Genomic DNA, 57,671 nt, shown 5'->3' on the forward strand with positions numbered 1-57,671 from the left:
CGCAAGCGCTGGACCCGGGGTCGATGAACTGCGCGATGCGCAGTTCATCGAACAGGCCAGGTCAAGACCAACGACGACCCTGCCCATCGAGACGCAGCGCTGAGGATTCAACTGGCAACGTGCCCGCCAGCGTGAAACGCACCTTCCTGGTCTTGCCACCGACCTGTTGGAAGAACTGCGCACCGCGCAGTTCTTCCACCCCGAGTCCAGGGCTTGCCCTGGTTCGGGTCGAGGGGCGAACAGCCCCCGCGGGGTCCGGGGCAGCGCCCCGGCGCGGCGCGGCGGCTTGCCTTGACGCCTCCGGCCAGCCGTTTTTACGCTCGGCGAATGACGTCCTCCTTGCGATCTTCGGGTCTCCTCCTCGGCCTCGCCTCGCTCACCTTCGTCACGACCGCCTCCGCGCGTCCATTTCGGGTGAACGACATCCCGAACGGCACCAAATACGGCTGCTTGAACTGCCACGGTGACACGAAGGCCAGTTACAATACGGATTTTGGCGGCGATGCGCGCTTGCAGCTCGTGGGCGACGTGCCGGTGCAAGAGCAAAACGTGAACTGGGGGCCGCTCTGCCCGCTCGATTCCGATCAGGATGGTTGGACGAACGGGCAGGAGCTCGGCGACCCCGATTGCACCTGGACGAAGGGCGACCCGGATCCGAAGGGCTTCGTGTACAACCCCGGAAACACCGACAGCCACCCGCCGCCCGTCTGCGGCAGCGGCAAGCTCGAAGCCGGCGAGGCATGCGACGGCGAGCTATTTTTGGTGAGCGATTGCGCGGAAGCAGGGGCGGGCGAAGGGCCGCTCGCCTGCACGGCGGATTGCAAGCTCGACTATACGCAATGCAGCCAGCCGCCCGGCTCGATGCCCGACCTCGGCGTCGACGGAACGACGGACGAGGCCGGAGGCTGCAGCGCGGCGCCTGGATCGGCCCGGGGCCTCGGAGGAATGGGCGCGGTGATCGGGGCGCTCGCCTTTGCGGCGGCGATGCGTCGCAAGCGGCGGTAGGCGGGCGAATCAGAACCGGGCGCCGAAGGAGAGGCCGACAACGCCGGGGCCGACCGCCGGCACGACCGCGATCTCGCGCAGGCGCGAGGGATCCGGGCCTTTGGGCTTCTTATCGTCCTTCTTGCGCGGGGGCGCGAGCCGGGGTTCGTCGAAGTAATACAGCAAGAACGCGAGGGCCCCCATGCCCGCGGCCACGTTGAGCGCCACGGTCGCGCCGTTGCGAAGTGCCGTCTGCGTTTCCCGAGACTCGAGGTACTCGTCGAGCTCGGCCTCGCTGATCGTGCCTGCGAGGCGCCGGTCGTTGATCTCCTTCGCATTGTCGCCGGCTGCCCCCGCGAAGAACGCCATGACGCCGCCGCCGGCGACACACGTCGCCGCCGCGCCGATGAGGACGAACGAGGTGATTCTTTGCCGCGTGCGATCGAGCGCGGCCTTCACGTCCTCCGACTTTCCTCGGCCGAGATCGAGCTCGGTGGTGAACGTGTTGAAGCCGTTCAGGCTCACGCTGAGCGTCCGGACGCCTGCGTCGATCTGGAGCGGCGACTGGAGCGGCAAGGCGCCCTTGGGCAAACCGTCCACCGTGACCGACGCGCCTGCCGGGCCCGTGATCGACACGAACGCCGGCATTTCACGCAAGGGCACGTCGAGCGCCGTCATCTGGCCTTGCTTGGCCGGTACCTCGCGCTCCTCGGGGAAATACCCGGGCGCATGCACCAATACCTTGTGTTTGCCCGGCGTGACGTCGATCGCCTCGAGCGCGCGCGGCGGACCGCCGTCGATCGAAATCGTCGCGTCCTCGACCTGCGTGGTGATGGAGATTTGGGTCGAGGGCGCCTCTTCGGGCGCGGGCGTGCTCTGCACCTCGGGAGGCAAGCGCGCGAGGATTGCCTCGATGTCCTTGATGGCTGCGTCCGCCTCGCCGCGCCGCTTGCCCGTCGTATCCGTGGCCAGGTACCGGCGATAATAATCCACGGCCTGACGCAGGTTCTGCGACTTGCCGTCGTTGCCGTATTGCTTGCGGTAGGCCTGCGCGATCGAGAAGAGAAGGCCGGGGCGCGTCGTGAGCGCGTGCGCCTGCTCGAAGGCGCGGACGGCGTTCGCGTAATTGCCCTTTTCGTACTCGCGGGCGCCGGTCTCGAAGTAGGCGCGCGCCTCGGGGGAATCGACGTCCGAAGGGCCCGCGAGCGAGAGTCCCGCGCCCGTCGAAAGGGCGAGCATCACGAGCGCCGCGAAGAAACGCCTCATCGGGCCGCCTCCTTGCCGAGGAAGAGGAGGAGCCTGGGGCCCTCGGCGACGAGCAGATCATCGACGCCGTCGCTGTTCGCGTCAATCGCGAGCAGCGCCTGGCCGCCCGGGAGTCGGGCGAACGGATTGTCGTCCTCCGGGAGCTTGAACGCGCGTTTCCCGTCCTGAGCCGTGCCCAGGTCGAGCACGTAGAGCCCTCGCTGCGTGAGAAGGACGAGCTCCCGGGCCGCGTCCCCGTCGATGTTCAGAAATGCGATATCGGCGATCCCCTGGATGAGGTCGTCGCTGGAGCTATTGTTCTCCGTGGACGTGTCGGGGTCTTCGAGGAGCTTCTGGGGGATCTCGATGACCGTCGGGGGCCGCTTCCCGTCGAGCGTCTCCGTGCCCGTGCCGTCGTTCCAGTAGACAGCGACCGCGCTCCGGGGCCGGGCCGCGTTCATCGGGCTCACCGTGTTCACCAGGAGGGCGACGTCGCTCCGCCCATTGCCGTCGACATCGACGACGACGGCCGGCGCGTCGAACGGATCGGGGTTTGGCAGGACGAGGTCCTCGAGCACGCTCGAGATGTCATCGAGCTTGGGAGACGCCTCGAAACCCGTCTTCGGGTCGTAATCGGCGACCCAGAGGCCACGCCCGGTCTCAGCCTTGAGGAAGACCCCGAGCGCGTCGCGATTCTGGCTGTAATTCACCGGCGTGAGCAGCATGCTGCTCTTCCCCGTATCCAGACCTTCAAGGACCCGCAGGGACGAGCCGTCTTGACGACACCCTGCAAGCCAGACCGCGCTCTCTGTCGCGGCCGCGATGGTCGCCCGGGTCCCCTGCGCGGATCCTCCCGGGCCCCCTTGCATATTGCAGGCTTCGACGCCGAAGTGGGACACGACGATCTGCGTCGGCGCATCGGCCGTGACCGGCATCGTGCCCTCGGGCGCGCCCGCCGACGTGCCCTTGATGGTCAGCGGAGCGAGGAGCCGTCGCCCGACGTTGCCCTCGATGATCGTGAAAGGCTTCGGCATGCCTTGCGCCTCTCCCGAGTCCCCGGCGGCGGCGGAGAGGACCACGAGATCGTCGAGGAGATCGGGGGCACCGATGGCGTTCGTCCCTTTCACGCGGCCCGTGGCGATGTGCTCGAGGTTCCGATAAAAACCGAGGGAGAAGGGCGCCTCGGGCGCGGCGAGCGGGCGGCCGAAGAGCACGATGAGCTCGTTCGGAGGCGTCATCATTTCGTTGCCAGGCGAAGGCGGCGGAGCATACAGGAGCACGGCGTCGTCCACGGAGTCACCGTCGAAATCGCCGAGGGCGAGTTCGCCGACGAGCTCTTCGACCGGAACGGTGAACGTATTGAGCTCGCCCCCTGGAACGCTGCTCCACACGTCGAGGAGGGTCTGCGTCGAGCGCGACGCGAGGACGTCCGGGAGACCGTTGCCATTGAAATCGCCGATGATGGCGTGTGCCCAGCTCACGCTGGACGGAGAGATGCAGCTCTTCTTGATCGCTTCTTTTTTATAGTACGGATTGTAGAGCACGCCGCGCGCGTCGACGATGTCGAGCGCTCGATTGCCGTCGAGGTCACCGACCGCGAGCGGCGGCCCGGCGAGGACGCGGCCTCCGCACTGGCCCGGCTCGACGACGAGCGGCAAAAGAGGGCTTTCTTCCCCCGGGTTCACGGCCTCCATGAACTTGCCCGTGTCGTCGTTCGCGAGGAAGTGGAGACGCTCCGCGGCCCCGACGAGCAGGTCGTCGTCGCCGTCGTCGTCCGCGTCCGCGAAGAATGCTCCGGCCCAGGCCGCGCCGCCGAGGGGCAGCGGCATCACGGTATGCTTCGGATCCTCCGCGAGTTTGCCGGATTCGCCGCAGGAGAGGATGACCACCTGCGAGGGCGTCGATGCGAGCTCGAAGGCGACGACCGGGCATTTCGAGCCGCTCTTCGTGTTTTCGGACACGGCGACCGCGCCGACCAGCGTCCCCGGCAAAACCAGCTCCTGCATTCCGCCCACCTTCTTGTGGACGGGCTCGGCGTTGCCGTTGACGGTGATCGTTTCGAGGTGGGTTTGTCCCTCCTTCGTGATGAACGCGAGCAGCGTGTTTTCCTCGTAGACCTGGCCGAGGGGGACGAGCCGCGTGCCGCCGCTCTCCAGCTCCCCCGAATGGTAGCTCCACGGCTTGAGCGTGCGGTTGTCCTGCCCCGAAAGGACGCCGAGCGCGTCGCCGAGGTTCAGGACAAGATCCGAGGTGCCGTCCCCGTCGATATCGCCCACCCCGGGCAAACGGCGCTCGTTCGGCACGTTGATCGAGCGATCGATGAGGCCGTTCGTCCCGAAAAACAGAATGTCGAGCGAGTTGTCGCCGAGCGCCACGGCGTCCTGCCGGCCGTCGCCGTCGAAGTCGCCGGAGAGGAAGCGCCGCACGCCGCCACCCCCGATCGAGAGCGGCGGCGTGGAGAGCCCGCCGGGCTTGCGGCACGTGCCGTCGATCCCGCAGCCGAAATCGGCAGGACACACCACGTTCGGATCATCGGCGAGGTTGCAGACGTAGCGGCAGGTGGCGCCGCAGAGGTTCGAGGGCACGGTCGTGAGATCGTTGACCGCCTCCTCGCCGGGGACGAGGTTTCCGTCGCAATCCTCGCCCGGTTCGAGGACGCGGTTGCCGCAGACGTTTTCGTCGACGTTTTCGAGGCTCTCGCAGCTCACCGCCGCCACCGCCCCGAGGAACGCGGCGAGGCCGAGCAGCGCCGCGCGCCGCCGGAAGCTAATACTCGAGTTCCCCACGATTCTTCACCGTCTTCGCCGTCCCGCCCGGTCGCGGCTGGGAGGTCGCCTTCTCCTTCTCCAGCGTGATCGGGATCAGGATGTTGTGGTTGGGCTCGATGGAGACCGTTTTCGATTGATGTCCCTTCGCCGAGAACGTGAGCTCGACCGGCGCATCGCCGCGCGGAATCTTGAACGGGCCCGGCGCCACGCCGAGCTTGCGTTCGCCGAGGTGAACCTCGACGTTCTCCGGGGTCGCCTGCACGCGGAGCTCGATGTCGAGCGGCACGTCCGGCACGACCGTGGGCTCCGGCGCGGCCGTTTTCTCCGGAGGGAGCGCGGGGAGCGTGGGCGGCGGTGGAGGAGGCGGCGGCGGGTGCGCAGCGACGGCGTCCGGCCCGCCCCGCGAGAAATGAAGCGTCGCCGCGACGGTCCCCGCGACGAGGAGGCCCGCGCCGAGGGTCACGAAAAGGACCTTGGACCTTCGGCTTGGCATGGCGTCGGGCGTGGACCGGAGCGTCGCCTTCGGCTGATCCCCCGACGAACCCGTGGTCGCCGACGTCGCTTCCGGCTGCATCATCGTCGTCGCCTGCCCGAACACGGCTTGCTGGGCGGGCGTCAAGGCCGTCGGCACGTCGAGGCGCGGGAGCTTTTCGCTGGAGCGCGTGGCGACGGAGGGCACCTCGATCCCCGCTGCACGCGCAGCCTCGACGACCGCGTCGATCGCGGCCGTCACCGAGGCCGGGCGCTCGGTCGGATCCTTCGCGAGCATCCGCAAGACGGGCGCGTCGAGCCCGATCGGAAGGTCCGGACAAACCGACGACAGGGCCGGCGGGGGGGTTTGAACCTGCTGCATGAGCACGTCCATCACGTCGTCGCCCATGAACGGCGGCGCGCCCGTGAGCACGGCGTGGGTCATCACGCCGAACGAATAGATGTCCGTCCGGTGGTCGACCTGCTTGCCGCGGCATTGCTCGGGCGACATGTAGAGCGGCGTGCCCATGGGCGTGCCTGTGCGCGTCTTGTGGCCCTGCGATTCGCCGAGCAGCTTGGCGATGCCGAAATCGAGGAGCTTGGGGAAAACCGAGCCGTCCTCGTCGAAGACCAGGTAGACGTTCTCCGGCTTGAGATCGCGGTGGGCGATGCCGGCGGCGTGCGCGGCGTCGAGGGCGCGGGCGATCTGGCGCAGGATGGGCAATGCCTCGGAGGGGCGGAGGCGGCCGCGCTGGCGGAGGTACCCTTCGAGGGTCACGCCCTCGAGCAGCTCCATGATGTAATACTGCCGCCCGTCCTCGAGCTTGCCGAACGAGAAGATGTCGATGATGCCGCGGTGGCGGATCTGGTTGACCGCGCGGGCCTCGGCGACGAACCGCGAGACCATCACCGGGTTGTGCGAGTATTGCGGGTTCAGGACCTTGATCGCCGCGGACTTGCCGATGACCGGGTGGACCGCGGCGTACACCGCGCCGAACCCGCCCTCGCCGATCTTGCGCTCGATGCGATATTCCCCGACGATCCGGCCGGGCTCGAGCTGGAGGGCCGCGGCGGGGATCGCGTCGTCCGGGACGAGAGACGTGCCGTCGACGGGGCAGGTGGCGACGTCGCCCGAGTAGGTGGCAAGGCAAGTAGGACAGGTGGCCATGCGGCGCTCGGCGGCAGCCTACACCACGCAGGGGCGCGAGTAGAAGCCCGAAGGCACGAAACGTACAGCTTGACAGAAGGCATGTGGGGCCGTTCGCTTTGCCGGCCATGGAAGCGGCAACCCGGTTCGTCTCGGAGAGCCTCGCGCGGGCGCTCGCGCTCGTCGTGCCGGCGCTCGACATCCTGCGCGGGCGGCCGGATTCGGCGGAGCCGCCCGCCTTTTGCGAGGAGCGCGGGTTCACGGCGTTCCTCGGCGCGCTCTCCGACGACGAGCTCGCCCGCTGCGAGGCCGAGGGGCTCGCGGCGCACTTGCCGATGCTCACAGGGGCGCCGGCGTCGCTCGTGGAGCTCGGGCGCTCGGCGCTCGAGGTTTCGGCGCTGCCCGCGCGACTCGCGGCGAGCCCGGGGACGCGGCTCGACCGGCCTCGATCGGTTTCGGAGCGCAAGACGCGGCAGCTCGAAGCGCTGCTCGACGCGGTCGAGCCCATGGCGCAGCGGGCGCGGCGAATCGTGGACATCGGCGCGGGGCGGGGACATTTCACGCGCCTCGCGGCGGAGATGTTCGACCGCGACGCGGTGGGGATCGAGCGCGAGCCGCGGCGCGTGGAGGCGGCGTCGATCCTCGGGCAAGGCTCGCGCGCGACGTTCGTCGTACTCGACGCGCTCCGCGATCCGATCCTGCTTTCGCCCGACGATCTCGCGGTCGGGCTGCACGCGTGCGGCTCGCTCGGCGATCAGTTGGTGCTCGAAGCATCGCGGGCGCCATGCGACGTGGCGCTCGTGTCGTGTTGCCTGCAGAAGATCGACGGGCCCGCGCGCGAGCCGCTTTCCGCGGCGGCGCGAGAGGCCGGGCTCGTACTCCCGCGCGAGGCGCTCGGGCTTTCGAACCTGACGACGCGGCTCGTGGGCGTGGAGGCGAGCCTCGCGGAGATGCTCGATGCGCGGAAAAACAGGCACGCGCTCGCGCGGCTGCTCAGGGCGCGCGGCGTTGCGATCGCGCCGGGCGAGGAGATGCGTGGCATCAACCGGCGGAGGGCGCGCGAGGGGCTCGCGGAGCTTTCGGCGCGGGCGCTCGCGCTCCGGGGGCTCGCGCCGGCGACGGAGGCGGAGATCCGCGAGCACGAGGCGGAAGCGGCGATCGAGTTCGGCCGGATCCGGCGCTGGACGCTGCCGCGCGCGATGCTCGCGCGTCCGCTGGAGATTGCGGTCGTGCTGGACCGCGCGGCGGCGCTCGAAGAGCGAGGGTACACGGCGCGGGTCGCGCAGGTGTTCGAGGCGGACGCGACCCCGCGAAACCTCGCGATTCTCGGCGAGGCGCCGCGCGGCTAGGAAAAACGTTCTATTTGGGGTGGAGGCAGCACGCACGTCCCGTTCGGGGTGCAGACGAGCGGCGGGCAGCAATCCTTGTCCGTGTTGCACGGGCCGCACGTTCCGCCGGGGCCGCAGGCGGGCGTCGGGTTCACGCAATCGTGGCAATCGGTGCACGCGCTGTCCGGCGGCTGGCAGCCGGCGATCATGATGATCGCTTCGTCGCCGGATACCACGATGGGGACTCGACGCGTCAAGCCCTTCCCTTGACGTCTCCCGCGCGCGCCGCTAGCCCTTGTGGGAGAAACGCCGTGTCGACCTCGTATGATCTCGCCGCCATCGCCGCCCGGCTCACCGTCCTCGATCTCGTATCCGAGGCCGCGACGACGGAGCGACAAGCGGCCGTCGCGGCGATCCTGCGCGCGCCGCGTTCCACGCTCGGGGGCTCCGCTCCGACAAGCGGAGCTTCGCCCCCGAACCCCCAAGGGCATGAGGCCGAGGTCCTTTTGATCCGCCGCTCCGAGCGGCAGGGAGATCCGTGGTCGGGGCAGATGGCCTTCCCGGGCGGGCGACGGGAGCCGGCGGATCCGAGCCTTTATCACACGGCCCTGCGCGAGACGGAGGAGGAAATCGGGCTCGATCTCGCGCAACACGGCCGCTTTCTGGCGCGGCTCGCGGACGTGCCCGCGGTGGCCCGGGCCCGGCGCGTCGGAATGACCATCACGCCGTTCGTCTTCGCCCTCGACGAGCCCGATCTGCCGCCGTTTCAGCTGAGCGCCGAGGTGGCCGAGGTGGTATGGGCGCCGATCGGCCCGATGGCGCGTGGCCAGAACGCCACGCGGTATTCGTACAATCACGAAGGAAACGTGCTCGATATGCCGGCATTCGCCGTCGAGCAACGAATCGTGTGGGGATTGACGTACCGGATGCTCGAAATGCTCTTCGAGGTCCTCGGCGGGCGCTAGGCCCGGCGGGGCTTGACAGGCGCCTGTCATTCTGATGCCGTGTTCGCCTTCCTTTTCACGCGAGGTGGATGCGTCATGAGGGCATTGCGCGGATCGTTCGTCGGGGCCATGTTCGTCGGAATCATGCACGTCGCGGCAGGCTGCGGCGGGCCGGACGAGCCTCCCGGCGCGGGCGGGGGAGGGGCCGGCGGAGGCGGCGGAGCCGGCGGCGAGCCCATCACGTGCTCGTTCGAAGTGGCCTCGCACGACGTGGGATGCCCCGCGGGGAGCTGCCCCATCACGGCGGACATCGAGGTGCGCTGCACCGAGCGCGAATTCGGCGCGGCCGGCGTGCGCGTCGCGCCGGGGCCCACGGGGACGTACCTCGGCACGTCGAGCCACGAGGCGACCTATCTCTTCGAGATCACGCCGTCGGGCGGCAGCCGGTTCGAGGAATTCCCGATGCGGCTCGACGCGACCGCGATGGTGCTCGCGCAGGGGCCGGCCGGCGAGGTGTATGCCGTCGGCGACGAGACGTCGATCGACGGGAGCACCTCGCCCGTCGGATACCCGAACGGCCTCGTGCTCGTGCGCCCGGAGGGGAGCGGGTTCGTGAAAGAGACGGTCGCCGACAGGGACGATCGTTACGTGCCGGTCTACGATTTCGAGATCGATCCGGCGGGCATCGCGTACGTGTGGTACGCGAGCGATCCGCCGAGCGGAATCTCGCTCGCGAGGCGTACGGTGGACGGGAGCTTCTCGTCTTCGCCCGTGCAGACCGTCGGCGAGGGCAGTCGATTCACGATCGACGCCTCGGGCGCGCCCGTCTCGCTCGGGTACGTTCCCAACGGCTCCTTTTACGATCTCGCGTACGGCGATCCGCCGGAGGTCCTGACCGGCGTTTCCGTGCCCTCGGTGATCACGAAATACCGCGTGACCCAGGCCCCGGCGAGCGTGAACGGCGCGAGCGTCGAGCCGTTCGTCGCCGTCATCCAGCACGACGTCGGCCTGCACGTGGTGTGGCCGGAGGGCCAGGCATCCGACGAGATCGAGATTCCGGACACGAACGTCCCGCCTTACGTTTGTCCTGCCACCACCGATTACGATCCGCAAAACGGGACATGCCCTGCCCCTTGCCACGAGACCGCGACCGGCATCGAGAACGGTGCCTTCGCGATCACGCGGACCGCGGACGGCAAGGTATGGCTCGCCTGGATCGTGAGCCACCTCGATTACATGCGCGTTTACGAGAAGCAATGCTTCGACGACGAGTCGATGTGCATCTGCGGCGGCGTGGTGGAGGACGTGAAGACGAAGAACGAGCTCGTGATCGCGCGATACGAGCCCGGAAACCTCCTCGTCGACCCCCTCTTCACGCTCCCGATCGACGCGCCGTCGACCTACAATCTCTTCTCCGACCTGTGGACGGACGTGCGGCTGCTCGACATCCGGGCGTTCGGGGCCGAGGTCGCCGTGGGCGTGCGGCTCGAAGACGAGAAAGGGATCAAGGTGCGGGTGCTCAGGATCCTGAACGCGCCCTGAATCAGGCCGTATACCCGCCGTCGACCAAGATCTCCGCGCCCGTCACGTACGAGCTCTCGTCCGATGCACACATCAAAATGGCCGCCGCGACCTCCCGCGGCGTGGCGAACCGCGCGAACGGCGAGGTCTTCGCGAGCGCCGCATAAGCCTCCCGCACGTCGCCGAGCTCCTTCACGAGCGCCTGGAAAAACGGCTGCTTCTCCCACATCGGCGTCTCCACGCCCGCGGGCAGCACGGCGTTCACCCGGACCCGGTGCGGCGCGCCTTCGAGCGCCGCCACCTTCGTCAGCATCACGACGGCGGCCTTGCTCGCGCAATACGCGCCCGCGCCCGCGCTCGCTCTTTTGCCCGACGCGCTCGCCACGTTGACGATGCTGCCCCCGCCCGCGCCGCGCATCACCCGGATCCCCCGCTGCGTGCCGAGGAAAACGCTGTCGAGGTTCACCGCGATGACGCGCCGGAAATCGGCGAGCGTGCTGTCGGCGAGCGGAGCGCTCGACGCGATGCCCGCGTTGTTCACCAGGATATCGATCCGGCCCCAGCCCGCGAGCACGCGGTCGAGCACCGACTCCCAATCCGCCTCGTCCGTCGCGTCGAGCTCCAGGGCGAGCGCCTGGCCGCCGCGCGTCGCGATGCGCGTGGCCGCTGCCTCCGCCGCGGCGACGTCGATATCGGTGACCACCACGCGCGCGCCCTCCTCCGCGAAGAGCTCCGCCGTCGCCTGCCCGATGCCCGACCCCGCGCCCGTCACGAGCGCCACCTTGCCTGCGATGCGTCCTGCCATGGTGCCCCCACCCATCATCCGCGGCCCCGTGTGCCCCGTCAACCGTCGAGCATCGCTGAAACCCGCGAGATATGCCCCGGACGTCCGTCCTCGTTCGTTTCATCTCCCGGGCGCGGCCGCGTCGTGCCACGATGCCGCGCCATGACCGCCGCTCTCTCCTACACCCACGGCACGAGCGCGACGCCGCTGCTCGGCGAAACCATCGGGGAAAATCTGCGCCGCACGGCGACGCGATACCCGGACCGTGAGGCCCTCGTCGTCCGCTCGCAAGGCGTGCGGATGACGTACGGCGAGCTCTGGGAGGCGACGACGCGCGTCGCGCGGGGGCTCGTGGCGTTCGGCGTGAAGCGGGGCGATCGCGTGGGACTCTGGTCGCCGAACCGGTTCGAATGGGTCGTCCTGCAGTACGCCGCGGCGCGCGTCGGCGCCATTCTGGTGAACGTCAATCCCGCCTACAAGACCGCGGAGCTCGAATACGCATTGCGGAAATCGGGCGTGTCGGTGCTGTTCGCGGCGCGGCGGTTCCGGGCGACGAGTTACGTGGAGATGATCGCGGAGGTTCGCCCGCGCCTTTCGGAGCTCCGGCTCGTCTTGATCCTCGACGACGACTGGAAGATGATCGTGGAGGCTGGCGGACACGTGAGCGACGACGCGCTCGCCGAGCGCGAGGCCGAGCTCTCGTTCGACGACCCGATCAACATCCAGTACACCTCGGGCACGACGGGTTTTCCCAAGGGCGCGACGCTCTCGCACCACAACGTGCTGAACAACGGGTATTTCGTGGGCGAGGCTCTCGGCTACGGTCCCGATGACCGGGTCTGCATTCCCGTGCCGTTTTACCATTGCTTCGGCATGGTCATGGGAAACCTCGCGTGTACGTCGCACGGGTCCACGATGGTGATCCCGGGCGAGGCGTTCGATCCGCTCGCGGTGCTCGAGGCGGTCGAGGCCGAGAAGTGCACGTCGCTCTACGGCGTGCCGACGATGTTCATCGCGGAGCTCGATCATCCGCGGTTCAAGGAGTTCGATCTGCGCTCGCTGCGCACGGGAATCATGGCGGGATCGCCGTGCCCGGTGGAGGTGATGCGGCGCGTGGTCTCGCAGATGCACATGCGGGAGGTCACGATCTGCTACGGGATGACCGAGACCTCGCCCGTCTCCACGCAAAGCGCGACAAACGATCCCGAGGACAAACGCGTCGGCACCGTGGGCCGCGTGCATCCGCACGTGGAGGTCAAGATCGTCGATCCGAAGACGGGCACGGTGCGGCCGCGCGGCGTCGCCGGCGAGCTCTGCACGCGCGGCTACAGCGTGATGCTCGGCTACTGGGGCGACGAGGAGGCCACGCGCACATCGATCGACGCGGGCCGATGGATGCATACCGGCGACCTCGCGACGATCGACGCGGATGGATACGTGAACATCGTCGGCCGCATCAAGGACATGATCATTCGCGGCGGCGAGAACGTGTATCCGCGCGAGATCGAGGAGTTCTTGCACCTGCATCCGCGCGTCAGCGAGGCGCAGGTGATCGGCGTGCCGAGCGCGAAATACGGCGAGGAGATCATGGCCTGGGTCCGGCCGAAGCCGGGCGAGGCGGTGGCGGAGGCCGAGCTCGTCGAATTTTGCAAAGGCAAAATCGCGACCTTCAAGATTCCGCGTTACTGGAAGATCGTGGACGAGTTCCCCATGACGGTGACGGGGAAGGTGCAAAAGTTCCGGATGCGCGAGCTCGCCGTGGGCGAGCTCGGGCTCGAGCTCGTGTCGCGCATCGAGACCGCCTGAGCCGTGGAGATCAGCCCCCGAGTTTTGCCCGGAGCTTGCTGATCGCGTCTTTCAGCTCCGCGTCCTCCCGATAACAACACGGATCCCGCTTGGCCGAGCAGGGAACGTCCTTCACGATCAAGAGCTCCTCGAGGGCGCGCCCGTCGCCCTCCTCGGCCGCGCGCGAAAAGAGCGCGCGCTTGTCGGGACAAGCAGACTTGCGGAGCTCGTACGCGACACGCAGCGCGGGTGTGGCGCGGTCCAGGATGCCGGGCTTTCCGAGGATGTCCTGGGCCCTGCGGCTCGCCTTCGAGCCGCCGCGGGTCCGCACGACGTGGAAGAGGACATCGAGGCCGCCGCTGCCGAGCTCGTTTTCGAGCGCGTCGAAGACCTGATCCGACTCGGTGAAGCTCGTCTCGAAGCCGATCCCCGCGACGACCGTGGCCACGTCGCCGCGAAGCTCGGAGCCGGTGAGCCGCGCCGGATCGAGCTTGGCGAGCGCGAGGAACGCCTTGGCCCCCGGCCGCCATTCTTTGCGAGACGCCGCCCGTCGGAGCCGCTCGGCCCATTCCGTCGCGTCCGCGCCGTCGATATCGGTCGGCGCGCTCTCGGGGGCCGTCGTCGGGCTCGGCGCGGGCGCCGCGCTCGCCGTGGGAGCCGAGGTTTCCTGGGATTCGGATCCTCCGCGGAGGAGAACCACGACGAGGAGCAGCACCGCGAGCGCCGAGAGGCCCCCGGCAACCAAGATGAGCGCGCGTTTGTCGAGGCGCTTCGGCCCGGCGGAAGCGGCCTTCGTGGGCGCGGCCTCGGGCGCCATTTCGGGGGCTTTTTCCAGCTCCTTCTCGGGCGCCGCGGCCGCCTCGTCGAGCGCCGCGAGCACCTCGTTCGCCGAGGCGAACCGCCGATCCGGCTCCCGCGCGAGGAGCCGCAGCACGACCGCCTCGATCCGCGTCGGCACCGTGATCTCCGGCGCGCGCTGCCGCATCGACGGCGGATCCTCGCTGCGGATCTTCTTCAGGTGAAGCCCCGGATCACTCTCCTCGAACGGGCGTTTGCCCGTGAGCATCTCGTACATCACGACGCCGAGCGCATACAGATCCGAGCGGGCGTCGACGCCTTCCATGCCACGCGCCGCCTCGGGCGCCATGTACGCGAACGTCCCCATGACCATGCCCACGCCCGTCAGCGCCGGGCTCGGCTTCGCATTCCGACCCTGATCCGAGAGCAGCTCGACGCGCACCTTGGCGAGGCCAAAATCGAGCAGTTTGACCGTGCCTTTTGCGTCGACGAGGATGTTCTGGGGCTTCACGTCGCGATGCACGATGCTCTTCTCGTGCACCGCCCCGAGGGCCATTGTGATCTGCCGGCTGATGGCGAGGGCCCGATCGAGGGGCATCGGGCCCTGTTCGATGAGGTCCTTCAGCGGCGTGCCCTCGACGTACTCCAGGATCAAGAACTGCGAGCCGTCGTCGAGCTTGCCGAAATCGGTGGCCGCGACGACGTTCGGATGGCTCACGTGCGCGCCCGCGATGGCCTCGCGCTCGAACCGGACCGAGAGCTCGATCATCCGCGCCATGTCCGGCCGGAGGACCTTGATGGCCACACGCTTGCGCAGGTGCACCTGCTCGCCGCGGTAGACCGCCCCCATGCCGCCGTGCCCGATGAGCTCGTGCACGACGTAGCGATCCGAGATGAGCTTTCCCACGAGCGACGCGAGCTCGTCCTGGAGGAGCGAGCCTTGCCCGCGCTCTTCAAGCGCCGAGGACGAGATCAGCATGGCGCTCGGCTCGCCGCTCGCGGCCGCCGCCCGCTCTGCGCGCGGTACCGTGACGGCGTCGTCGATGGCGGAAGGGGAAGGCCCGTCCGGCGGCGTGGACTTCGACATGCCGTCGAGACTACCCGAGGTCATGCGGTCCGGACAATGGCGGGGGGCTTACGAGCCGTACTTGACGCTGCAGCCGTACGCGCGGGTGTCGGGGGTGCGCACCGGCTTACCGGCGGCGAGGTCTTCGAGGGCCGCGTCGACGTAGTTCACGAGCTTGCCGTCCTTCGGCGACTCGCCCTCGCCGTCGGGCGAGTTGTCGATGGCGCCGCGGTAGACGAGTGTGCCCTGCGCGTCGATCACGAACATGTGCGGGGTGTTCGTCGCGCCGTACTGGTGTCCGACCTTGCCCGTCTCGTCCGCGAGCACGGGGTTTTCCATGCCAAACGATTTTCGCCCCTCGGCGACGCGCTCCGGGCCGTGCCCCTGCTTGCCCGGGGCCGACGAGTTGATGCCGAGCCAGACGACGCCCTTCTCGACGGCGCGCTTGGAGTATCCCTTGAGCGAGCCTTTCGTGTGCGACGCCTTGACGAACGGGCAGTCGGGGTTGAACCACTCGAGGACCACGATCTTGCCGCGGTAGTCGGCGAGGTGGTGGGTCTTGCCCTCGTAGTCGGTGAGCGTGAAATCGGGGGCGGGTTTGCCGACCTCGGCGCCCGCTGCCGGTTTGTCCGAGGCCGCCGCGGCCGCGGGGGTTTTCCCTTCCGGGGCCTTCGCCTCCGGCGCCGGGGCCGGGGCTTCCTTGTTGCAGGCGAGGAGGAAGAGCGGAAGGAGCAGGAGGTGACGTAGGGTCATGCGGGGCATCTTTCCACGCCCGCGCGGGGTGGCAAGGAGGTCTGCGGGGGTTGTCCCGCGGACCGTTCTTTTTCCCGGGGCCTCGTGTAGAGTGGCGTGGGGGGATGCCCCCTCCAGAGCGCCGTGCTGGCAACCACCCTTCGATCGGTAGGTATCGCGCTCCCGCGTAGCAGCACGACGTCACGAGGTACATGACATGCCGTTGCCCCGTTTTTCTCCCGACACGGTTTCGAACAACGTCGCGCTGACCGTCGTCGCCACCACGATCCTGCTCCTCGCGCCGCTCGCCTTGACCGTGTTCTTGCGGTGGGTCGTCCGCCAGGCCACGCAGTCGGTTCGCTCGAAGACCGTCGAGAGCGCCGCCGAGCAGGTGCAGAAGTCGCTGCGCCTCGTGGCGACGGTCCTGTCGCTACTCGTCGTGGTGGCGGGCTGTGCGACGCTCGCCATTGCGATCATCCGCGATATCGATCTTCACCCGTGGGCGAATCGGCTCGTCGAATACGCGAGCGTCCGCACGGGCCAGGATCTACTCCGTGGCGTCGGGATCGTCGTCGCGATCGGCATCGGCTGGCTCGCCCTCCGTGTCTTCTTCAAGTCGCTGCTCGACCGCATCGAAGCGCGGCTCCGTTCGGTCGCAGCCCTCCAGAGCCAGAAAGAGGAAATCACGCTTTTCCGAGAGCGGACCGGGGGCCTCGGGAACGTCGCGTTCCTGTATGGTCTGCACCGCCTCGGCAGTGCTTCGCTCGGCCTGCCGTCGAGCGTCCACTGGCTGCTCGACACGATCCTTTACGTGCTGCTCGTCGTATGCGTCGCGCGGGCGGTCTCGGTGCTTGGCGTCCTGAGCCTCGAAGGGCTCGACCACGTCGGCGCCACGCGCCTCGAAAAGTCGGCGTTCGGCGTCTATTACGCGAGCATCCGCAAGCTCTCGCCGCTGGCGAAGCGGATCCTCGAGGCCATCATCCACCTCGCGGCGGCGACCCTCGTCGTTCGGCAATTCCAGACGCTCGAAGCGTTCGCGCCTTATGGCCCTCGTATCATCCGGCTCCTCGGGACCTTCTTTGCGGCCCGCGTGCTGGCCGAGCTCATACGCGTGGTCCTCGTCGAGGCATTCGCGGGGAAAAAGAGCGCGGAGGACGAGACCTCGAAGCACCGCGTGACGCTGGTGTATCTTCTCCAGAGCGTCATCACCTACGTGATTTATTTCGGCGCGTGCCTGATCATGATGGATCAGGTCGGGATCGACACGAAGCCATTCCTGGCCGGCGCCGGCATCGTGGGGCTGGCGGTGGGGCTCGGGGCCCAGAAGCTCGTCAACGACATGGTGAGCGGATTCTTCATCCTGTTCGAGGGGCACTTGCTCAAGGGCGATTACGTGCGGATCGGCGACTGCGAAGGCGTCGTCGACTCGGTCCAGCTCCGGGTCACCATGATCCGGGACGGCTTCGGGCGAATGTTCACGTTTCGCAATGGCGACATCGGCACGATCATCAACTTTTCACGCGAGTACGTCCACGCCGTGGTGGACATCGTCGTTGGCCTCGACGCGAACCTGAACGAGGTGTTCGATGCGTTGAAAGAGGCGGGCAAGCGCCTCGAGGAGGCGCACCGGAGTCGCGTGCTCGATCCGCTCGTCGTTCGAGGCGTCACGCAGATCGCCCAGACCGGCATCGTGGTTCGTGTCGCCGTCAAGCTCACGCCCGGCGATCCGGACCCGATTCCGCGGATCCTGCGCAAGTTCACCAAAGAGGTCTTCGACGAGCGCGGCATCGAGCTCGCCAACGCGACCCAGCTCGCGGTCGTCGTGACGAAGGATGGCGTCGAGAATGGCCGAGGTGCTGGGAATTCGCGTGGTGCGGGGAGTGAATTCCTTGCGCTGCCGCCTGCGCCGTGACGGACGGGGCGCGGCGCGCCGTTTGCCGTTTCAGGTGCCGGTGGGCAAGAGAGCGCTGCCGCGCACCGAATTGGCGGGGCGGTGGGAGGCGAGCCACGCGCGGGCCTCTGCCTCGGTCGGCGTGAATGTCACCGGGAAGGAGAAACGGGTCGGCAGGATGTGGGCGCCGGCGGTGAGGACCATCGACATCGCGATGCGGATGGGGAACGAGGCGCCGAAAATGACGCCGGCGCGGACCGGAATGAGGTCGCCTCCGCCCCGCAAGAAGACTTGCCGCACGCGGTCGCCCGAGGTCTGATACCGCGAGACGTCGAGCATCGAGAGCAGGGGGCCGTATTTCCGGCCGAGCTCGTAGATCCGGCCGATGATCCCCTCGGCCTCGTCGACGGTGAGCGGGCCGTCGAGCACGGTGCAGATCTCGTCCGGAGCCTCGAAACGCATGCGGTGCGACCCGAACCGCTCTTCGAATGACGACGATTTGCTCATGACGCAGCTCCGCGGTACGACCGATTCCGCGATCCTCTTTGCAACGAGCGATCCAGCCGGCTTCGCTCGCCGGAACCGAATCTTTTCATGGAGTTGTGGCGTGGGAATCGGCGTGACCACCCTTGCAGCGGGGAAAAAGGCGGCCGCCGTCGTTGCGAGGCTGCAATGTCACGATGACGCATCGCATCATCGTGGGCGATGGAAAGATGACAGGTGGGGGGAGGCCGTTTTAGAGGTACGTCCCATGCGAACGGTCTCTTGGTTGGGCTTCGTGTTCCTTTGCCTCGTCGGGTCGGCCTGTGGCGCGAAGGTCGTCGTGGATGCGACCGGCGAGGGCGGCAGCGGCGGTTCGCCGCCGTGTACGCCCGGCGAGGTGGCGGAGTCTTGTTACACGGGCCCGCCGAATACGAACGGCGTGGGGGTCTGCCACGCCGGCGTCCGGGTCTGTACGGAGAGCGGCACGCCCGGCGCGTGTGAGGGCGAGGCGGTGCCCTCCGCCGAGATCTGCGACAATGGCCTCGACGAAGATTGTAATGGGACCGCGGACGATTTCATGCCCTGCGGCGGTTTCTGCAAGACCTGCTCGAACTTCCTCTCGGACATGCACCCCGAGCTTCCCTTTTGCCCCGAGTCTCAGTCGCTGCACGACACGCTCCTCGGGTGCATGTGCGCGGGGCCGTGCGCGGCCGTCTGCACCGCGACCATCTGTCTGGGCAGCGATCCCTCGCAGCCGTGCGTCAATTGCGTGCTCGACCCCGGCGAGGGTTGCAGCGCCGCCTTCAATGCCTGTCTCGACGACTGATCAGGCCTCGGGCGTGAAGACGACGCGCATGCAACCGTCCCGTTTTTCCTTGAAGGTGTCGTAGGCCTCTTGCCCGTCCGCGAGGCGGGCGCGGTGGGTGATGAGATAACTCGGGTCGAGCTCGCCTTTGCGGATGTGCTCGAGCAGCCGCGGGATGTACCGCTGGCCGTGCTGCTGGCCCATCTTCAGCGTGAGCCCCTTGTTCATCGCGGCGCCCATGGGGAATTTGTCCACGAATCCGCCGTAGACGCCCATGATCGAGACGGTGCCGCCTTTCCGGCACGCGAGGATCGCCTGGCGCAGGACCGTCGGCCGGTCAGTCTCCAGGCGAACGGCCTGCTTGACCCGGTCGTAGGCGTAATCGATGCCCGTCCCGTGCGCCTCCATGCCGACGCAATCGATGCACGCGTCGGGGCCGCGGCCGCCGGTCATCTCGCGCAGGGCCTCGCGCACGTCGACCTGCTCGTAATCGAGGATCTCCGCGCCCGCCCGGTCCCGGGCCATGGCGAGCCGCTCGGGAAAGCGGTCGATCGCGATGACCCGCTCGGCCCCGAGCAAATACGCGCTGAGAATTGCCATCTGCCCCACGCCGCCGCATCCCCAGACGGCCACGACGTCGCCGCGCTGGATGTTGCAGAGGTCGGCGCCCATGTACCCCGTGGGCAGGGCGTCCGAGGCGAAGAGGGCACGCTCGTCGGGCAGGCCGTCGGGCACCTCGAAGGCATTCGTGTCGGCGAACGGCACGCGCACGTAGGTCGCGTGGCTGCCCGCGAAGCCGCCGAAGGCGTGCGAGTAGCCATAGATGCCCGCGGTCGGGTAGCCGAAGAGTTTGTCGGTGATCTCGGGGTTCGGGTTCGTGTTGTCGCAGAGCGAGTACTGCTCGCTCTGGCAGAAGAAGCAATGGCCGCAGCCGATGATCGAGCCTACGACGACGCGCATGCCGGGGCGGAGTTTTTTCACGTCGGTCGCGACCTCGACGACCTCGCCGATGAACTCGTGGCCGATGATGTCGCCCTGCCGCATCGTGGGCACGTATCCGTCGAGCAGGTGCAGATCCGAGCCGCACACGCTCGACATGGTGACGCGCAGGATGGCGTCGTGGGGGCCGAGGATCTCGGGATCGGGGACGGTTTCGATCCCGACGCGGTTCACGCCTTGATAACAGAGCGCCTGCATGGTCGTTCTCCCTTCGTCGTTCGTTTGTCCCGGCTCATGCCGCTGCGCGCGTCACGGGGAGGAACCGGCCGGAGGGTTGTCCCTCGGTCGTCACGATTTCGCCGGCCTCGAGCAGCATCTTCAGGCGGCGCAAACCGGCGCGGGCCCACGCGTCCGGATCCGCGCCCGCCACCGCGGCGAGGGCGCGGAGCAGAAGTCCGCGTGTCTTCGAGAGCTCGAGCACGAGCCGTATTTCGGTCCCGCGACCGCCGGGGGCGTCGCCGAGCAGAATCGCAAGCCGCTCCGGCGGCCCTTCGGCGTGGCCGAGCACGATGGCCCGGGCCTCGTGATCCAGATCGATATGGGCCTCCCACGAGGACCGCTCGCCATTCAGGGCGGTCCATACACGGATGCGTCCCTCGCCGAGGTCTTCCACGCCCTCGACGTGCGGCGCGAAATGGGGGACGTGGGCCGGATCCCGCAAGAACGCGTATACCTCGTTCGCCGGGCGGGCGACGGTGACGGTGCGCTCGATGCGGGTGAGTTTTTCGGCCGGGATGAGGGGCATGGGCATGGGCTTCGGGGCATTGCGCGAGCTCAGCCCGAGGGCCTCGTAGGCCGGGCAATGGCCGCGGACGCCGCGATTGGCGAGCGCGCCGCCGAACACGCCCGCGAGGAGGCCGAGCGCGCCCCTGCGCCAGAGCGCCCAGGCGACGAGACCGCCGCCGATCGCCACGGAAACGACGCGCTCGTTCGGGCCCACGTTGAGCGGCTTCATCTTGCGCGCCCGTGCGGGAATGCCGTGGATGTCGTCGAGCCTGGGTGTCTTCGATTGCATGCGCGCTCCTGTCCCGAGGGGGACGCCTCGCGTCCCCCTCTCGTCCGGGCAAAGCCCGGCCGATTCATCCCCCGAGGCGAGAACCGCTTCGCGATCTCGCAGAGCGCCGAACTGTTCGGCGCTCTAGGGCGTCGGGTCCGAGGCGTAGAATGCAAGGAAGAGACCTCACCCCGGCCGGGCGTGTTCGGCGATCGAAGCGGCCTTCTCGGATCGGGACTTGCAGCGAAATGGGGGCGGCGTCCTCGGCGGAAATCGAGGGCGAGAGGAGCTCTGCAATGAACGACGGGAGGAGCGCGATGCGCAGATCTTTTCGTTTCGTGAGCGTGGCCGGCCTCTTCGCGGCGCTCGCCGTGGCGGGCTGCCAGGAGCGCGACCGCGGCGGTCAAGCCGGGGCTGAGGTGCGTAAGGGCGGCGAAGGGGCGGCGGTCCAGCAGCCGGGGACGCCCCCTGCCGCCGGGCAGCAGCAAGCGCAGCCCGCGCCGGAGCCCATTCGTGATTTGACGATCGTGCTCGTCACGCCCGACCGCCCGACGCTCTTCAATCGGCAGGTCGACCTCGTCGGGGCGCAGGTGCAGAAGGTCTCGAACGATCGAGTCTTCTGGGTCGGCCCGAGCGCTGAGCGGACGGTGCCGGTCTACCTGGACGACCAGGCCCGGAGCGCGCTGCTGCAGGGCCAGCACAAGCTGCAAAAGGGGGATCAGGTCGCGCTGGTGGGCGAGATCCGGCAGTCGCCGAGCACGCAGCTCGCGCAGCAGCAATGGGGACTGTCTTCCCAGGAGGCCAATGAGCTGACCGGCGCGCAGGCCTATCTGCACGTGACGCGGATCCTGATCGGCGAAAAGCCTGGTGTGCAAGGTGGCCAGCAGCAGGGCACGCAAGGCGGCCAGCAGTAGCAGGGCGGACGGACGGGTGGCCAGGGCCGCTGAAACCTCCGCCTGATCGAATTCCCATGGGGCGCGCAGCGTGGGGCCTCCCGGAACCCCACGTTGCGCGCTGTTTTTTCGTTTGTCGCGCCATTTCCGATTTCGTCGCGATGACGAGGGCAAGCCGCGCTGGCACGTCCGTGGCGAGAGCCAAGGACGAGGCCGCGCGAGCGCCTCGCCTGGTTTCGCGGGGGAAACGTGGAGCGACACGAAATGCTGGAGCGAAGGGCCTGGGGCGCGGCGCTTCGCTGGGGCGTGCGCCTCGCGTTCGCGGCCCTCGGGATCGGGGTCGTCGTCTCCCTCGTGCGGCAGGTGGGCGTGGGGACGCTTTGCCAGATTCTGCGCGACGCGGCGCCATGGCTGCCGCTCGTCGTGCTCCTCGAAGGGGCGCGCATCGGGACGGACGCGGTCGCGACATATGCAGCCTATGGCCCGACCGCTCGGAGGCTCCTGCCGGCCCGGGTCCTTACGCGCGCGGCGCTCGTGGCGCGGGCCGTCTCGTCGATCGCGCCCGCCGGGCGCACAGCGGCCGAGGCGACGAAGGCGGCATTGCTCGCGCCGTGGGCGGGCCCAACAGCGGCCACGGCGGCGGCCGCGACGGGGCAAGCCGTGACGCTCGTGAGCAGCGGGATCATTTCGGTGCCCTGCGCGGTCGCGGCGTATGCGCTCTCGGGGGCCTCGCCGATCACGATGGCGCTCGTCCTTCATTCCGCGCTGCTCTTCGCGGCGGGGACGGGGATCCGGATGGCCATGCGCGCGCCGTGGCTCGGCTCGCTCGCCGGCCGTTTGTCCGGGCTAGCAGGCGCGCATGTCCAGGCTTTTCAGGCGCGCGCCTGCGAGACGAGCCTCCTTCCGCCGGGGCCGATCGCCGCGATGCTCCTCGGTCGGGCGCTCCAGGTCGCGCAATATGCAATCCTGGCCCGCGCGGTGGGCGCGGCGACGAGCGTTTCGCGCGCGCTCGTCGCCCAGGGGGCGAGCATGGTCGCGCTCGCCGTGGGCGCGTTCGTCCCGGCGCAGGTGGGCGTGAGCGAGGGGGCGTTCGCGTGGAGCGCCGACGTGCTCGGCGCGACCCTGCCGCAGGCGCTCGCCATCGCGCTCCTCGGGCACGCGCTCGAGGCCGTTTATGTGGCGGTGGGCGCGGTCGTTCCACTTCTATGGAGAGCACCGCAGCCGCCAGACGAGCGGCCCGAGCATTAAAACGGAAACGTGCAGTTCGTTCGCAATAACGTCCAGGCCGGTCTTGCGGCGAGGGTGGGGGGCGTGCAAAGGTTGCCCGCTGCATGCCGTTCGTCCCGCTTGTTTTCTCGCCCCGGAGGGCGCGTCGTCATCCTCGGCTCGCGTCCGTATCCGTCCTTTTTCTCGCTCTCGCCGGTATCGAGCTGGGCAGTGGGCACGCGCGTGATTTGCGCGAGGCGTGGATGGATCCGGTGTACGCGGCCGTCGGCACGCCGCCCCCGCCGCTCGCGTCGGGGGACAAGGACGGCGACGGGCTTTCCGACGAGCGCGAGGCCGAGCTCGCTCGTACGTTCGCTCCGATTGTCCTCCTCGATCGCGAGGATCGCGCGCTCCCGGCGTCGGTTCCCTGGGTCATGGAAAAGTCCGATTTCGTGGAGGGAGCCGCGCGCGTGCGCCGCGCACGCAGGGCGTTCGATGACGACGTGCGCAAGGGGAGCGAGCGGCCCGAGGACTGGGTGACGTACGTCAACGTCTACCCGCGGGCGAGCGGCGGAATTCACGTCGAATACTGGTTTTATTACCCGTACAACGACGGGCCGCTTTTTTTCAAGCACGAGAGCGACTGGGAGCACATGACCGTGCGCCTCGACGAGGAGGGCCTCCCGCTCGGGGCGTACCTCGCCCGGCACGAGGACAACAATCCCGGGCCCTTTTTCACGTGGTCCCGGCTCCGCAAGGAGGGCGAGCACCCGGTCGTCCTGTCCGCGCGCGGGACCCACGCGACCTACGCCAACCGCTCGGACCTCGCATGGTTCGAATCGGCCGCCTCGTCGTGCGACGAGCTCGCGACGTGCGGCGATCGGCCCTGGCGGACCTGGGAAGGCGGCGGGCTCTCGCGGCTCGACGACGTGCCCGAGAGCGCGCTCGCGGGGCGGGCATTCCGCTTCGACGGACGATGGGGCGCGGCGGGCTTTTGGCCGGGCACGAGCGCGCCGCGCGGGCCCATGTTCCAGTCGGGGCATTGCGCGGGCGGATTCGCGTCCTGCCGCAAGCCGATTGAAATGGCGAGCCTGCCGTAAACGTCCCGGTCGCGCGGCGGGCTTCCCCGACGGGAAATGTCTGAATGGCGCGAAGGTACGCGCCCGAGCCTCGAATCGAAAGAGAAAACTTCGTTTCGTCGCCCGGCGAGCATGCTTGTGGGCTCCGGTTCTCCAGGGTATCCTGAATCCAAATGCGATCCGGTGAGGTGCTCGACGAACGGTTCGTGCTCGGAACGCGGGCCGGATCCGGAGGGATGGGGACGGTGTGGCGCGCCGTCGACCAGAGCACGGGCATGCCCGTCGCGCTCAAGGTCTTGCGTGATCCCGAGGGAGAGTCGGCGACGCGTTTCCTAAAGGAGGCGCGTATCCTCTCGACGTTCGAGCACCCGCACGTCGTGCGCTACGTGGCCCATGGCATTGCCTCCTCGGGCGAACCTTATCTCGCGATGGAATGGCTCGAAGGCGAGAGCCTGCTCGCGCGCCTCGAGCGAGGCGCGCTTTCCATCGAGGAGAGTTTGTCCCTCGCCCGCCACGTCGCCGAGGCGCTCGGCGCGGCGCACGCGCGGCGGATCGTCCACCGGGACGTGAAGCCGAGCAACCTGTTTCTCGTGGGCGGCTCGGCCGATCGTTTGAAGATCGTCGATTTCGGCATCGCGCAGAGCGGCGTGACGGGCGCGCTCACCCGGACGGGATCGATCCTGGGGACGCCCGGATACATGGCGCCGGAGCAGGCGCGCGGCGACCGCGACGCCGACGCGCGGGCGGACTTGTTCGCCCTCGGGTGTGTCCTGTACGAGTGTTTGGCCGGAAAACCCGCGTTTCAGGGCGCGCACCCGATGGCCCTGCTCGCGAAGCTCCTGCTCGAGGATCCCGCGCGGCTCCGGGATCTGCGCCCCGACGCGCCGGAGCCGCTCACGGCGCTCGTTCATCGTTTGCTCTCCAAGGACCCGGAGAGCCGCCCCGAAGACGGCGCGGCGGTGCGCGTGCTCCTCGATCGCATCGACCTGACCGCGAGGCCGCCCGTCTCCACGGGTGAGCCTCCGCGGGCGTCGCTGACGGGCACGGAGCGGCGGCTCGTCTCGATTGTGGCGGTCGCGCCGCCGCTCGATCGCGAAGTGCCGCGGGATCTCGTGGCCGCGGTGCGGCGCGTGGTCACGCCGCTCGGCGCGCGGGCCCTGGAGCTCTCCTCCGGCGCGGTCGTGGCCGTGCTGCTCGGCGAGGGCAGCGTGGTGGATCAAGCGGCGAACGCGGCGCGTTGCGCCATGTGGATCAAGCTCGCGGCGCCCGAGGCGGCCGTCGTGCTCGTGACGGGGCGCGGCGAGTCCACGAACCGCTTGCCCGTCGGCGAGGCGCTCGAACGCGCGGCGGCGCTGCTCGACGAAGCGCTTTCCGAGAAGCAGGAGGGCGCGCCCGTTCGGATCGACGACAACACGCGCGCGCTGCTCGACGCGCGCTTCGAGTTGGTCGAGCAGGAGGGACGGATCGCGCTGCGTGGCGAGCGCCGGACGGGGCAGGAGAGCCGCACGCTCCTCGGCAGGCCGAGCCCTTTCGTGGGCCGCGAGCGCGAGCTCCGGAACATCCTCGACCTCGTGGCCGAGAGCTTCGAGGAGCGGCGCCCCTCGGCCGTGCTGGTGACGGCGCCTCCGGGGATGGGCAAGTCGCGCCTGCGGCAGGAGCTCTTGCGGGTCATCAAGGAGCGCCACACGAGCGTCGCTTGCACGATCGCGCGGCCCGACGCGATCGGCGCCGGATCGGCCTTCTCGCTGCTCGCGGGCGCGCTGCGCGAGATCCTGCAGATCTCGGCGGGCGAGCCGATCGAGGCGCAGCGCCGCAAGATCGAGCTGCTCACGTCGGTCTTCTCGGACGCGGCGGAGCAACGCACGATCATGGAGTTCCTCGGCGAGCTCGCGGGCGCGCCGTTCCCCGACGAGGGCAGCCCACGCCTGCGCGCGGCGCGTCAGAACCCGCAGCTCATGGCCGATCAGATCGAGTCGGCCTACCGCGAGCTCACGGCGACGGTCGGGGCCACGCGGCCGATCCTCGTGGTACTCGAAGATCTGCACTGGGGAGACGCGCCCTCGCTCAAGGTCCTCGACGCCGTGCTGCGGGACGTCACCGACGTGCCGTTCGTCGTGCTCGCGTTCGCGCGGCCCGCGGTGCACGAGGTCTTCCCGCGCCTCTGGTCGGGCCGGAACGTGCACGAGATCCGGCTCGGTCCCTTGCCGAAGCGCGCCGCGACGGAGCTCGTGTCGGCCGTGCTCGGCGGCGACGTCGCGGCCGAACGCGGCGCGGCGCTCGTCGAGCGCGCCGAGGGAAATGCGTTTTTTCTGGAAGAGCTCATCCGCGCGGTCGCCGACGGTCGGGGCGGCGAGCTGCCGGATACGGTGCTCGGCATGGTCGAGGCGCGCCTCTCCGCGCTCGCGCCCGAATCGCGCCGGTTGCTGCGGGCCGCGAGCATCTTCGGCGAGGTGTTCTGGGAGAGCGGCATCTGCGAGCTGCTCGGCGACGGCATGCCACTCGCCGCGTCGCTCTCGGAGCTCTGCGCGCGAGAGCTCGTCACGCGGCGTCTCCATTCGCGTTTCGCCGGGCAGGAGGAGTACGCGTTCCGCCACGCGATCATCCGCGAGGGCGCGTACGCCATGCTCACCGATCAGGATCGGCACCTCGGCCATCGGCTCGCCGGGGAGTGGCTGAAGCGCGCCGGCGAGCCCGATGCGCTCGTCCTCGCCGAACATTTTCAGCGCGGCCACGACCCCGAGAACGCCGCGGTTCATTACCTCCGCGCGGGCAGCCAGTCGTTTGACCGCGACGACTTTTCCGGCGCGCTTGTCTGCGCGCAGCGCGGGATCGCGTGCGGCGCCGCGGGCGAGGTCCTCGGCAACCTGCAGACGCTCTGCGCGATGGCGCATTGCTGGCGCTCGGAGCTCGAACCCGCGCACCGGACGAGCGTCTCGGCGCTGCCGCTCGTCGCGCGCGGCAGCCGCTGGGAGTGCTTGCTCCTCTTCCACGGCACGTGGGCGTCGCTCGTCGTGGGCGCAGAGGACGATTTCCTCCGCATCGGCAGCCGCTTCATCGACTTCGAGCCCGAGCCCGACGCGCGTCGCGATTACCTGCTCTGGGCCCCGCTCGCCGCCTCCCTGCTCACGTCGTACGGACGGCGCGCGCTTTGCCGCGCCTTGCTCGACCGCGCCGAACGGCTCGCGGCGTCGATGCCTGCGCTCGACCTCGACGTCGTCGGCTCCCTGGCGATCGGGGAGAGCGACGAGCTCCGCGCCTTCGAGCGCGCCCCGTTTCGCCAGCTCGAGCTCACGCGGAGGGCCGTCTCCGCGTTCGAATCCATCGGCGATGCCAGAAACCACATCACCGCGCTGAACCGGCTCGGCCAGGCCCTCGGCGAGCTCGGCGAGCGCGCGGCCGGCGAGCGCGCGCTCCGGTCCGCCGTCGATCTCGCGCGCCGCATTCGGGGACCGTTTGCCCTCCTGCAATCGGAGCTCCACCTCGCGGCGCTGCTCGTCGGCTTCGGCGAGGACACGAAATGGGCCGAGGCGGAGGCCATCGCCGAGCGTGTGCTTTCGGCCTCGGGCGTGAGCGACGGGTATCGCGGCTGGGCGCGCGGCATCCGGGCGCAGATCCTCCTCCACCGCGGCGCCTACGAGGACGCCGCCCGCGAGGCGCGCGCGGCCCTCGCCCTTTGCGCGCGGGTCCCTTTGCGCAAGCTCTGGATCACGACGCTCCTCGTGCGTTGCCTCGTCCTTTTGCGAAAGGCGTCCGAGGCGCGCGCGCTCGCTCGGGAGATCGGCGCGGCGCTCGGCCGGGACGGCGGCGGGTACGTCGAGATCGAGGCGCGGCTCGTCATGGCCGAGGCGTGCGCCGAGCAGGGCGAGATGGAGGAGGCGTCGCGGGCCCTGCGCGACGTCATGGGCCGGATCGAGGCGCGCGCCGCGGAGATCCCGGACGCGGCGCTGCGCTCGCATTACCTCCACGAGGTGCCCGAGAACATCCGCGCACGCTCGCTCGCGGCGGCCTGGCTCTGAGAGGGAGTTCCACAGGCTGCTGCGCGGCTCGATGCGTCGGTCGGCCTCGCTCGACGTACAGTGTACGCCTCGCTCGGCCTCCCTAGCCTCGAGCCGCTCGCGACGCCTGTGGAACTCCCTCTGATCAGCGCGCCTTCGCGGGACGCTTTTTCTTCGGCGGGGCGGGCTCGTTCGTCAGGGAAAACTCTGTCGCGGCGCGGAGCGCGTCGAAGAGCAGCACCTTCGCGAGCGTGACGATCTGCTCGATCGGCACGGACCTGCGCGCCACCCAGTCGATCGACGCGGCCTCGACGAAGCCGATCCAGCCGCGCATCGCCGTGTGGACGAGCGGGCCCATGGCCTCGGGGGGCAGGGCCGCGACGATGCGGCCGAGGAAGATCGTGCGGGTCTCCTCCAGCACCGCCGCGACCTCCGGATCCGAGCCGATTCCGCCCCGCATGAGGGCGACGTACGCGGCGCCGCGTCGCTCCACGTACGCGAGGTAGGTCCGCACGCCCCGCTCGACTTCCTCTTCGGGCGAGGCGTCCTTGGCCGTGCCGAGGGTCGCGTCGAGCAGCTCCGTCGACGCCGCGCGCAGGGCCGCCACGTAAAAATCGCGCTTCGTCGGAAAATAATAATAAAGCAGGCCTTTCGAGATCCCGGCGGCGCGTGCGATGTCGTCGATCGACACCTCGTCGTAGGAGCGCTCGCTGAAGATCGACAGGCCGAGCGCGAGGAGCTGGGCGCGTCGCTCGTCGACCTCCAGTCGAGCGCGCGCGGCGGGCCCTTTTTCGGCCTCCGCCGGGGGCCCTGCCGCGGGCCTCGGCCTTGCTCGGCTCTTCATGAGGCGTGCCTATACCCCCGCCGCCCGGGATGTTCAATCGTCCGGTTTGTTGTTGACTTCGGTTCAACAGCCGGTATCTTCGACTTCACTACTGAACCGGAGTCAACAGCCATGCAGCGCACGCGCGTTTCGGGCTCGGTCACGCCCATCGTCATCGTCGGCAGCGGCTTTGCGGGCCTCGCCATGGCGATCCGGCTGAAGCAGGCCGGCATCCACGACTTCACGATCTTCGAGCAGGCGGGGCGTGTCGGCGGCACCTGGCGCGACAACCATTACCCGGGCGCGGCGTGCGACGTCGAATCGCACCTCTACTCGTTCTCGTTCGAGCCGAACCCGCGCTGGACACGCATGTTCGCGCCGCAGGCCGAGATCCTTTCCTACCTCGAATCCTGCGCCCAGAAGTACGGATTGCTCCCCCACATCCGCCTGAACACCGAGGTCCGAGGCGCCACGTTCGACGAGCGGGAAGGGATCTGGCGGGTCGAGACGAGCGACGGTCGCACGACGACGGCGCGTGTGCTCGTCTCGGCTTGTGGTGGCCTCAACCGGCCGGCGCTGCCCGACATCCCGGGCCTCGGCACGTTCGGCGGAAAAACCTTTCATTCGGCGCGCTGGGACGATTCCGCGGATCTCGAAGGCAAGACGGTGGCGGTCATCGGCACCGGGGCGAGCGCAATCCAGATCGTGCCGGCCATCGCGTCGAAGGTCGGGCGTCTCCACCTCTTCCAGCGCACGCCGCCGTGGATCCTGCCGAAGCGTGATCGCGCGATCTCGGAGGCCGAGCGCGAATGGTTCGCCCGCGTGCCGCTCCTCCAGCGGCTTGCCCGCCTGCGTCAATACTGGTGGCACGAGCTCTTCGCGCTCGGGTTCGTCGCCGAGCCGCGTATCATGAAGCTCGCCGAGCGGCTCGCGCGGGCGTACCTCGCGAACAGCGTGCCGGATCCGGTTTTGCGGGAGAAACTCACGCCTGCGTACACCATGGGCTGCAAGCGCGTCCTGCTCTCGAACGATTATTACCCGGCGCTGCTCCGGCCGAACGTCGAGCTCGTCACCGAGCCGATCGAGGCGATCGAGGCCGAGGGCGTCCGGACGAGCGACGGGGTTTTTCGTGAGGTCGATACGCTCATCCTCGCGACCGGGTTCCAGGCCGCGGAGGCCGTGGCGCCGTTCGCAATCCGCGGGCGGGGCGGGCGCGATTTGAACGACGCGTGGCGCGACGGGCCCGAGGCCTATCGCGGGACGACGATCGCGGGGTTTCCCAATTTCTTCCTGATCGTCGGGCCAAACGTCGGCCTCGGCCATAGCTCCATGGTGTTCATGATCGAATCGCAGGCGGCCTACGTCATGAGCTGCATCGAGGCCATGCAGGCGCGGCGGTGGAAGTTCGTCGACGTGCGTCCCGAGGCGCAAAGCCTGGAGAACCGCAAGCTCCAGGCGCGTTTTCCCCGCACCGTCTGGTCGACCGGATGCGTGAGCTGGTATCAGACCCGGAGCGGCAAGAACACGACGCTCTGGCCCGGCTTCACCTTCGAGTTTCGCCTGAAGACGCGGCGCTTCGATCCCGCGCCTTACGAAGTGGTCCCGATGGCGTGAGTGCCATTGACGGATCGGCGCTTGTCGGGCTTTGATGCGGGCCTGGAGACGAGGAAGAGGAGAACTTCATGGGACTTCGATCATCGGGATGCAGCGTCATCACCGGGGCAGGGGGCGGCTTCGGTCGCGCGCTCGCGTTCGAGCTCGCGGCGCGCGGCGCGCGGCTCGTGCTCTCCGACATCAACCCGGGCGCGGCGGAGGAGACGGCGCGCCTCGCCCTCGCGCGCGGCGCCGCGGGGGTGAAGGCGCTCGGCTGCGACGTGACGAAAATCGAGGAGGTGGAGGCGCTCGCGAATGCCTGCGAGGGACCCGTCGACCTCCTCGTCAACAACGCCGGCGTCAGCAGTGGCGGGCTCGTCGGAGATCTCTCGCTCACGGATTGGCGCTGGACGATCGAGGTCGACCTCTTCGGCGTGATCCACGGCTGCCACGTCTTCGTTCCCCGCATGAAAAAGCAGGGGGCCGGCCATATCCTCAATGTCGCCTCCGCCGCCGGTCTTCTCTGCGCGCCGCGCATGGCCGCCTACAACGCCGCGAAAGCGGGCGTCATCGCGATTTCGGAGACCCTGGCCGTGGAGCTCGACGATACGGGCGTGGGCGTGACCGTTCTGTGTCCGACGTTTTTCAAGACGGACATCGTGAATTCGGGGCGCTTCGCAGATCAGGAGACTCGCAAGATGGCGGACGAACTCATGGCGGGCGGCCGGCCCGTCGAGGAGGTCGTCGTCGCGGCGCTCGTGGCCGTGGAGCGCGACGAGCTTTATGCGGTGCCAATGGCCGACGCGCGCTGGCTCTGGAGGGTGAAGCGCGCTTTGCCGGACGCGTTCCGCAAGATCGTCAGCATGGGCGTGCGTCTGCGTTCGAAGGGCTGACGCTCAAGCGCGCGGCGGCGGCTCGGCGAGCCAGCGGCGCGCCTCCTCAATATTCGCGAAGAATCCGACCGTATACTCGAAAAAATGAGAAAAGAGCACGCGACCGGCGCGCTCGACCATCTCGAGGAGCGCGCGCGTGGTGAAGCTCGGGCCGGCAATGGCGACGCGCCGCAATGGATACTTGCGTTCGACCTGCCGGAAGACCGCGCGTGCATGCGGCTCGAAGCTCCCCATTCGGCTCACCTCGGCCAGGAGGTCGTAGGGGCTGCCTACCCGGTCGCCGACCTGGTGGAGCAGGTCCTTGATGGCCGACGCGTCCGTCTTCGAGACGGGACCCATCACTTCGATGATGAGGAGCGCAGGCGGCTCGAACCTCGCCTGATGAGGGCCGATCCGAAAGGTGCGCGAAAGAAAGGAAACGTCGGGCGTATGCATCGGGCTCGAAGGGAAGCGAAAGGGGAGCTTGCCACGGATCAAGCCCACCGAGAAGCCATCCGCGCGGGGGGCCGAGCGTCCATCGATGGACCTCGCCATCGATGGACGAGCTCGGCCCTCAGCGCAAGCCTTCCAGATAAGAACCGAGCCCCCGCTCCTCCGACCAGGTGCGGAGCTTCTGCAGCGCCTTCGATTCGATCTGCCGAATTCGCTCGCGGCTCAGCGAGAACGAGCGGCCGATCTGCTCCAAGGTATGGTCGTCCTCGCCCGTCAGGCCATAACGAAGCTTCAAGACCTCGCGCTCGCGGGGCGTGAGCGTCTCCAGCATCGCGCTCGCGGCCTCGCGCATGCGGCTGCGCACGAGCGCCTCGTCGGGCGCGTCCGTTTCGCTGGCGAGCGTGTCGCCGAAGCGGAAATCGCCCTCGTCGCCCATGGGCGCGTCGAGGCTGACCGGCGTGAGCGAGAGCGCGCGGACCGCCTGGACCTTGTCGAGCGGCACGCCCGAGCTCTCCGCAATCTCCTCCTGCGAGGGCAATCGCGCGTTTTTCTGCGAGAGTGCCCGCTCCGCGCCGAGCACCCGCCGCCGGCTCGCCGTGAGGTGTACCGGCATGCGAACGTCCTTGCCCTGATAAAGGAGCGCACGCTCGATCGATTGCCGGATCCACCACGCCGCATAGGTACCGAACCGATAGCCGCGCGCATAGTCGAACTTGTCGGCGGCCCGGATGAGGCCGAGGTTCCCCTCCTGCACGAGATCGAGCAGGGGGACGCCGCGGTTTCCATAATGGCGCGCCGTCGCGACCACGAGGCGCAGGTTTGCCCGGACGAGCTCGCCCTTCTCGTGCGCCGCCCGCGCCCGCGCCTTGGCCGAACGATCACGCGCCTCCTCGATGCAAGCCTGCTCGTCGGCCGAGGTGGCCTTCGCGCGTGCGGCGAGCGCCTGATCGAGCCGCTCGACGAGCGTCGGGTCGACCCGCAGCGTGTCGAACGCATCCGCGAGATCCGCGGGCAATGCAGCGTCGTTTCCCGATTCAGAGGCGAGCACGTGTGCTCGTTCGAGTGCGTCGACGAGGCGCCTCGTGGTGTCCGCCGCGTCCGGGGCCTCGCCGTTCAGGAGGAGGTCCCGCGGGTTCGTCTGGCCAGACCGAATTTCCTCCGCAATCGCGGCAAGCGCGTGGATGCTGGCCGGGGAGCGGACGAGCGCGGACAGCGCGTCGCGCTCGGCAAAGGTGATACGACGCCCGAGCTCGGCTTCGGCCTCGCGCGTGAGCGGCTGGCTTGCTTCGAGTCCACGCAGGTAGAGATCGGTCGCGTCCTGGATCGGAGCCGCGCGCGGCGCCGGGGGCGTGGGGCCCTTGGGCGTACGCGGACGACGCTTGCGTGCGGGCTCCTTCGCGGGGCCCGCGATCCTCAGTTTGTTCAATGTGGTCTCCAGGCCCGCGTCCAGCCCGGCGAAAGACGCGGCGGAGGGTGATGCTCGCCGGGGTTACGGAACGTAAGCATCCCTCGCGCGTCCGGAAGGGGGGCGCACAAAAGAATTTCGGGCGAGGGGGCTACCCCAGGCGTCGAATACGAATGATGTGCAGGCGCTCAACCCGTCAGGAGCATGGCCACCATCGCGGCCGAGGCGGTCTCGCCCCAGCTCGCGAACGTCTCGGGGATTCGGACGCTCACGAGCTCCATCGAACCTCCACAACGTAGCGACCCTTCGTAAATGTGCCCGCGCCTCGCGAGATCGAACCCGCAGAGGCCGACGGTCCCCGTGATCGCCTCGGGCCCGATCCAGAGATCGGTGATGCGGCCGCGGAGCAGGCCCTCGACGTGCTGCCGCTTTTCCATGCGCGTCACGCGGAGCCGGAGCGGCTCGGCGCTCCAAAGCCCAACGACCTCGGAGCCGCGGACGGAGGCGCTCAGCGTTTTGCCGAGCACGAGGCCGCGCAGGACCTTGCCGTCGTCCTCGGCGTAGAGGCCGACGTTGACGACTGGCCCGATCGCCGTCCCCTCGCCGATCGTCGCGTTGACGACGTGCCCGCCCGAGCCCTGCAGGAAGAAGTCGTTCGGCCTCCACGGCTCGTCGTAGAGCGTGTCCTGGGAGGGCATGTCCGGCTCCTCGTAACCGCAGGAAGCAGGTGCGAGAAGGGCGAGCGCGAGGAAGGGAAGGGGGAGCCTCTGCATCACGGACCTCGGCGGAGTATAAGCCGGCGGGCGCGTTTCACAACGGCCCTTGCGTCAGACGAGCCCTGCCTCCCGCAGGAACGTCTCCTCCACGGCCGCGTAATCGATCGTCACGTCGAGGCGGGCGAGGACCGAATAAAAGCCGAACTGGAGCCGGTTCATGAAGAGCATGCCGGGCGGGAGCTGCACGAAGTTACCGTCCTTCTTGGACAGCACCTCGTTCTTCATTTCCCGGATGCCCTCGACCAGGCTCGCTGCGTAGGGCCGCGTGATCCGGAACGGCGAGGCGAAAATCGGCTCGAAGCAGCGGCGCGAGTAAGCGACCGCCATTCGCTCGTAGATCCCGCCCTCGGTGAGGAGGATCTTCGTGGCGATGTCGCCGAATGCCGGTTCGTCCCGGCGGAGCGCCGCGAGGTGGAGGTTTCGCGCGAGCGTGAGGCGCTCGCCCTCGATGGGCTGCACGCAGCCGAAATCGAGGAAGATGATCGAGCCGTCGTCCTGGAAGAGGTAATTGCCGGGGTGCGGGTCGGCGTTGAACATGCCGCCGACGAGGTTGCCCTTGAAGACGAACCGCCAGAGCGTGTCCGCATAACGCTCGCGGATGGCTTGGTCCGCCTCGCAGGCCTCTTCCAGGGTTTTTCCCGCCACGAGCTCACTCGTGAGCACGCGCTTGCTCGATCGCTCGGCGATGACCTCGGGAATACGGATCGACCGGTCGCCCTGGTGCAGCGCCGTGAACGCCCGCTGCCTCCGGGCTTCGAGCTCGTAATCGAGCTCCTCGGTGAAGCGCGCCCGGAGCTCGGCGAGCACGGCCTTGGGCTCCAGGCGCTTCGGCCCGAGCACCGCGACCATGCCGCCGAGGACGTCGGCATTTTCGAGATCGCTCTCGACGGCCTTCTCGATGCCGGGGTGCTGCACCTTGACGGCGACCTCGCGGCCGTTGTCTAGCCGCGCCCGGTGCACCTGGCCGATCGAGGCGCTCGCGAACGGCTGCTCGTCCCATTCGGCGAAGAGTTTGTCGATCGGCGCCCCGAGCTCCTCCTCGACCCGGGTGCGGATGGCCACGGGGGACGAGGTCGGCGCCGCATTGCGGAGCTTGCGCATGGCCGTCTCGTAGGCCTCGCGTTGCGCCTCGGGGACCATGCCGTCCACGTAGCTCGCCATCTGACCGGCTTTCGCGGCGAGCCCGCGGAGCGTGCCAAGCATTTCGGCGGCCTTGTTCGCGGCCGCGTCCGCCGCTGACGTGCCGCGGAGCATGCTCGCGCCCGTGCGGGCCCCGACGGCGGCGAGCCGCGCCAGCCTTCCCAGGCGTCCTTCCGGGATCTTTCGTTCGTCGGTCATCGGGGCGGAGGTGTGGGGATCGGACGGGCTCGGTTCAAGGTTTGTCGATCCACCGGCCGATATCGGGGATCTGGAGCTTCGAGAGGCGGTCGAGGAGCGCGTCCATCGAATCGGCCGACGCGCAGAGGGGGCGATGAATGGGGCGAATGAAGCCCTCGGCCATCGCGTGATCGAGGAATGCGACGAGGTGGTCGTAGTAGCCGCGCACGTTGAGCAGGCCGACGGGCTTCTTGTGATAGTTGAGCTGCGACCAGGTCACGACCTCGAAGACCTCTTCGAGCGTGCCCCAGCCGCCGGGGAGGGCGACGAAGGCGTCGGCCATCGAGGCCATCATGGTCTTGCGGGCGTGCATGCTGTCGACGATGAAGAGCTCGGTGAGGCCCTCATGCGCGAGCTCGCGGGTCTTGAGCTTTTCGGGGATGACGCCGTAAACCTTGCCGCCTTTCATGAGCGCGCCTTCGGCGACGGCGCCCATCATGCCGACGCGACCGCCGCCGTAGACGAGATCGATGCCGCGCTCGGCGAGGTAGGCGCCGGCCGCGCGGGCGGCGTCGAGGTAATGAGTCCCGACGCCGCCGGAGGACCCGCAGTAGACCGCGACGCGGCGGAAATGGGTGCGCGTGCTGTTCATGCGCGGAACATAGTCCAGGGGGCCGTCACTGGCACCCGGAAAATTCGGTAAGAGCGGAAAGTTGCTCCGTGTGCCGTTTCGTTACGGGCCGATGTGGGTGGCATCCGCGCCGTCGACGATGCCCTTTACCCAGCCGGTCAACGCCGTACCATCCACGTTGGTGTTGTAATAACCATTGCCGCCGAGGTAGGTGTGGGTCGTCGCGCTCACGAAATAGCTGCTCCACGCGGGCGATTGCTTGAGGAAGCTCTCGCGGATCTCCTCGAGGCCCGCCGTGTATTCGGCGCCGCTGAGCGACGACGGGAAGAGGCCGTCGATGTTCTGGCAGTCGTTTTTCCCGTAGCCATAGAATTGCGAGATCGTGCCGTCCTTGTCGGACGAGACGAGCCCGAGCGAGGCGTCGGGGTATTTCTGGCCAAGGAGCTTCCAGGCATTGGCGAGGCCGCCGCCGTTCGGGAGCGTGCATTCGACGCAGTCGGCGGGCAGCGTGTCCGCGAAGTTGTAGAGCTCGCGCCAGCGCTGCTGCAGGCAGGGCGACATGTAGGTGTCGCCCATCGGGGGGCCCGAGTCGTCGATCAGCGCGACGGGCGTGGGGCAGAATGCCTGCGCCACGCGATCGTAATTGTAGAATGCGCCGAACCCGCCCGCGCTCACGCCCGTGAGCAGGACCTCGGTCACGCCCTTGAACGTGGGGATGATGCGCTTCAGGTAATGGCCGATGTTCGCGTACCCGACGAACTGCTGGCCCTTCGGGGAGAGGCCGCCCGGCACGTCGGCGTCCGGGGCATTGCCGGCGTGCACGTCGCCCGTGCAATAGGGGACGTAGACGAAGCTCCAGTCCTTGACGGCGTTCGCGGCGTTCGACGTGCTGAAGATGCCGTTGTTGCCGCCGTTGTTTTTCCAGTTGTTGAAGTTGTTCTCCCCGAAGGAGCTCGGGTTGAGGTTGCACGTGGTGCCGTTGAAGCACGCGCCGCCGCCCTCGAGGAAGATGACGAGCTTCGTCGATTCCGGGTTGATGCGGACGCCGAAGCCGGTGGAGCTGCCGCCCCGGCATTTCGCCTCGGGGACCGGCACCCACGTCCATTGCCCGGCCTGGGCCTCCACGGGCGCGCCGTCGAACGGCCCCTCGGGCGCGCACGCCGGACCGCCGCCGCCGGAGCCGCCCGATCCGCCGTTTCCGCCGGCACCGGCGCCGCCCGAGCCGCCGATTCCACCGGCCCCACCCGTGCCGCCCATTCCTCCGGCGCTCCCGCCGCCATCACCCCCGGCGCCGCCGGAGCCGCCCGAGCCGCCCACCGACGTGCCGCTGCTCGAGCCTGTCGGGTTGTTGAAGAGTGGATCGGTATCGCCCCCGCTGCCGCAGCCGGCTGCGGTGAGGAGCGAGACGAGGGGAATGGCAAGCGTCCCAGGCGAGAATCGAAGCGCTCTCATGAAGACACCGTAAAGGATCGGTCGCGCGCGCTCAACGCGGATCGTGGACGAACCGTTCGGGTGGAAGATTGGAAGCGGGGGTGGAAATGGTCGGGGGCTTTGGGGGGGTCGTTGCGGCGCGAAGGCCGTGCCCCTTGACCGCGCGCGTCCGACTTGCCTATCGTTTCGGCCCTCGCATGGCGAACGCGCGCACGCGGACCGGATCGAACCTTCTCCTCGACGAATACTGGGAGGCGGGCGACGACCGTTACGTCGACGAGGTCCTCTCGCTCACGGCCGGCAAGAAGCTCAAATCCCTCGCCGATCGATGGTTGAAGGACAGCCGGCCGTTCGCGCGACGCACGCTCGTCGCGTACATCGCCGACGGCTGCGACAGGCCGCACCATCGGCCGCTCGTGAAGAGCCTCTTCAAGCTCGCCGAGAAGGCGCATGACGACGAGCTCGTCGGTCACTTCATGGTCGCCTTCGACCGGCTCGTGGAGCGCAAGCTCGTGGAGAAGTCGCGCTACGATTGGTCGAGCCGGCAGTCGCTGAAGGTGCGCACGCTCGTGGGCACGGGCAAACACCCGGCCCGCTTCTGGGGCCGCAACGACAGCGCGCCGCACTTCTCGAAGGCCACGCGCGACTACCTACGCCGTCGCGTGCTTCGCTACTTCCGCGACATCGGGCGCAAGGATCCCGTCCGGTACGGCGAGGCGATCCGCAAGGCGCTCGTGCTCTACCGCGACGATCACCTGGACAAACCCGAGCGTCTGCTCGACGCCTGGAGCTTGCTCCACGTGCTCTACCACGGCTCGCCCGTGCTCGATCGGCACCCCGATGGCATCCGCGTGGCGAAGGGCCATTCGCTCGCGGAGCTCGAACCCGCGCCGCTCTGGCCCGAGGCGTGGAAGGGCTCGTTCGAGGACGTGCTCGCGCTTGTGACGACCGCGAAGAGCCGCACGGTGCGCGTGTTCGCGGTGCAGATCCTCAAGGCGTGGTACCCGCGCGAGCTCGGCACGCTGACGATGTCGCGCCTGCGCCCGCTCATCGCGAGCCCGAACGAGGAAGTGCAGGTCTTCGCGGCCGATCTCCTGCGCACGGCCGAGGGCATTTCGAGCCTCTCCGTGGCCGAGTGGCTGGAGCTGCTCCAGATCGACAACCCCACGGCGCTCGGTTTCCTCTGTGAAGCCATCAAGAAGCACGTCTCGCCGGCGCGGCTCACGCTTGATCAGTGCGTGGACCTCGCGTGCTCGCCGATCGCGCCCGTCGCCGAGCTCGGGCTCGACTGGGCCATGACCAAGAAGACGGCCGGGATCAAGACCATCGAGTCGGTCCTGCGGCTCGCTTCGGCGCGCGCGCCGCGCGTGCGCGAGGCCGCGGCGAAGTGGGTCGTGTCGATCCTTTCGACCTCCAAGGAAACGCGCATGACGCACGTCCGGGATCTCGTGGACGCGCGGTACGACGACGTGCGGCGCGAGGCCCTCCAGCTCTTCGAGCGCGACGTGCGCTTCAAGGACGATCCGGCGCTCTGGTCGGCGCTCGCGGAGAGCCCGTACGACGACGTGCGCGCGTTTTTGCTCGCGCACCTCGTGCAGCGCGAGAAGGCGCTCGGGCCGGCGACGCTCGAGCGGATCTGGGCGACGACGATCCTCGCGGTGCACCGCGGTTCGAAGCAGAAGCGCACGGCGCTCTCGCAGATCGCGGCGCGCATCGTTTCGCACCCCACCGAGGCCGAGCCGCTCGTGGGGCTCTTCGGGTATGCGCTGCGCAGCGTGCGTCCGCCGGAGCGGCGTGCGGCGCTCGCGGCCGTCTCGCGCGCGGCTTTCCAGGCTCCCGCGCTTCGCAGCGCGATCGGGCGCAAGTTGCCGGAGCTCTCGCTCTTCCAGGAGGAGAGGGCGTGAACGTCGATCTCCGTTATCTGGGCAAGAGCTCTGTGCTCGGGGCGGCGCAGAGCCTGCTCGTGCGTTTTTCCCCGAACCTCGCGCGGCCGAAGACCTTCTTCGACGCGGAGCTCAAGGACGCGATCCGCTTCCGCGAGGCCATGAGCGCGCTGCACGACGTGGTCGTCGGCGACCTCAAGTTCCGCAAGAAGGACAAGACCGCGTACCAGGCGTGGAAGAAGGCCGAGGAAGAGCGCGAGGCCGAGATCAAGGCGCAGCTCTTCGATCAGGCGAAGCGGGCCGAGCTCGCGCGCCTTGCGAAGGAGCCGATCCCGCCGAACCTCGATTCTGATTTCCGCAAGATGCATCGCCTCTACTGGGACGCGCGCGTCAAGTGGGCGAACGAGCTCGCGCGGAACGATCCCGAGCTCTTCCGCCACCTCGTGCCGTGTGACCCGGTCGTCACCGTCGCGCCGGACGTGGTCTTCTTCGAGTGTTTTTCCAAGGACGAGTCGAGCTACGGCTGTTTGTCCGTGGACCGCGACTCGTTCGTGGGCTCGCAGGAGGCGGGGCTCGGCACGACGAACGTCGACTACTCGATCGCGCTCTACGAGCACTTCCAGACGCTACGGAGCTACCGGAAGACGCGCCTCTCCGTGGATCCGGCCGGCTTCGACGTGAAGGTCGAGGGCATGGCGGACTACCGCGAGGAGAAGATCGATCTGCCGCCCTCGTGGCTGCGTGGATTCGGTCAGATCCAGGCCTCGACGTGCTTGCCGAGCCGCCGCGTGGATCTGCCCGTCGAGGTCGTGTACGCGATCCTCGCGCACCTGAAGCGCCATCGTGAGAAGAGCGGGCCGCGCAGCATCCGGTTCGTGCTCACGCCGGGCAAGGCGCCGAAGATCATCCTCGATCCGTGGGGGATCGAGATTCAGTCGCGCGGCCCCGTGTACGACGGCGGGCTCGAGATTGGCGGCCATGGCGCGGGCGGCAAGCTCGGCCCGTATCGCTCGGCGCCCGTGGGGCGCGAGATCTCCGAGGAGGTCAAGATCTGGGGCCGGCGGCGGCTTTTCGCGCTCGCCCGCGTCCTGCCGCTCACGGAGCGCGTCGAGGTGCGGCTGCTCGGATCGGGTTTGCCGAGCATCTGGATCGCGCACATGGGCGACATGCGGCTCGTGCTCGCGCTGAGCGGTTGGACCACCAACGATTGGACGAGCGGCTCGGGGCTCGATCTGCTCGCGGGCGCGTGGGAGCCGGATGCGCGCACGATGGTGCAGGCCGATCGGTTCCTCCAGAACGAACAACGCGCGACCTTGCCCGCGATCGCCGCGGCGACGGGCGCGTCCGAGGAGAGCCTCGTGCCCGCGCTGCATCAGCTCGCGAAGCGTGGGCAGCTCATCTATGACCACGCCGATCGCGTGTATCGCTACCGGCAGGTCATGCCCGCCGTGCTGAGCGAGGCGCTCATCGGGCCGGAGCACCCGGAGCTCGTCGAGGGGCGCGCGATGGCCCGGGGCAACGCGGTGACGATCGATCGCGACGAGCTGCTTTCGGACGGCCGGCGCGCGGTCGTCGGCAAGGCGAAGGGCACGGGCTGCGAGGCGATCTTCGACGAGGATCTCGCCATCAAGAAGGCGAAGTGCTCGTGCTCGTACTTCTACAAGAGCGGGCTCCGCGCCGGGCCTTGCCGGCATCTGCTCGCGCTCAAGATGGTGCTCTCGAGCCGCGCGCTGCCGCAGGCGCCGAAGCCCGAGCCTGCGCCCGAGCCGGCGAAGGCGTCGAAGTGGTCGTCGGGCGAGAGTTTTCCGATTCCGCGCCAGATCCTCGACGACATCCGCAAGACCGCGAACCGGAAGAACACCACGGTTTCGCGGGTGCTGGAGCAGGCATGGGACGTGGCCATGCCGCGGATTCAGGCGGAGCGATCGTGGACCACGGCGCTCGCGCTCGCGGACGTCACGCTCGCGCGTTTGCTCGCCACCCGTACGCCGGCGGATGCCGTGGAGGAGCGGCTTGCGCTGCCGCCTGACGTGCTCGCCGAGGTGAAGCGCGTCGCGGATCGGTTCCGTGCCGAGCGTGCATCCGTCCTCTGTCTGGCCTGGCTTCTTGGTAGGAAATCGTTGTAGGAATGGTCTTGTCGTCTCGTTCGACGCGCTCGCGTCCAGCCTTGCAAGGAGGTCCGTCCGCCCGAGCCCACCATGCTGCGGCGTTCCGCCGTGGCGGAGTTCGTTCCCCCATGCGTCCCCGCGCCCGATGTTCTTTTGGCCCTAAAGCCCCCTACCAGCATCCACTCAGCGGACCCTTGGGTCTGGATGCCGGTAGGGGGCCTAGGGCCTCGGTGATCGGACGTGGTCCTAGGCGAGTAGTCGGGCGGACGGGCTTCCTTGGAGGGCTGGACGGCGTGTCGAACGGTGCATCAGGGATCGCTCGTCCGAGCGCTCGGGCGACGCGCGTCGCAACCTCGATCTAGCGGGAGTTGCCGTGGGCTTCTGGGACAAAGTCAAGTCCTTCATCGGCACCGGCAAACCCGGCGAGGGCGAGCCCGGGAAAAACGAGCAGGGCGACAAACCGCAGGCGGGGGCGTCGACGTCAGCGAAGACGTCCTCGACCTTGACGACGAGCGGCGCGGGCGGGAAAAACCCGGCGGTCGCGACGTTCACGGCGAGCCCTGCGCCGGCGGCGGCGGCGGCGACGCCCGACAAGAAGAAGAAGGACAAACCGAAGCCGAAGGACCCGTACGAGACGTCGGGGATCCTTGGTTTGTCGGCGGACGAGATGCGCAAGCGCGCGCTCAAGATCAACCCGTACCAGACGGCGTGGATCGGGCGCGTGGATACGATCCCGCCGCAGAGCGACGAGCGCACGGCGTTGATCGATCGGGGCCTCATTCTGCGCGGCTTGCTCACGGAGCAGCAGCTCGAGGAGATCCACCGCGTCGGGGATCTTTGGCTCAAGCACCACGAGGCCGCGAGCATGGCGACCGTCGTGGCCCGCAAGAAGGCGGACGCGGCGATCGAGGAGCTTCGCCGCCAGAAGGCCGAGCGCAAGGCGGAGAAGAAGCGGCTCGCGGCCGAGCGGAAGAAGAAACACGCGGAGGCGGTCGCCAAGCGTCGCGCCGAGGACATCATCTTCCTCGGGCGTGGCGTGTCCGGCAGCCTCGGTGATCGGCGCGCGAACGTCGAGTCGCTGCGGAAGCAGGGGTTGCCCTTGTTGTCGACGCCGGCGGAGGTCGCGAAGGCGCTTTCCGTGCCGATCCCGCGGCTGCGCTGGCTCTGCTACCACAACGACGCGGTCGAGAAGCCGCATTACGTGTACTTCGAGGTGCCGAAGCGTTCGGGCGGCATGCGTCTGCTCTCGGCGCCGCACGAGGCGCTCTCGAAGGCGCAGCAGTGGATCCTTCAGAATGTGCTCGCGAAGCTCTCGGTGGAGGGCGAGGCGCATGGGTTCGTGAAGGGGCGATCCACGGTGACGAATGCGCGGGCGCATCTTGGCCGCGGGACCGTGGTGAACCTCGACCTCTCGGACTTCTTTCCGACCATCACGTTTGGCCGTGTGCGTGGGCTCTTCGAGTCGATCGGGTACTCGCCTGCGGTGGCCACGATTTTTGCGCTGATCTGCACGGAGTCGCCGCGGCGGAAGGTCGTCTATGACGGCACGACGTACTGGGTGGCGGTGGGCGAACGGGGTTTGCCGCAGGGTGCGTGCACGAGTCCGGCGATCTCGAATCTGGTTGCGCGCAAGCTCGATCGGCGGCTTTCAGGCATGACGCGCAAGATGGGCTGGACGTACACGCGGTATGCGGACGACCTCACGTTCTCGGCGGAGAACGAGCTCGTGGATGATGGCAAGGGTGGCCAGAAGAAGGGCCGGAGTGACCTTGGGATCCTGCTCGCGCGGGTGCGGCACATCGTGCAGGAGGAGGGGTTTGCCATCAACCCGAAGAAGGGCCGGGTGCAGCATGCGGGAGGGCGGCAGGAGGTCACGGGCATCGTCGTGAACGACAAGCTCGGGATGCCGCGCGAGGAGGTCCGCAAGCTCCGCGCGATCCTGCACGCCGCCAAGAAGACCGGGCTCGCCGCGCAGAACCGCGAGAACATCCCGCATTTCGAGGCGTACCTGCAGGGGAAGATCGCCTACCTCAACATGGTCGACCCCGAGCGAGCGATGCAACTCGCGAAGGCGTTCCTCGAAATTCCCCGCTGAGGCCGCCGCGCCGGGGCGCTGCCCCGGGCCCCGCGGGTGCTGTTCGCCCCTCGACCCGAACCAGGGCAAGCCCTGGACCGTTCGTGGAAGAACTGCGCATCGCGCAGTTCTTCCAACAGGCCGGTGGCAAGACCATGGAGGTGCGTTTCACGCTGGCGGCGGGGACGTTGCCAGTTGAATCCTCGGCGCCGCGGTCTTGGCAGGCAGGGTCGTCGTTGGTCTTGACCTGGCCTGTTCGATGAACTGCGCGTTGCGCAGTTCATCGACCCCGGGTCCAGCGCTTGCGCTGGTCCAGGTCCAGGGGCGGATAGCCCCTGGTCGGGTCCGGGGTGAAACCCCGGCGCAACGCTGCCAGCGCTACCGCCGAATCCGCACGATCGTGCTCTGACCGAACTCCCTCACGGCGCGCATGCCGTGCCAGCCTTCGGGGACGTCGGGGTCGGTCCAGTCGAAGACCCACTTGGCGTCGATGGGCGCGAGGTTCACGCAGCCGCCGCTCTTCGGCTCGCCCCAGGCGTCGTGCCAGTAGGCGCCGTGCAGTGCATGCGGGCCGCTGAAGTTCAGGACCCAGTTCACCTCGGAATGCACGAAGTTCTCGTCGGAGCTCGACACCATCGTGGCTGTGCGGAACTTCCCGTCCACGCGGAAGAGGCCGACCGGGGTGGAGGCTGTCTTCAGCGGCTCGATGCCTGGGTACGGGACGCCGCCGCGGCCTGGGGAGATCATCGTCGCGTAGACCGGGCGCAGACCTTCGTAGGCGACGAGTGTGCCGTTCAGGACGCGCACGTCGACCCATTTGCTCTTGTTTGGGTCCTTGTCGGCCAGCCAGGGCGCTTCGGTGACGGCTTCGACGATCTGCGCGTCCTCGGCGAGCACGTAGATGCCGCTTTCCTTCGTCTCGACGAATGCTTTGCCGTCTTGCTCGACGCGCACGCCTGTGAGACCGATCCAGCCGAGGCGCGGGAACGTCTCGTCGGTCTTTGCGAGCTTGCCGTCTTCGCCGCGCTTCCATTTGGGGCGTGGTCTCTGGCGGAAGAAGGCGAGCGGCAGCTTCACGTCGTCGCCGAGCGAGATGCCGTGGAATGTCGAGCGCGGGTAGGGCTTGATGCGGTCCTTCGGGATGATCGCTTGGTCGGCTGTGAGGACGAAGGTTCGGCCGCCGGACTCGAAGGCGCGTACGAACGCGATCGTCGAACCGAGCTGGACGAACTTGCGGTTTTCCCGGACGAGGGGGCCGAAGGGCAGAAGCTCGGGCGGGCCCTCGCCGGAGGGGGCGAGGTCGACGCCGACGAGGGACTTGTCGATGGCGGCGATCGCGGCCGTGTCGCCCGCGGCGGCGCGTGCTTTTTCGACGTTGGCCTCGTGTTTTACGAGGTCCCATTCCGCCTCGCGTTGCTCGGCGCGCGTCGGGATGTGGTCATAACGCGGAGCGCCAATGGATTCGCCGTACTGGTAGGGCCAGGGCGAGCTCACGTCGGCTGCGTCGCGACGCAGGATGACGATGGCTGGGTCTTTTTCGTCGACCGTCGCCGTTGCGCCTGCGCAGACGTAGCCGCGTGGCTCGACGGCGTACCAGGCGTCGCAGCCGGCATAACCTGGGATCCGCGCGGCTTCGACGCTGCTGCCTTTGAGCGGCGCGGAGCTGCCGAGCGCGAGGTATCCGATCCAGGCGTGACTCGCCCCGGGCTGGGGGTGGATCCAGGCGAAACGTCCCTTCGACCAGATGCGCGGCTTCGCGGGCACGGGCGCGGACGCGGGCGCGGGCGCTTCTGCGGGTGCGGCGGCGGCGGCCGCGGACGCTGCGGGCGGCGCGGCGGCGGGCGGCGCCGGGGGCATGAGCTCTGCGGCGGGGCTCGGGCTGGGTGTGGCCTCGGTTTTTGCGCTCGTGCAGCCCGTGAGCGTGGCGAGGGCGAGGACGGCGAGGCTCGCACATGACGCACCGGGGACGAACGCGGAGGGCCTGGGAGCAGGGGCGCGAGGCATGGCGGGGAGCGGAGGGACCGCTTTCGACTCCCCAGTTACGCGTTTGACGCCCGGTGTGCAAAACATTTAACCTGACGAAGGCCTCTGCGCGGGAAGGAAGAGCCATTTTCGGCTTCCACGCGCGGGCCGGTTCGTGTCGTCGAGGAGGCGCCGTCCGATGAGCTTGGGGCACCGTTACCATGGGCGGATCGTCTTGATCGGATCGTTCGTCGCGGCGTTGTTCGCGGCGTGCGCGCAGGGCAATCACATCGATCCGAGCGGCGGCGCCGGCGCGGGCGCGGGCGGCGAGGGCGGTGGGGGCATTCCGCCGGGTCAGATCGGCGGCCCTTGCGACGACGACACGCCTTGCGAGCAGGGGGACTGCACGGTCGTCGGCGCGAACAAGTACTGCACCGTGCCGTGTCCGCCCGGCTGCCCTGCGGGGACGTACTGCGCGATCATCAACGGCGACTCGATCTGCGTGCCCGATCTCGGCAACCAGTGCTTGCCGTGCATGACGAAGCTGCAATGCCCGAACCCCTCGGATGCGTGCTTGATCGCGCCCGCGGGGGATCGCTTCTGCGCGCAGGATTGCACGACCGACGGCCAGTGTCCGAACGGCTTCACGTGCCTGGAGGGCGCGAAGTATCCGCCGAAGCCGGGCGACGGCGAGATGCCGGACGCGGGGCCTCCGGACGACGCGGGCGATGCGGGCGATGCGGGCGACGGCGGTCTGGACGCGGGGCCGCCCAAGCCTCCGCAGGGGCAGGCCTACAAGTTCTGCGTGCCAAACTTGCCGTTCTCGTGTCCGTGCAGCGAAAAACGCGACGGGGTCGAGAAGGACTGCGCGAACTCGAACGAGTACGGCACGTGCTCGGGCGTCGAGACGTGCAACGGCGAGTCGGGCGACTTCGAGGGATGCACGGCGAAGGTCCCCGCGGCCGAGACGTGCAACGCTTCCGACGACGACTGCGACGGCATGAGCGACGAAGGCGATCCGAACGCGCTCTGCAGCGCGGAGGGGCCGGTGCCGCCGCACGCGTCGTGGGCGTGCACGCCGCAAGGCTCGTGCGAGCTCGGGCCGTGCGAGCCGGGCTGGGCGAGCTATCCGCCGGGCCCGATCGCGAACGGCTGCTCGTGCCCGACCGAGATGGGCGAACCGAACGACCTCTGCGCGAACGCGACGCCCGCCGGTAGCGTGAGCGACACCAGCGGGAGCAGCATCACGATCACGGGCTCGCTCGGCGGCGCGAGCGACGTCGACGTGTGGTCGTTCGACACGATCGACACGAATGAGCTGACCACGAACTCGTACCACGTGAGCATCGATTTCGTGGCGCCGATGCCGAACGACGAGTTCGTGGTCGACGTGATCCGCGGCGACATGTGCACGGACACGCCGTCGGGTGGCGCCGTGGGGATCACGTCGTACGACTGGTGCGTCGACGGGAAATCGGCAGACGGCCTCCAGGGCGAGGTGCCTTGCGCGAACGACGGCACGCAGCCCGTGCACTGCAACAACAACGGGACGAAGTACTACGTGCGCGTCTACCGCAAGCTCGGCGCCACGGGGACGTGCACGCAGTACAGCTTGCTCGTGACCGCGCAGGGCGGCGATCCTTGCGATTTCACGCAGAAGTGCCAGTAACGCGGACCCATGGACCTCGAGCCTAACGAGACCGAGGCGCTCGTCCAGCGCACGGCGCGGGACTACGCCGAGCGCGTGATCCGGCCCGTCGCGGCCGATCTCGACCGAGACAAAGACATCCCACGCGAGATCCTGCGAGGCCTCGCCGAGCTCGGCCTGATGGGCGTGAACGTGCCCGCGGCCCTCGGCGGCGCCGAGGCGGGCGTGGTTGCGTATGCGCTGGCGATGATGGAGATCGCGCGCGCGTGCGCCTCCACGGCCGTGACGATGAGCGTGACGAACATGGTCGCGGAGGTGATCGCGCGGTTCGGCACGGAGGCGCAGCGCGAGAAGCACGTGCCGAAGATCTGCGCGGGCGAGTACGCGGCCGGATCGTTCGCGCTGAGCGAGCCGGAGGCGGGAAGTGACCCGGGCTCGATGCGGACCGTGGCCGAGCGGACCGAGGACGGCTGGGTGCTGCGCGGGCAAAAGCAGTGGATCACGAACGGCGCGTGGGCCGGTGTGTTCGTGGTCTGGGCGCGCACGGGCGGGACGGGGACGCGTGGGCTTTCGGCGTTCCTCGTGGAGGGCGGGACGCCGGGGCTCCGGTGCGGTCGGCCCGAGGACAAACTCGGGCTGCGCGCGTCGAACACGGTGCCGCTCGAGCTCGACGACTGCAAGGTGCCGGCGGACGCGCTGCTCGGCAGCGAGGGCGAGGGTTTCAAGATTGCGATGATGGCGCTCGACGGTGGGCGCATCGGGATCGCGTCGCAGGCCGTGGGCATCGCGACGGCGGCGCTCGAGGAGGCCACCGCGTACGCGCGGGAGCGCAAGCAGTTCGGCCGGTCGATCGGCGACTACGAGGCGATCCAGTGGTCGCTCGCGGATTGCCGGACGGAGCTCGAAGCGGCGCGGGCGCTCACGCTACGCGCGGCGTGGCTCAAGGAGAAGGGGCGCACGTTCTCGGCCGAGGCGGCGATGGCGAAGCTCTACGCGAGCGAAGCGGCGAACCGGATCTGCCAGCGAGCGCTGCAGATCCACGGCGGCTACGGCTACGTGCGCGACTTCGCGGTGGAGCGGCACCTGCGCGACGCGCGTGTGACGACGATTTACGAGGGGACGAGCGAGATCCAGCGCATCGTGATTGCCCGGAGCGCGACGCGCTGAGAGGCGGAGCGGCTGGAGGCGAACCCGTTGGAGCGCCAACGGGTTCGTCTGGTCAAACGAAGATGCGGGTCACGAGGAAGACGACGACCGCGATCACGGCTCCGAGGAGCAGCGTGTAGAGCAGGACGCGTTTCAGGATGGCGCGGAGCTTGTTCTTGAGGAGCGTCTTGACGAGCTTCCAGAGGAGGCCGAGGACTTCACGGATGAGCTTCCACACGCGGAGATCCTAGCGCGACCCTTCGATCCGCGCCCCTCGACCGAACACTTCTTCACTCCGCGACGAGGGACACCTTGCCGGCGTAACTTCCAGGCGACGGGAAGCTCATGCCGCGCAGCGCGTCGACGACACACGTGGCCGCGGCGTCGCCCTTGGGATCGGCGCTCGAGACGCCGACGGCGAGGGGTTTTCCATCGGTGTCGAGGTACATCGTGGCTGTGATCGGGCCCGCGCCCTGGCTCGCGCGGCACGTCGCGAGCGCTTGTTTGGCCTTCGGCAGCTCCTTGCCCAGGCGATCGGGCCCGAGCGCGACGGGCGGGCGCTCGTCGGCGCTCGGATCGAAGGCGAAGCCGCCCTCGGCGAGGCCTTCCTTGCCACCCACGGGAGAAGGCCAGCTCGCGCTGCGCAGCGCGCCCAGCATGCACGACTCGGTCTCGCGATCGCCGAGCGTCGACTCCTTGAGGTACGCGACGGTGGCCGTTCCGCCCTGCGCGATCCGCAGCGCGAACTTGATCTCGCCGCCCATGAAGGGGATGCGGCGGACGCCGTTGTGGAAGCAGGCGCTGAGCTTGTCCGAGGTGCGCTGCAGGGTCGACTGCACCTTGTCCTGATCGAGCGCGCCGATCTCGGCTTCGAAGTTGGCGCCGCCGTTTCCGCCGCTCGTCGAGGAGTCCACGCCGCCCGTGTCCGGCGGCTTGTTCGCCGTCACCTCGCCACCGCAGCCCGCGAGCGAGGCGAGCGCCGCGAGCGCGGCGACGAGGGCCCGAGGAGAACCAAACCCAAGGCTGATTTCGTTGCTCTTCATCATCCCTTCAACATGGTTTGCGCGATGATCGATCGCTGCGTTCCGCTGCTCTCCTCGACGAGCTCGGTGGTGCGCGCGTCGCGGAAGTGACGTCCAAGGCCCTCGCTCGCGCCTCCGCCGCGCGCGCCGAGGATGTCCATGGCTCGGTGCGCGACGCGGGTCGACATTTCGGAGGCGAAGAGTTTTCCGATGGATCGCTCGGCCGAGGAAGGCGCGCCGCGATCCGCGAGGTGCGCGGCGCGAAGGACGAGCAGGCGCGCGACCTCGATGTCGACGGCCATGTCGGCGAGCTGCGCCTGCATGCCGAGGAGGCCGGGCGTCTTCAAGCGGTCCTGCGTGCGCTTCACGTGCGCCGCCGCCTTCTCGAAGGCCGCGCGCGCGATGCCGATGGCCTCCGCCGCGACGGCGATGCGCGCGTCTTCGAGTGCCGCCGTGGCGATCGATGCGCCTTCACCCGCCGCGCCGATCACCTCGGCCGCATCCACACGAACGCCGCGCGCGCGCAGCAAGGCCGCGCCTGCCGCGCGCCGACCCACGAAGGCCTCCGCGGGCTCGATCGTGAGGCCCGGGGCGCTCTTCGGGACGAGCAGCGCGACGAGGCGAGGATCGTTCGGGGCGCGGTTCGTCGCGGCGAACACGAGAAACACGTCGGCTGCGGGACCGAGGATCACGGGGCCGGTCTCGCCGTCGAGGACGAAGCCGCCGGCGGCGCTGGGCTCGGCGAAGAGGGTCGTGCCCTCCGCGGGATCGGGGATCGCGGCCGCGCCGAGCGAGGCGCCGCGCGCGAGCAGGGCGAGGTACTTCTGTTTTTGATCGTCGCTTCCCGCGCGGAGGAGCGTGCGCGCCACGAGCGCCACGTGTGTCCCCACGATCGCGGCCGAGCTCGCACACGCCGCGGCGATCTCCTCGATCGCGAGCGAAAGCGAGACGAAGTCGCCGCCCGAGCCGCCGTACGCGGAGGGGATCGTGAGGCCGAGCAGGCCCGCGTCGCCGAGGCGACGCGCGTGGCCTTCGGGGAGGCGCGCGTCGTGATCGATCTCGGCGGCTCGCGGCGCGAGCTCACGCGTGGCGAACGCGCGCGTGGCTTCCTGGAAACGCTTTTGCTCTTCGGTGAGGTCGAAGTCCATGGCAGATGGGGGAAACGGGTCCTGTCGGTTCGGGCTCAGAACGTGCCCAGGATCGAGGCGCCTCCGCTGCGTGGTCCGAACGAAGGGACGAGCCACGCGCGTGGCGCCTCGGGGCCGGGCTCTTTCGCCGGGGAGCGCGAGACGAAAAACAACACGACGCCCGCGGCGAGGGCTGCGCCGCCCACGCCGATGCCGATCGTCGAGACGAGGGCCTTCGTCTGCGCGCCCTCGATGAGGGCGAATCCCTCGGGGTTGCACTTCTTTTGAGGGCAAAGCGGATCGGCCTTGCCCACGTCGCTCGACGCGAGCCCGCCGAACACCGCGCCGAGGCCGAGCGCGAGGGCGCCCACGCCCCCCGCGACGAATGCCGCCGTGCGCAGGCCGTTCGCGCTGGATGCGGGGGGAGGCGTCTCGACCTTCTCGACGCTCTTTTCCTCCGGAGCCGCCGCGAGCGCAGGCACCGAGACCGTCTTCAGGTCGGCGTCCTTGCCCACGACGATCTTCGTGGACCAGGGCAAAAACCCGGGCGCGGTCGCTTCGATCGTGTGCTCGCCGGGATCGACGGGGATGGGGTCGCCGAGGAGCGTGGCCCCGAGGGGCTCGCCGTTGCGCTTGATCACGAGGCCCGCCGTGGGTTCGGCCGCCGTCTCGATGCGCAGGCGCGAGAGCTTGGGGGCGAGTTTTCCCGCGAACTCTTCGGCGATCTTCAGGCGATCGGTGTCGCCCGTGGCGTGGGCCAAGGTCGCGGCTTCCTTGTAGCGCGCCCACGCCGTGGCGGTGCGTCCGAGCTGCTCGTTGCAGAGCGCCAGGTTGAGGAGCGCGCCGACCGAGGGATCGAGCCGCGCGCTCTCCTCGAACTTGGGGCACGCCTCCGCGGGTTTGCCCTGGTCCATGAGCTCGCGGCCGCGAAGAAAGGCCGCCTCGGCGATGGCCTTGTTGTCCCCGCTCTGCGCGGCCGCAGGGCCGGGCGCGAGCGTGAGCGCCGCCGCGAGCGTGAGCGCGGCGGCGAGGATCCGCAGGCGGGCGCGGGGCATCGGCGAGCTAGCGGCGATTGAAAGCGTTTTTTGCATCTTTCTTCGTCGTGCTCGTCGGGGCCACCGTCGCCTTGCTCGTGGGCTTCGGGCCAGGCGATGGCGCCGCGGGCGCGGTCGCTACCGCGGACGCGGCCATCGCCGGCGACGCGGAGGCCGAAGGGATCGGCGGGGCCGTGGATTCGGGGGTCACCGTGGGCGCGGTGGACGTCGGCGTAGCCGCGCTCGTGGGCGCGGGGGGCGCAGGGACTTCCTGGGGCGCGCCGGTCGCGATCGGCGTCGTGGAAGACGCTTCGACGCTCGATCGGAACAGGAAGACGAGCACGCCGCCGAGGACGCCGATGAGCGCGCCGAGGCCGAGCGCGACGAACAGGAACGAGCGACCACCATCGGACGGCGTCCGCGTCCGCGCGGCACTGGCGAACGCGGCAGCCGCGTGAGCGCTGCGCGGACCCGTGTAGAGGTCGGCCTCGATGCGGCTGAGGTCGGGCTCGATCACGTCGAGCGACGGCGTTTGTCCGAGCGTGATGATGCTCGGTCCGGTCGTCGTCGTGGCCGATGACGGGAGCTCCGGCGAGGACGCGATCTGCACCGGCAGCGGCATCGTCTTGTGCGCGGTCTGCGTGGCGACCTCGGCGGGCGACGGGGCGGAGGACAGGGTCGAGCTGACGGCCGCGTTGCGTCGCCCCGTGTTGCCGAGCGGCACCGTGCTCGGGCCCTCGGCCCATTCGGTCGACGCGCGCGCGTCGGCAGGCGCGAACGCCGGCAAGGTCGGCTGGGAAGGCTGTCGCGACGGCAGCTCGGGCGTCGGCAGGCCGGCCATGCGCGTGATCCGCTCCAGCGTGCTCTGCGAGCGCGGCGGCGCGTAGGGCGCGAGCGCGACGGCGAACTCGCCGATCGACGGGTACCTTCGGTTCTTGTCGCGCTCGTAGGCGCGCTCGATCCGCGCGGCGAGATCCGCCGGGAGCTCCGGCCGAAACTGACGCAGAGGACGCGGCGTGCCGGTGAGCACCTCGGCGCAGAGGTTGGGCAACGTCTCCGCGTAAAACGGCTGCGTGCCCGCGAGCAGTTCGAAGAGCGTGATGCCGAGCGAGTAGATGTCGGTGCGGTGATCGACGCCGCGCGTCTCCTGCATCTGCTCGGGCGACATGTAGAGCGCCGAGCCCATCGCCGTCGCCGTGCGCGTGAGCGCGTGATCGCCCGGCGCGTTCTTCATCTTCGAGATGCCGAAGTCGAGCAGCTTCACGAGCGGCGAGCCGTCGGGGCGGCTCGCGAGGAAGAGGTTCGCGGGCTTCAGATCGCGGTGCACGATGCCGTGCGCGTGCGCCTCGGCGATGGCCTCGCAGGCCTGCAGGACGTAGTCGATCGCGTCGGGCACCGAGAGGACGCCGTCCTTGAGCTGCCGCGCGAGATCCCGGCCATCGAGGAACTCCATGACCATGTACGGCGCGCCGTTCTCGAGCGTGGCCACGTCGAGGACGCGGGCGACGTGCTCGCTCTTGATCTTCACGGCGGCGCGCGCCTCGCGCTGGAAGCGCGCCGAGGCCTCGGGATGCTGCGCGTACTCGGGCAGGAGGAATTTCAGCGCGACCCGCTCGTCGAGCGCGACGTGCCGGGCCTCGACCACGTACCCCATGCCGCCTTGCCCGAGGACACGCTCGACGCGGTACTTCTGGGCGAGGAGGGTGCCCGGTGCGACGGCGGTGGCCGACGAGCCAATGGGAGACGCATGCGACGTCACGGACCTGGGTGCATGATGGCGCCCACGGCCGTCCGACGGCAAGGACGTTCTCTCACGTGCACAGCGGGAGATCGAAGCGCACGGCCGTCCCCTTGCCGAGCTCGCTCTCGATCTCGATGTCCCCGCCCACGGCCTCGATGAGACTCTTGACGACGGAGAGCCCGAGGCCCGTACCTTTGCCCGAAGGTTTCGTGGTGAAATAGGTCTCGAAGACACGCGCGAGGATCTCGGGCGCGATGCCCGTCCCCGCGTCCTCGACGAGGCAGTGCGCGCGCCCCGTCTCGCGATTCTCGCTCACCTCGATGCGGATGAGCCGGCCCTCCGGCGGCTGCTCCATCACGGCGTCCGCGGCGTTCGTCACGAGGTTGACGAAGATCTGTTCGAGCTTCGTGCGGCTCATGGCCACACGCACGGGCGAAGGCGGCGCCTGCGTCATGATGCTGACGCGCTTCGTGCGACCCGAGACGTGGAGCATCGAGAGGACGTCGGCGATCACGGTCGTCACGTCGAGGACCTCGTGCCGATCCTGGCTCGGCGTGCCGAGGTGCAGGAGGTTTCGCGCGTGTTCGGCCAGGTGCGCGACGCCACGGTCGAGGGCCACGAGATCGTCGGGCTCCGGCAGCTTCCCGGCGTCGGCGCGCATGCGGATGAAGGTCGCGGTGTGGGTCAGGACCGCGGCGACGTTGTTGAGCTCGTGCCCGACGCTCGCGGCGATGGTGCCGAGCGTGGCGAGCCTGTCGGCCTGGAGCAGGCGCGCGCGCGTGCGTTCGAGCTCCTCGACGAGCCACTTGCGGTGCGCCTCGGGATCTTGCGAGAGCGGCGGCACGTCGCTCTTGCGGCTCGCGACGACCACGCTCGAAGGGCCGACGCTGTGCGGGCCTGCGTGCGAGGCGCTCTGGAACATCGGACGTGGGGGTGAGGGAGCCGGGAGGGGGGGCCCGGCAGGATGCTCTACATGCGCTGCCTGCGCTCTCGCCCCGTCGCCACGTCCATCGCTCTTGCCGTCGCTCATGCCTGCTCGGGCGATGGTAACACGTTCTACCCTGTGATCACCGAGCGTTTGGGGCGCCGAGGATCGGCTCGAACTCGTCCCAGCCGTACCGCTTGAGGTAGTTGCGCCAGACACCCTCGCATTGCGGCCCGTATTTGCACGTTCCGCACGCCTCGCGTTTGTCCCGCTGGGCCTCGTCGAGATCTTGCCGCGTGACGAGGACGAGCCCCCGGCCGCGTCCGTCCCCGGCCCGCTCGGGCGCGCGCGCAGCATCGAGGTTCGCCTGAGCGCCGAGGTCGAAGTGCTGGTACTTCTCGACGTAGCCGCGGTTGAAATCGGCGACGCCCTCCGTCGTGCAGAGCGGGATGTCCACGAGGAACGCCATCGGCCGCCGCTCGCCGACGTCCGCGAGGAAGCGCCGGAACGCGGCGGCGATGTCCGTGTAGCGCGGGAAGATCTGCTCGAAATACGTGTCGGCGCGGCCGTTCGCCTGCATCACGTTGAAGACGACCTGGTCGACGCCCGCCTGCCGCAGGAAGCGGTAGATGTCGAGCATGTGCGGGAGGTTCCGGTCCGTGATCACCGTCGAGGTGTGCAGCTCGACGCCGAAGCGCTTGAGCTTCGTGATCGAGGCGAGGCCGGCGGCGGTCTGCTCGAAGCTGTCAGGCGTGCGCGTGAGGCCTTCGTGGAGCTTCTTCGTGTGGCCGTGGATCGAGACGTAGAACCGGTTCATCCCGGCCTTCGCGAGCAGCGCGGCGTACGGCAGGTGCGAGAGGCGCCGGCCGTTCGTCATCACGCTGATCTTGCGGTAACCGAGGCCCTTGGCCATCGACACGAGCTCGGGCAGCTCGGGGCGTGTCGTGGGTTCGCCGGAGGTGAAGCAGACCTCCTCGGCGCCCTGGTTCTGCTCGAGGATCCACCGCACGCGCTCGGTGGTCATGGCCGAGTTGTTGACGTAGCGGCCGTCGCGATCTTCCTCCATGCAGAAGACGCAGTTGTTGTTGCAGACGGCGCCGATGGAGACGTGGATGCGCGGTTCGCGTGTGGAGAGCCGCTCCGCGATGGTCGGCTCGGCAGCGTTGGCTCCGTCGGACAAGCGTCGGCCTCGGGGAAAAGCGTCTTCCACCGAGCGGCGCGCGTCAACCGCTACCGCTTCCGGATAGACGCGGGACGGGAGGTTTGGTAACCCGTCATTCAAATGGACAGGAACCTTTTCCGCGAAGAGCACGAGCTGTTCCGAACGTCGTTCCGCCGGTTCATCGACCGGGAGGTCAAGCCGCACCAGGAGCGGTGGATGGAGCAGGGGAGCGTCGACCGCGAGGCGTGGCGCAAGGCGGGCGAGGGCGGCTTCCTCTGCCCGTCGCTCGATCCGGCCTACGGCGGCGCGGGCGGCGATTTCCTCCATTCGGTGATCGTGATCGAGGAGATGGCCCGGGCCTACGACTCCGGCTTCGCCATGTCGCTGCACTCGGACGTCGTGGTGCCCTACATCGCGACCTTCGGCACGGAGGAGCAAAAGCAGCGCTGGCTGCCCGGCTGCGCGTCCGGGGAGATCGTGACGGCGATCGCCATGACGGAGCCCGGGACGGGCAGCGATCTCGCGGGGCTCGCGACGACGGCCGTGCGGGACGGCGACCATTACGTGCTGAATGGAGCGAAGACGTTCATCTCGAACGGCATTCTCTGCGACATTTGCATCGTGGCGGCGAAGACGGACACGAATGCGGAGAACGCGCACCGAGGCATCAGCCTGTTCGTGGTGGAGGCGGGGACGCCAGGCTTCGTGAAGGGCAAGAAGCTGCGCAAGATGGGGCTGCCCTCGCAGGATACGTCGGAGCTCTCGTTCGAGGATTGTCGGGTGCCCGTGAAAAACCGTCTCGGCGAGGAGGGCGGGGGCTTCTTGATGCTGATGCAGAAGCTCCAGCAGGAGCGGCTCGTCGTGGCGGTCGGGTGTCAGGCGGGAGCAGAGCGGATCCTCGAGGACACGGTCGCGTATTGCAAGGAGCGCAAGGCGTTCGGCAAGCCCATTTCAAAATTCCAGAACACGCAGTTCAAGCTGGCCGAGTGCGCGACGAAGGTGGAAGTAGGCCGCGCATTCCTCGATCGGCTGATCGCGGAGCACGTCGCAGGCAAGTACCTCGTGAAGGAGTGCTCGATGGCGAAGCTCTGGCAGACGGAGATGCTCGGCGAGGTGGTCGACGAGTGTCTGCAGTTCTTCGGCGGTTACGGGTACATGCTCGAATACCCGGTGACGCGGGCCTACATGGATGCGCGCGTGCAGCGAATCTTCGCCGGGACGAACGAGATCATGAAGGTGATCATCGCGAAGCAGATGGGGCTCTGAGGGGCGCTGGGACCGTAAAGCCGGGGCGCCGCCCCGGACCCCGCGGGGGCTGTTCGCCCCTCGACCCGAACCAGGGCAAGCCCTGGACCTTTTGTGGGAGAACTGCGCGGTGCGCAGTTCTCCCAGCAGGCGCCGGTGGGACCGCCCGCCCGTCGAGACGTCAGCGCTGCTGTCGCCGGTCTCGATCGGGCCTGTGCGATGAACTGCGCATCGCGCAGTTCATCGTCCTGGGTCCAGCCCCTGGCTGGTCCGGGTGCAGGGGCGGACAGCCCCTGCTGGGGCCTGGGGCAACGCCCCAGCGCAGCGGCGTCGACCCGACACAGCTCGGGAAGGTCGAGGGACCTTCGCGAACGGAGCGCAACATCGACCGGGAGGTCCCGGGACCTTCGCGCACGGAGCGCAACATCGATCCGGGAGGTCCCCGGGACCTGCGCGAACGGAGTGCAACATCGATCCGGGAGGTCCCGGGACCTGCGTGGACGGGTTCCCACACCGATCCGGGAGGTCCCGCGACCTGCGGGAACGGGGTCGAAGACCGATGACGGAGGTCGAGGGACCTGCGCGCGGCGGAGAGGGGGCGAAAGGCGCTGGATCGAGCCGGAAACTCCCTCCCTCTCCACGGTGTGGAGAGGGAGGGTTGGGGTGGGTGAGGTCCGGAAGTCTAGACGTCCTCACGTTCCGCCACCCGCACCAGATGCCACGCGCTGAGTGGCACCATCACGAGTGCCACCAGATCCGTTGGATCTGCCAGGTTCCGGAACGATCTCCCCCCGCCGAACGGCGTATCCAGCACCCCGAGCAGCGCCCGGTGCACGCCCGTGAACGCGGGCCACGTCTTCAACAGCACGAAATACGCCACGCTCACGCCGCACGAAAGCCAGATTCCACGGGGGCCCACGCGCGGCCCCACGCGGCCGCCGCACAGCCGCGCAAGCGTGAGCAGCCACTCCGCTGCGGCCACCAGGAATACCGGCAAGAGAAAGCAGATTGCCAGATCCGAGAGCTTGCCGCTCACCACCCCCGGATGCTTGCGTCGCAGCCAGAAGACGTTGAACGCGAGCGCTGCCGCCGCGAGGTATGACCATGGGTGGAGCAGCGCCCGGCCTGGGACGTCGCCGAGCTTTTGGGGCTCAGAGCGCACGCCAGACGATCCTGTCCGTGAGCCACTCGACCGGCGCATGATCGTCGGTCAACACCGGCGTGTCCGTAGGCCAGGCCGCAGGCTGCATCGAGGCGTGGCGCGCGGCGAGATCTCGCAGCACGCCGGCCGTCCGCGCCGAGACCGAGAGCCCCGCCACCCCGACTGCCTCGGCGGGCGCGTGCTCGGTTGCCACCAGGATCGTGTTCGAGCGGC

General features: G+C 68.8%; 46 protein-coding genes (1 of these 46 running past the window's edge). 19 read left to right on the plus strand and 27 right to left on the minus strand.

Annotated features, from left to right (window positions below; all coding sequences use genetic code 11):
- Positions 1–327: 327 nt before the first annotated feature.
- Complete coding sequence (locus KEG38_RS35270) at positions 328–1,005, plus strand: hypothetical protein (RefSeq protein WP_272424720.1); 678 nt, start codon at positions 328–330, stop codon at positions 1,003–1,005.
- 9 nt (positions 1,006–1,014) lie between these two features.
- On the opposite strand, the gene KEG38_RS35275 is transcribed toward KEG38_RS35270, so the two are convergent.
- The 3 genes from KEG38_RS35275 to KEG38_RS35285 are packed head-to-tail and all read right to left on the minus strand — an operon-like array spanning position 1,015 to position 6,636.
- Positions 1,015–2,250 carry a PEGA domain-containing protein gene (locus KEG38_RS35275; RefSeq protein ID WP_272424722.1) on the minus strand — a complete coding sequence of 412 codons (1,236 nt, stop codon included), beginning with the start codon at positions 2,248–2,250 and terminating at the stop codon, positions 1,015–1,017.
- Complete coding sequence (locus KEG38_RS35280; protein WP_272424723.1) at positions 2,247–5,015, minus strand: FG-GAP repeat domain-containing protein; 2,769 nt, start codon at positions 5,013–5,015, stop codon at positions 2,247–2,249. The genes KEG38_RS35275 and KEG38_RS35280 overlap by 4 nt, the downstream gene beginning before the upstream one ends.
- Positions 4,996–6,636, minus strand: coding sequence for a serine/threonine protein kinase (locus tag KEG38_RS35285; RefSeq protein WP_272424725.1), 1,641 nt, complete (start codon positions 6,634–6,636; stop codon positions 4,996–4,998). Before KEG38_RS35285 ends, KEG38_RS35280 begins: the two co-directional genes overlap by 20 nt.
- Before the next feature lie 107 nt (positions 6,637–6,743).
- Between KEG38_RS35285 and KEG38_RS35290 the strand changes: the two genes are divergently transcribed.
- Complete coding sequence (locus KEG38_RS35290; protein ID WP_272424727.1) at positions 6,744–7,964, plus strand: methyltransferase; 1,221 nt, start codon at positions 6,744–6,746, stop codon at positions 7,962–7,964.
- On the opposite strand, the gene KEG38_RS35295 is transcribed toward KEG38_RS35290, so the two are convergent.
- A complete protein-coding gene (locus KEG38_RS35295) occupies positions 7,961–8,200 on the minus strand; it encodes a hypothetical protein (RefSeq protein WP_272424728.1) in 240 nt (79 codons plus the stop codon). The two genes, KEG38_RS35290 and KEG38_RS35295, sit on opposite strands and share 4 nt — an antisense overlap.
- A 54-nt stretch (positions 8,201–8,254) precedes the next feature.
- Here KEG38_RS35295 and KEG38_RS35300 point away from each other — a divergent pair, with 54 nt between their 5' ends.
- Entirely contained in the window at positions 8,255–8,908 is a 654-nt protein-coding gene (locus tag KEG38_RS35300; protein ID WP_272424729.1) for an NUDIX hydrolase, read from the plus strand.
- A gap of 75 nt (positions 8,909–8,983) precedes the next feature.
- A complete protein-coding gene (locus KEG38_RS35305; protein WP_272424731.1) occupies positions 8,984–10,429 on the plus strand; it encodes a hypothetical protein in 1,446 nt (481 codons plus the stop codon).
- A gap of 1 nt (position 10,430) precedes the next feature.
- On the opposite strand, the gene KEG38_RS35310 is transcribed toward KEG38_RS35305, so the two are convergent.
- Positions 10,431–11,213, minus strand: a complete 783-nt coding sequence (locus KEG38_RS35310) for an SDR family NAD(P)-dependent oxidoreductase (RefSeq protein ID WP_272424732.1) — start codon at positions 11,211–11,213, stop codon at positions 10,431–10,433.
- A 141-nt stretch (positions 11,214–11,354) separates the two neighbouring features.
- On the opposite strand from KEG38_RS35310, the gene KEG38_RS35315 reads away from it, so the two are divergent.
- On the plus strand, positions 11,355–12,998 hold the full coding sequence (locus KEG38_RS35315; protein ID WP_272424734.1) for an AMP-binding protein: 1,644 nt from the start codon (positions 11,355–11,357) through the stop codon (positions 12,996–12,998).
- A gap of 10 nt (positions 12,999–13,008) precedes the next feature.
- Here the strand turns inward: KEG38_RS35315 and KEG38_RS35320 are convergent, their stop codons facing one another.
- The gene (locus KEG38_RS35320; RefSeq protein WP_272424736.1) at positions 13,009–14,862 is read right to left on the minus strand and encodes a serine/threonine-protein kinase; all 1,854 of its coding nucleotides are present in this window, start codon (positions 14,860–14,862) and stop codon (positions 13,009–13,011) included.
- A gap of 48 nt (positions 14,863–14,910) precedes the next feature.
- Entirely contained in the window at positions 14,911–15,594 is a 684-nt protein-coding gene (locus KEG38_RS35325) for a thioredoxin family protein (protein WP_272424738.1), read from the minus strand.
- 196 nt (positions 15,595–15,790) lie between these two features.
- On the opposite strand from KEG38_RS35325, the gene KEG38_RS35330 reads away from it, so the two are divergent.
- Positions 15,791–17,485, plus strand: coding sequence for a mechanosensitive ion channel family protein (locus KEG38_RS35330; protein WP_272424739.1), 1,695 nt, complete (start codon positions 15,791–15,793; stop codon positions 17,483–17,485).
- Positions 17,486–17,515: 30 nt separating this feature from the next.
- On the opposite strand, the gene KEG38_RS35335 is transcribed toward KEG38_RS35330, so the two are convergent.
- Positions 17,516–17,971, minus strand: a complete 456-nt coding sequence (locus tag KEG38_RS35335; protein ID WP_272424741.1) for a hypothetical protein — start codon at positions 17,969–17,971, stop codon at positions 17,516–17,518.
- Positions 17,972–18,215: 244 nt separating this feature from the next.
- Here KEG38_RS35335 and KEG38_RS35340 point away from each other — a divergent pair, with 244 nt between their 5' ends.
- Positions 18,216–18,773 (plus strand): hypothetical protein, encoded by a 558-nt coding sequence (locus KEG38_RS35340; protein WP_272424743.1) that lies wholly within the window; start codon positions 18,216–18,218, stop codon positions 18,771–18,773.
- Here the strand turns inward: KEG38_RS35340 and KEG38_RS35345 are convergent, their stop codons facing one another.
- Positions 18,774–19,949, minus strand: coding sequence for a zinc-dependent alcohol dehydrogenase (locus KEG38_RS35345; RefSeq protein WP_272424745.1), 1,176 nt, complete (start codon positions 19,947–19,949; stop codon positions 18,774–18,776).
- A 34-nt stretch (positions 19,950–19,983) separates the two neighbouring features.
- Positions 19,984–20,766 carry a YgaP-like transmembrane domain gene (locus KEG38_RS35350; protein WP_272424746.1) on the minus strand — a complete coding sequence of 261 codons (783 nt, stop codon included), beginning with the start codon at positions 20,764–20,766 and terminating at the stop codon, positions 19,984–19,986.
- A 296-nt stretch (positions 20,767–21,062) separates the two neighbouring features.
- Between KEG38_RS35350 and KEG38_RS35355 the strand changes: the two genes are divergently transcribed.
- The 4 genes from KEG38_RS35355 to KEG38_RS35370 all read left to right on the plus strand — a co-directional run bounded on the left by KEG38_RS35355 (position 21,063) and on the right by KEG38_RS35370 (position 27,939).
- The gene (locus KEG38_RS35355; protein WP_272424748.1) at positions 21,063–21,659 is read left to right on the plus strand and encodes a hypothetical protein; all 597 of its coding nucleotides are present in this window, start codon (positions 21,063–21,065) and stop codon (positions 21,657–21,659) included.
- 243 nt (positions 21,660–21,902) lie between these two features.
- Positions 21,903–22,886: a lysylphosphatidylglycerol synthase domain-containing protein gene (locus KEG38_RS35360; protein WP_272424749.1), complete on the plus strand. Its 984-nt coding sequence runs from the start codon at positions 21,903–21,905 to the stop codon at positions 22,884–22,886.
- A gap of 221 nt (positions 22,887–23,107) precedes the next feature.
- Complete coding sequence (locus KEG38_RS35365) at positions 23,108–23,944, plus strand: hypothetical protein (protein ID WP_272424750.1); 837 nt, start codon at positions 23,108–23,110, stop codon at positions 23,942–23,944.
- Between the two features lie 152 nt (positions 23,945–24,096).
- On the plus strand, positions 24,097–27,939 hold the full coding sequence (locus KEG38_RS35370; RefSeq protein ID WP_272424752.1) for a serine/threonine-protein kinase: 3,843 nt from the start codon (positions 24,097–24,099) through the stop codon (positions 27,937–27,939).
- Positions 27,940–28,063: 124 nt separating this feature from the next.
- Here the strand turns inward: KEG38_RS35370 and KEG38_RS35375 are convergent, their stop codons facing one another.
- The gene (locus KEG38_RS35375) at positions 28,064–28,762 is read right to left on the minus strand and encodes a TetR/AcrR family transcriptional regulator (protein WP_272424754.1); all 699 of its coding nucleotides are present in this window, start codon (positions 28,760–28,762) and stop codon (positions 28,064–28,066) included.
- Between the two features lie 111 nt (positions 28,763–28,873).
- Between KEG38_RS35375 and KEG38_RS35380 the strand changes: the two genes are divergently transcribed.
- Both KEG38_RS35380 and KEG38_RS35385 read left to right on the plus strand, forming a co-directional pair.
- On the plus strand, positions 28,874–30,355 hold the full coding sequence (locus KEG38_RS35380) for a flavin-containing monooxygenase (RefSeq protein ID WP_272424756.1): 1,482 nt from the start codon (positions 28,874–28,876) through the stop codon (positions 30,353–30,355).
- 68 nt (positions 30,356–30,423) lie between these two features.
- Positions 30,424–31,227 (plus strand): SDR family NAD(P)-dependent oxidoreductase, encoded by an 804-nt coding sequence (locus tag KEG38_RS35385; protein ID WP_272424758.1) that lies wholly within the window; start codon positions 30,424–30,426, stop codon positions 31,225–31,227.
- Between the two features lie 3 nt (positions 31,228–31,230).
- Here KEG38_RS35385 and KEG38_RS35390 read toward each other — a convergent pair whose 3' ends face one another.
- The 6 genes from KEG38_RS35390 to KEG38_RS35415 form a co-directional block, all read right to left on the minus strand.
- Positions 31,231–31,662 carry a SpoIIAA family protein gene (locus KEG38_RS35390; protein WP_272424760.1) on the minus strand — a complete coding sequence of 144 codons (432 nt, stop codon included), beginning with the start codon at positions 31,660–31,662 and terminating at the stop codon, positions 31,231–31,233.
- Between the two features lie 118 nt (positions 31,663–31,780).
- A complete protein-coding gene (locus KEG38_RS35395; protein ID WP_272424761.1) occupies positions 31,781–33,085 on the minus strand; it encodes a sigma-70 family RNA polymerase sigma factor in 1,305 nt (434 codons plus the stop codon).
- Positions 33,086–33,252: 167 nt separating this feature from the next.
- Positions 33,253–33,837, minus strand: a complete 585-nt coding sequence (locus KEG38_RS35400; protein ID WP_272424762.1) for a hypothetical protein — start codon at positions 33,835–33,837, stop codon at positions 33,253–33,255.
- A 54-nt stretch (positions 33,838–33,891) separates the two neighbouring features.
- Complete coding sequence (locus KEG38_RS35405) at positions 33,892–35,178, minus strand: ABC1 kinase family protein (RefSeq protein ID WP_272424765.1); 1,287 nt, start codon at positions 35,176–35,178, stop codon at positions 33,892–33,894.
- Positions 35,179–35,212: 34 nt separating this feature from the next.
- Positions 35,213–35,809, minus strand: coding sequence for an LOG family protein (locus KEG38_RS35410; RefSeq protein WP_272424766.1), 597 nt, complete (start codon positions 35,807–35,809; stop codon positions 35,213–35,215).
- 81 nt (positions 35,810–35,890) lie between these two features.
- A complete protein-coding gene (locus KEG38_RS35415; RefSeq protein ID WP_272424767.1) occupies positions 35,891–37,240 on the minus strand; it encodes a pectin acetylesterase-family hydrolase in 1,350 nt (449 codons plus the stop codon).
- A gap of 176 nt (positions 37,241–37,416) precedes the next feature.
- On the opposite strand from KEG38_RS35415, the gene KEG38_RS35420 reads away from it, so the two are divergent.
- The 3 genes from KEG38_RS35420 (at position 37,417) to KEG38_RS35430 (ending at position 43,305) form a co-directional block, all read left to right on the plus strand.
- A complete protein-coding gene (locus KEG38_RS35420; RefSeq protein WP_272424769.1) occupies positions 37,417–39,123 on the plus strand; it encodes a hypothetical protein in 1,707 nt (568 codons plus the stop codon).
- Entirely contained in the window at positions 39,120–41,228 is a 2,109-nt protein-coding gene (locus KEG38_RS35425; RefSeq protein ID WP_272424772.1) for an SWIM zinc finger family protein, read from the plus strand. The genes KEG38_RS35420 and KEG38_RS35425 overlap by 4 nt, the downstream gene beginning before the upstream one ends.
- A gap of 355 nt (positions 41,229–41,583) precedes the next feature.
- On the plus strand, positions 41,584–43,305 hold the full coding sequence (locus tag KEG38_RS35430; protein ID WP_272424774.1) for a reverse transcriptase family protein: 1,722 nt from the start codon (positions 41,584–41,586) through the stop codon (positions 43,303–43,305).
- A 357-nt stretch (positions 43,306–43,662) separates the two neighbouring features.
- Here the strand turns inward: KEG38_RS35430 and KEG38_RS35435 are convergent, their stop codons facing one another.
- Positions 43,663–45,288, minus strand: a complete 1,626-nt coding sequence (locus tag KEG38_RS35435; RefSeq protein WP_272424776.1) for a L,D-transpeptidase — start codon at positions 45,286–45,288, stop codon at positions 43,663–43,665.
- A gap of 157 nt (positions 45,289–45,445) precedes the next feature.
- Between KEG38_RS35435 and KEG38_RS35440 the strand changes: the two genes are divergently transcribed.
- Positions 45,446–46,915, plus strand: coding sequence for a hypothetical protein (locus tag KEG38_RS35440; RefSeq protein WP_272424777.1), 1,470 nt, complete (start codon positions 45,446–45,448; stop codon positions 46,913–46,915).
- 9 nt (positions 46,916–46,924) lie between these two features.
- Positions 46,925–48,061: an acyl-CoA dehydrogenase family protein gene (locus tag KEG38_RS35445; RefSeq protein WP_272424779.1), complete on the plus strand. Its 1,137-nt coding sequence runs from the start codon at positions 46,925–46,927 to the stop codon at positions 48,059–48,061.
- A gap of 52 nt (positions 48,062–48,113) precedes the next feature.
- Here the strand turns inward: KEG38_RS35445 and KEG38_RS35450 are convergent, their stop codons facing one another.
- From KEG38_RS35450 to hxsC4, 7 genes are all read right to left on the minus strand, one after another.
- Positions 48,114–48,278, minus strand: a complete 165-nt coding sequence (locus tag KEG38_RS35450; protein ID WP_272424780.1) for a hypothetical protein — start codon at positions 48,276–48,278, stop codon at positions 48,114–48,116.
- A 52-nt stretch (positions 48,279–48,330) separates the two neighbouring features.
- Positions 48,331–49,086, minus strand: a complete 756-nt coding sequence (locus KEG38_RS35455; protein ID WP_272424782.1) for an AgmX/PglI C-terminal domain-containing protein — start codon at positions 49,084–49,086, stop codon at positions 48,331–48,333.
- Entirely contained in the window at positions 49,083–50,210 is a 1,128-nt protein-coding gene (locus KEG38_RS35460; RefSeq protein WP_272424784.1) for an acyl-CoA dehydrogenase family protein, read from the minus strand. The genes KEG38_RS35455 and KEG38_RS35460 overlap by 4 nt, the downstream gene beginning before the upstream one ends.
- Positions 50,211–50,245: 35 nt before the next feature.
- Positions 50,246–51,244 (minus strand): tetratricopeptide repeat protein, encoded by a 999-nt coding sequence (locus KEG38_RS35465; protein WP_272424786.1) that lies wholly within the window; start codon positions 51,242–51,244, stop codon positions 50,246–50,248.
- A 7-nt stretch (positions 51,245–51,251) separates the two neighbouring features.
- Positions 51,252–52,982 carry a serine/threonine-protein kinase gene (locus KEG38_RS35470; RefSeq protein ID WP_272424788.1) on the minus strand — a complete coding sequence of 577 codons (1,731 nt, stop codon included), beginning with the start codon at positions 52,980–52,982 and terminating at the stop codon, positions 51,252–51,254.
- Between the two features lie 52 nt (positions 52,983–53,034).
- A complete protein-coding gene (locus KEG38_RS35475) occupies positions 53,035–53,886 on the minus strand; it encodes a sensor histidine kinase (RefSeq protein WP_272424790.1) in 852 nt (283 codons plus the stop codon).
- 145 nt (positions 53,887–54,031) lie between these two features.
- On the minus strand, positions 54,032–55,069 hold the full coding sequence (gene hxsC4 / locus KEG38_RS35480) for a radical SAM protein HxsC4 (RefSeq protein WP_272424792.1): 1,038 nt from the start codon (positions 55,067–55,069) through the stop codon (positions 54,032–54,034).
- Between the two features lie 102 nt (positions 55,070–55,171).
- Between hxsC4 and KEG38_RS35485 the strand changes: the two genes are divergently transcribed.
- Positions 55,172–56,317, plus strand: a complete 1,146-nt coding sequence (locus KEG38_RS35485; RefSeq protein WP_272424794.1) for an acyl-CoA dehydrogenase family protein — start codon at positions 55,172–55,174, stop codon at positions 56,315–56,317.
- 661 nt (positions 56,318–56,978) lie between these two features.
- Here KEG38_RS35485 and KEG38_RS35490 read toward each other — a convergent pair.
- Together KEG38_RS35490 and KEG38_RS35495 are read right to left on the minus strand one after the other, a co-directional pair.
- On the minus strand, positions 56,979–57,458 hold the full coding sequence (locus tag KEG38_RS35490; protein WP_272424795.1) for a hypothetical protein: 480 nt from the start codon (positions 57,456–57,458) through the stop codon (positions 56,979–56,981).
- Positions 57,448–57,671, minus strand: the 3' end of a protein-coding gene (locus tag KEG38_RS35495; protein ID WP_272424796.1) for a fused MFS/spermidine synthase. Its footprint extends 1,339 nt past the window's final position; 224 of the gene's 1,563 nt are visible here — the last part of the coding sequence; its start codon lies beyond the right edge, outside the window; its stop codon occupies positions 57,448–57,450. The genes KEG38_RS35490 and KEG38_RS35495 overlap by 11 nt, the downstream gene beginning before the upstream one ends.

Source organism: Polyangium jinanense (assembly GCF_028435265.1).
Classification (GTDB): domain Bacteria; phylum Myxococcota_A; class Polyangia; order Polyangiales; family Polyangiaceae; genus Polyangium; species Polyangium jinanense.

Coding starts and splice junctions, on each gene's coding strand:
- KEG38_RS35270 (WP_272424720.1), top strand. CDS start 328: ATGACGTCCTCCTTGCGATCTTCGGGTCTCCTCCTCGGCCTCGCCTCG.
- KEG38_RS35275 (WP_272424722.1), bottom strand. CDS start 2,250: ATGAGGCGTTTCTTCGCGGCGCTCGTGATGCTCGCCCTTTCGACGGGC.
- KEG38_RS35285 (WP_272424725.1), bottom strand. CDS start 6,636: ATGGCCACCTGTCCTACTTGCCTTGCCACCTACTCGGGCGACGTCGCC.
- KEG38_RS35290 (WP_272424727.1), top strand. CDS start 6,744: ATGGAAGCGGCAACCCGGTTCGTCTCGGAGAGCCTCGCGCGGGCGCTC.
- KEG38_RS35305 (WP_272424731.1), top strand. CDS start 8,984: ATGAGGGCATTGCGCGGATCGTTCGTCGGGGCCATGTTCGTCGGAATC.
- KEG38_RS35310 (WP_272424732.1), bottom strand. CDS start 11,213: ATGGCAGGACGCATCGCAGGCAAGGTGGCGCTCGTGACGGGCGCGGGG.
- KEG38_RS35315 (WP_272424734.1), top strand. CDS start 11,355: ATGACCGCCGCTCTCTCCTACACCCACGGCACGAGCGCGACGCCGCTG.
- KEG38_RS35320 (WP_272424736.1), bottom strand. CDS start 14,862: ATGTCGAAGTCCACGCCGCCGGACGGGCCTTCCCCTTCCGCCATCGAC.
- KEG38_RS35325 (WP_272424738.1), bottom strand. CDS start 15,594: ATGACCCTACGTCACCTCCTGCTCCTTCCGCTCTTCCTCCTCGCCTGC.
- KEG38_RS35330 (WP_272424739.1), top strand. CDS start 15,791: ATGCCGTTGCCCCGTTTTTCTCCCGACACGGTTTCGAACAACGTCGCG.
- KEG38_RS35335 (WP_272424741.1), bottom strand. CDS start 17,971: ATGAGCAAATCGTCGTCATTCGAAGAGCGGTTCGGGTCGCACCGCATG.
- KEG38_RS35340 (WP_272424743.1), top strand. CDS start 18,216: ATGCGAACGGTCTCTTGGTTGGGCTTCGTGTTCCTTTGCCTCGTCGGG.
- KEG38_RS35345 (WP_272424745.1), bottom strand. CDS start 19,949: ATGCAGGCGCTCTGTTATCAAGGCGTGAACCGCGTCGGGATCGAAACC.
- KEG38_RS35350 (WP_272424746.1), bottom strand. CDS start 20,766: ATGCAATCGAAGACACCCAGGCTCGACGACATCCACGGCATTCCCGCA.
- KEG38_RS35355 (WP_272424748.1), top strand. CDS start 21,063: ATGCGCAGATCTTTTCGTTTCGTGAGCGTGGCCGGCCTCTTCGCGGCG.
- KEG38_RS35360 (WP_272424749.1), top strand. CDS start 21,903: ATGCTGGAGCGAAGGGCCTGGGGCGCGGCGCTTCGCTGGGGCGTGCGC.
- KEG38_RS35365 (WP_272424750.1), top strand. CDS start 23,108: ATGGATCCGGTGTACGCGGCCGTCGGCACGCCGCCCCCGCCGCTCGCG.
- KEG38_RS35370 (WP_272424752.1), top strand. CDS start 24,097: ATGCGATCCGGTGAGGTGCTCGACGAACGGTTCGTGCTCGGAACGCGG.
- KEG38_RS35375 (WP_272424754.1), bottom strand. CDS start 28,762: ATGAAGAGCCGAGCAAGGCCGAGGCCCGCGGCAGGGCCCCCGGCGGAG.
- KEG38_RS35380 (WP_272424756.1), top strand. CDS start 28,874: ATGCAGCGCACGCGCGTTTCGGGCTCGGTCACGCCCATCGTCATCGTC.
- KEG38_RS35385 (WP_272424758.1), top strand. CDS start 30,424: ATGGGACTTCGATCATCGGGATGCAGCGTCATCACCGGGGCAGGGGGC.
- KEG38_RS35390 (WP_272424760.1), bottom strand. CDS start 31,662: ATGCATACGCCCGACGTTTCCTTTCTTTCGCGCACCTTTCGGATCGGC.
- KEG38_RS35400 (WP_272424762.1), bottom strand. CDS start 33,837: ATGCAGAGGCTCCCCCTTCCCTTCCTCGCGCTCGCCCTTCTCGCACCT.
- KEG38_RS35405 (WP_272424765.1), bottom strand. CDS start 35,178: ATGACCGACGAACGAAAGATCCCGGAAGGACGCCTGGGAAGGCTGGCG.
- KEG38_RS35410 (WP_272424766.1), bottom strand. CDS start 35,809: ATGAACAGCACGCGCACCCATTTCCGCCGCGTCGCGGTCTACTGCGGG.
- KEG38_RS35415 (WP_272424767.1), bottom strand. CDS start 37,240: ATGAGAGCGCTTCGATTCTCGCCTGGGACGCTTGCCATTCCCCTCGTC.
- KEG38_RS35420 (WP_272424769.1), top strand. CDS start 37,417: ATGGCGAACGCGCGCACGCGGACCGGATCGAACCTTCTCCTCGACGAA.
- KEG38_RS35435 (WP_272424776.1), bottom strand. CDS start 45,288: ATGCCTCGCGCCCCTGCTCCCAGGCCCTCCGCGTTCGTCCCCGGTGCG.
- KEG38_RS35440 (WP_272424777.1), top strand. CDS start 45,446: ATGAGCTTGGGGCACCGTTACCATGGGCGGATCGTCTTGATCGGATCG.
- KEG38_RS35445 (WP_272424779.1), top strand. CDS start 46,925: ATGGACCTCGAGCCTAACGAGACCGAGGCGCTCGTCCAGCGCACGGCG.
- KEG38_RS35455 (WP_272424782.1), bottom strand. CDS start 49,086: ATGATGAAGAGCAACGAAATCAGCCTTGGGTTTGGTTCTCCTCGGGCC.
- KEG38_RS35460 (WP_272424784.1), bottom strand. CDS start 50,210: ATGGACTTCGACCTCACCGAAGAGCAAAAGCGTTTCCAGGAAGCCACG.
- KEG38_RS35465 (WP_272424786.1), bottom strand. CDS start 51,244: ATGCCCCGCGCCCGCCTGCGGATCCTCGCCGCCGCGCTCACGCTCGCG.
- KEG38_RS35475 (WP_272424790.1), bottom strand. CDS start 53,886: ATGTTCCAGAGCGCCTCGCACGCAGGCCCGCACAGCGTCGGCCCTTCG.
- KEG38_RS35485 (WP_272424794.1), top strand. CDS start 55,172: ATGGACAGGAACCTTTTCCGCGAAGAGCACGAGCTGTTCCGAACGTCG.